Source organism: Brevibacillus massiliensis, from assembly GCF_000311785.1.
Taxonomy (GTDB): domain Bacteria; phylum Bacillota; class Bacilli; order Brevibacillales; family Brevibacillaceae; genus Brevibacillus_C; species Brevibacillus_C massiliensis.
Genome location: NZ_HE978536.1, coordinates 612,760 through 670,430, shown reverse-complemented (window position 1 = coordinate 670,430; position 57,671 = coordinate 612,760). Strand labels below are relative to the sequence as shown.

At 54.5% G+C, this 57,671-nt stretch carries 47 protein-coding genes, 1 tRNA gene and 4 pseudogenes (2 of these 52 only partly in view); 36 read left to right on the top strand and 16 right to left on the bottom strand.

Annotation, left to right across the window (positions count from 1 at the left end; genetic code table 11):
• The 4 genes from HGBM_RS07140 to HGBM_RS07125 all read right to left on the bottom strand — a co-directional run.
• Positions 1-768, bottom strand: partial view of an AMP-binding protein gene (locus HGBM_RS07140; RefSeq protein ID WP_019120408.1) — the start only. The gene continues 1,347 nt to the left of window position 1, outside the view; the window shows 768 of its 2,115 coding nt (coding positions 1-768); it begins with the start codon at positions 766-768; its stop codon lies off the left edge, out of view.
• A 115-nt stretch (positions 769-883) separates the two neighbouring features.
• Positions 884-1,522: a response regulator transcription factor gene (locus HGBM_RS07135; protein WP_019120407.1), complete on the bottom strand. Its 639-nt coding sequence runs from the start codon at positions 1,520-1,522 to the stop codon at positions 884-886.
• Entirely contained in the window at positions 1,494-2,918 is a 1,425-nt protein-coding gene (locus HGBM_RS07130) for a sensor histidine kinase (protein ID WP_019120406.1), read from the bottom strand. The genes HGBM_RS07135 and HGBM_RS07130 overlap by 29 nt, the downstream gene beginning before the upstream one ends.
• A gap of 177 nt (positions 2,919-3,095) precedes the next feature.
• Complete coding sequence (locus tag HGBM_RS07125; RefSeq protein WP_019120405.1) at positions 3,096-3,302, bottom strand: hypothetical protein; 207 nt, start codon at positions 3,300-3,302, stop codon at positions 3,096-3,098.
• 263 nt (positions 3,303-3,565) lie between these two features.
• On the opposite strand from HGBM_RS07125, the gene selB reads away from it, so the two are divergent.
• Positions 3,566-5,494: a selenocysteine-specific translation elongation factor gene (gene selB / locus HGBM_RS07115; protein WP_019120404.1), complete on the top strand. Its 1,929-nt coding sequence runs from the start codon at positions 3,566-3,568 to the stop codon at positions 5,492-5,494.
• 26 nt (positions 5,495-5,520) lie between these two features.
• Here the strand turns inward: selB and HGBM_RS07110 are convergent, their stop codons facing one another.
• The 3 genes from HGBM_RS07110 to yedE form a co-directional block, all read right to left on the bottom strand.
• Complete coding sequence (locus HGBM_RS07110; protein WP_019120403.1) at positions 5,521-6,600, bottom strand: permease; 1,080 nt, start codon at positions 6,598-6,600, stop codon at positions 5,521-5,523.
• A gap of 28 nt (positions 6,601-6,628) precedes the next feature.
• Positions 6,629-6,808: a sulfurtransferase TusA family protein gene (locus HGBM_RS29395; RefSeq protein WP_245552897.1), complete on the bottom strand. Its 180-nt coding sequence runs from the start codon at positions 6,806-6,808 to the stop codon at positions 6,629-6,631.
• A gap of 82 nt (positions 6,809-6,890) precedes the next feature.
• Positions 6,891-8,138, bottom strand: a complete 1,248-nt coding sequence (gene yedE, locus HGBM_RS07100; protein ID WP_019120401.1) for a selenium metabolism membrane protein YedE/FdhT — start codon at positions 8,136-8,138, stop codon at positions 6,891-6,893.
• Positions 8,139-8,337: 199 nt separating this feature from the next.
• On the opposite strand from yedE, the gene HGBM_RS07095 reads away from it, so the two are divergent.
• On the top strand, positions 8,338-9,255 hold the full coding sequence (locus tag HGBM_RS07095) for a selenium metabolism-associated LysR family transcriptional regulator (protein ID WP_019120400.1): 918 nt from the start codon (positions 8,338-8,340) through the stop codon (positions 9,253-9,255).
• The gene (gene selA / locus HGBM_RS07090; RefSeq protein WP_019120399.1) at positions 9,252-10,682 is read left to right on the top strand and encodes an L-seryl-tRNA(Sec) selenium transferase; all 1,431 of its coding nucleotides are present in this window, start codon (positions 9,252-9,254) and stop codon (positions 10,680-10,682) included. Before HGBM_RS07095 ends, selA begins: the two co-directional genes overlap by 4 nt.
• 40 nt (positions 10,683-10,722) lie before the next feature.
• Here the strand turns inward: selA and HGBM_RS07085 are convergent, their stop codons facing one another.
• Positions 10,723-12,393 carry a high affinity choline transporter 1 gene (locus HGBM_RS07085; RefSeq protein ID WP_019120398.1) on the bottom strand — a complete coding sequence of 557 codons (1,671 nt, stop codon included), beginning with the start codon at positions 12,391-12,393 and terminating at the stop codon, positions 10,723-10,725.
• Between the two features lie 304 nt (positions 12,394-12,697).
• The gene (gene cudC / locus HGBM_RS07080; protein WP_019120397.1) at positions 12,698-13,288 is read right to left on the bottom strand and encodes a choline uptake/conversion transcriptional regulator CudC; all 591 of its coding nucleotides are present in this window, start codon (positions 13,286-13,288) and stop codon (positions 12,698-12,700) included.
• 240 nt (positions 13,289-13,528) lie between these two features.
• Between cudC and betB the strand changes: the two genes are divergently transcribed.
• Together betB and gbsB are read left to right on the top strand one after the other, a co-directional pair.
• Positions 13,529-15,016, top strand: coding sequence for a betaine-aldehyde dehydrogenase (gene betB / locus HGBM_RS07075; RefSeq protein ID WP_051029634.1), 1,488 nt, complete (start codon positions 13,529-13,531; stop codon positions 15,014-15,016).
• 47 nt (positions 15,017-15,063) lie between these two features.
• Positions 15,064-16,302, top strand: coding sequence for a choline dehydrogenase (gbsB, locus tag HGBM_RS07070; protein ID WP_019120395.1), 1,239 nt, complete (start codon positions 15,064-15,066; stop codon positions 16,300-16,302).
• Positions 16,303-16,399: 97 nt separating this feature from the next.
• Here the strand turns inward: gbsB and HGBM_RS30260 are convergent.
• A tRNA-Sec gene (locus HGBM_RS30260) sits at positions 16,400-16,496 on the bottom strand.
• Between the two features lie 130 nt (positions 16,497-16,626).
• Between HGBM_RS30260 and HGBM_RS07065 the strand changes: the two genes are divergently transcribed.
• From HGBM_RS07065 to HGBM_RS07045, 5 genes are all read left to right on the top strand, one after another.
• Positions 16,627-17,130, top strand: a complete 504-nt coding sequence (locus HGBM_RS07065; protein ID WP_019120394.1) for a DUF2179 domain-containing protein — start codon at positions 16,627-16,629, stop codon at positions 17,128-17,130.
• A 36-nt stretch (positions 17,131-17,166) separates the two neighbouring features.
• Positions 17,167-17,823, top strand: coding sequence for a TetR/AcrR family transcriptional regulator (locus tag HGBM_RS07060; protein WP_019120393.1), 657 nt, complete (start codon positions 17,167-17,169; stop codon positions 17,821-17,823).
• A gap of 382 nt (positions 17,824-18,205) precedes the next feature.
• The gene (locus HGBM_RS07055; RefSeq protein WP_019120392.1) at positions 18,206-19,093 is read left to right on the top strand and encodes a diacylglycerol/lipid kinase family protein; all 888 of its coding nucleotides are present in this window, start codon (positions 18,206-18,208) and stop codon (positions 19,091-19,093) included.
• 36 nt (positions 19,094-19,129) lie between these two features.
• Positions 19,130-20,248: an MGDG synthase family glycosyltransferase gene (locus HGBM_RS07050; protein ID WP_019120391.1), complete on the top strand. Its 1,119-nt coding sequence runs from the start codon at positions 19,130-19,132 to the stop codon at positions 20,246-20,248.
• Between the two features lie 113 nt (positions 20,249-20,361).
• Positions 20,362-21,216: an alpha/beta fold hydrolase gene (locus HGBM_RS07045; protein ID WP_019120390.1), complete on the top strand. Its 855-nt coding sequence runs from the start codon at positions 20,362-20,364 to the stop codon at positions 21,214-21,216.
• Here HGBM_RS07045 and HGBM_RS07040 read toward each other — a convergent pair.
• Both HGBM_RS07040 and HGBM_RS07035 read right to left on the bottom strand, forming a co-directional pair.
• The gene (locus tag HGBM_RS07040; RefSeq protein WP_019120389.1) at positions 21,191-22,276 is read right to left on the bottom strand and encodes a class II aldolase/adducin family protein; all 1,086 of its coding nucleotides are present in this window, start codon (positions 22,274-22,276) and stop codon (positions 21,191-21,193) included. The two genes, HGBM_RS07045 and HGBM_RS07040, sit on opposite strands and share 26 nt — an antisense overlap.
• A 42-nt stretch (positions 22,277-22,318) precedes the next feature.
• A complete protein-coding gene (locus HGBM_RS07035; protein ID WP_019120388.1) occupies positions 22,319-23,542 on the bottom strand; it encodes a zinc-dependent alcohol dehydrogenase in 1,224 nt (407 codons plus the stop codon).
• A gap of 309 nt (positions 23,543-23,851) precedes the next feature.
• Here HGBM_RS07035 and HGBM_RS26860 point away from each other — a divergent pair.
• The 9 genes and pseudogenes from HGBM_RS26860 (at position 23,852) to HGBM_RS06980 (ending at position 33,657) form a co-directional block, all read left to right on the top strand.
• A pseudogene (locus HGBM_RS26860) lies at positions 23,852-25,605 on the top strand (ABC transporter ATP-binding protein).
• Positions 25,602-25,715 (top strand): annotated as a pseudogene (locus HGBM_RS31575) (DNA-binding response regulator); the annotation flags it as partial. The pseudogenes HGBM_RS26860 and HGBM_RS31575, both read left to right, overlap by 4 nt.
• 406 nt (positions 25,716-26,121) lie before the next feature.
• Positions 26,122-27,612: pseudogene (locus HGBM_RS26855) on the top strand (glycine betaine uptake BCCT transporter).
• A 105-nt stretch (positions 27,613-27,717) separates the two neighbouring features.
• Entirely contained in the window at positions 27,718-29,025 is a 1,308-nt protein-coding gene (locus HGBM_RS07015) for a glycine/sarcosine/betaine reductase component B subunit (RefSeq protein ID WP_019120384.1), read from the top strand.
• A gap of 6 nt (positions 29,026-29,031) precedes the next feature.
• Positions 29,032-30,354 (top strand): glycine/betaine/sarcosine/D-proline family reductase selenoprotein B, encoded by a 1,323-nt coding sequence (locus HGBM_RS07010; protein ID WP_245552889.1) that lies wholly within the window; start codon positions 29,032-29,034, stop codon positions 30,352-30,354.
• Between the two features lie 51 nt (positions 30,355-30,405).
• On the top strand, positions 30,406-30,870 hold the full coding sequence (gene grdA / locus HGBM_RS06995) for a glycine/sarcosine/betaine reductase complex selenoprotein A (protein WP_081590103.1): 465 nt from the start codon (positions 30,406-30,408) through the stop codon (positions 30,868-30,870).
• 15 nt (positions 30,871-30,885) lie between these two features.
• The gene (gene trxB / locus HGBM_RS06990; protein WP_019120379.1) at positions 30,886-31,872 is read left to right on the top strand and encodes a thioredoxin-disulfide reductase; all 987 of its coding nucleotides are present in this window, start codon (positions 30,886-30,888) and stop codon (positions 31,870-31,872) included.
• Between the two features lie 24 nt (positions 31,873-31,896).
• Positions 31,897-33,339 (top strand): glycine/sarcosine/betaine reductase complex component C subunit beta, encoded by a 1,443-nt coding sequence (gene grdC, locus HGBM_RS06985; protein WP_019120378.1) that lies wholly within the window; start codon positions 31,897-31,899, stop codon positions 33,337-33,339.
• Positions 33,340-33,657, top strand: a complete 318-nt coding sequence (locus HGBM_RS06980; protein ID WP_019120377.1) for a thioredoxin family protein — start codon at positions 33,340-33,342, stop codon at positions 33,655-33,657.
• Positions 33,658-33,706: 49 nt separating this feature from the next.
• Here the strand turns inward: HGBM_RS06980 and HGBM_RS30255 are convergent, their stop codons facing one another.
• Complete coding sequence (locus HGBM_RS30255) at positions 33,707-33,883, bottom strand: hypothetical protein (protein WP_154653322.1); 177 nt, start codon at positions 33,881-33,883, stop codon at positions 33,707-33,709.
• Positions 33,884-34,429: 546 nt separating this feature from the next.
• On the opposite strand from HGBM_RS30255, the gene HGBM_RS06970 reads away from it, so the two are divergent.
• The 7 genes from HGBM_RS06970 to HGBM_RS06940 all read left to right on the top strand — a co-directional run bounded on the left by HGBM_RS06970 (position 34,430) and on the right by HGBM_RS06940 (position 41,139).
• A complete protein-coding gene (locus HGBM_RS06970) occupies positions 34,430-34,960 on the top strand; it encodes a nitroreductase family protein (RefSeq protein ID WP_019120375.1) in 531 nt (176 codons plus the stop codon).
• Positions 34,932-35,258, top strand: a complete 327-nt coding sequence (locus HGBM_RS06965; protein WP_019120374.1) for a DUF6092 family protein — start codon at positions 34,932-34,934, stop codon at positions 35,256-35,258. Before HGBM_RS06970 ends, HGBM_RS06965 begins: the two co-directional genes overlap by 29 nt.
• Positions 35,258-35,929: an AroM family protein gene (locus tag HGBM_RS06960; RefSeq protein WP_019120373.1), complete on the top strand. Its 672-nt coding sequence runs from the start codon at positions 35,258-35,260 to the stop codon at positions 35,927-35,929. The genes HGBM_RS06965 and HGBM_RS06960 overlap by 1 nt, the downstream gene beginning before the upstream one ends.
• A 174-nt stretch (positions 35,930-36,103) precedes the next feature.
• Complete coding sequence (locus HGBM_RS06955) at positions 36,104-37,054, top strand: nucleoside recognition domain-containing protein (RefSeq protein ID WP_019120372.1); 951 nt, start codon at positions 36,104-36,106, stop codon at positions 37,052-37,054.
• Positions 37,055-37,294: 240 nt separating this feature from the next.
• Positions 37,295-38,668 (top strand): sigma-54 interaction domain-containing protein, encoded by a 1,374-nt coding sequence (locus HGBM_RS06950; protein WP_019120371.1) that lies wholly within the window; start codon positions 37,295-37,297, stop codon positions 38,666-38,668.
• Positions 38,669-38,751: 83 nt separating this feature from the next.
• Entirely contained in the window at positions 38,752-39,711 is a 960-nt protein-coding gene (gene speB / locus HGBM_RS06945; RefSeq protein ID WP_019120370.1) for an agmatinase, read from the top strand.
• A 30-nt stretch (positions 39,712-39,741) separates the two neighbouring features.
• A complete protein-coding gene (locus HGBM_RS06940; protein WP_019120369.1) occupies positions 39,742-41,139 on the top strand; it encodes a sodium:solute symporter family transporter in 1,398 nt (465 codons plus the stop codon).
• 62 nt (positions 41,140-41,201) lie between these two features.
• On the opposite strand, the pseudogene HGBM_RS26850 reads toward HGBM_RS06940, so the two are convergent.
• Positions 41,202-41,967: pseudogene (locus tag HGBM_RS26850) on the bottom strand (MerR family transcriptional regulator).
• A gap of 139 nt (positions 41,968-42,106) precedes the next feature.
• Positions 42,107-42,739: a LysE family translocator gene (locus HGBM_RS06930; protein ID WP_035286625.1), complete on the bottom strand. Its 633-nt coding sequence runs from the start codon at positions 42,737-42,739 to the stop codon at positions 42,107-42,109.
• Between the two features lie 352 nt (positions 42,740-43,091).
• Between HGBM_RS06930 and HGBM_RS06925 the strand changes: the two genes are divergently transcribed.
• Genes HGBM_RS06925 through HGBM_RS06880 form a run of 10 tightly spaced genes read left to right on the top strand, consistent with a single transcriptional unit; the run spans position 43,092 to position 55,899 of the window.
• Positions 43,092-44,678: an N-acyl-D-amino-acid deacylase family protein gene (locus tag HGBM_RS06925; RefSeq protein WP_019120367.1), complete on the top strand. Its 1,587-nt coding sequence runs from the start codon at positions 43,092-43,094 to the stop codon at positions 44,676-44,678.
• Position 44,679: 1 nt separating this feature from the next.
• Positions 44,680-46,287 (top strand): ABC transporter substrate-binding protein, encoded by a 1,608-nt coding sequence (locus HGBM_RS06920; RefSeq protein WP_019120366.1) that lies wholly within the window; start codon positions 44,680-44,682, stop codon positions 46,285-46,287.
• Between the two features lie 30 nt (positions 46,288-46,317).
• Positions 46,318-47,658: a helix-turn-helix domain-containing protein gene (locus HGBM_RS06915; RefSeq protein ID WP_019120365.1), complete on the top strand. Its 1,341-nt coding sequence runs from the start codon at positions 46,318-46,320 to the stop codon at positions 47,656-47,658.
• Positions 47,651-48,772 (top strand): alanine racemase, encoded by a 1,122-nt coding sequence (locus HGBM_RS06910; protein WP_019120364.1) that lies wholly within the window; start codon positions 47,651-47,653, stop codon positions 48,770-48,772. The genes HGBM_RS06915 and HGBM_RS06910 overlap by 8 nt, the downstream gene beginning before the upstream one ends.
• Positions 48,773-48,797: 25 nt before the next feature.
• Positions 48,798-50,399 carry an ABC transporter substrate-binding protein gene (locus HGBM_RS06905; RefSeq protein WP_019120363.1) on the top strand — a complete coding sequence of 534 codons (1,602 nt, stop codon included), beginning with the start codon at positions 48,798-48,800 and terminating at the stop codon, positions 50,397-50,399.
• A gap of 27 nt (positions 50,400-50,426) precedes the next feature.
• A complete protein-coding gene (locus tag HGBM_RS06900) occupies positions 50,427-51,377 on the top strand; it encodes an ABC transporter permease (RefSeq protein WP_019120362.1) in 951 nt (316 codons plus the stop codon).
• A gap of 17 nt (positions 51,378-51,394) precedes the next feature.
• A complete protein-coding gene (locus HGBM_RS06895; protein ID WP_019120361.1) occupies positions 51,395-52,291 on the top strand; it encodes an ABC transporter permease in 897 nt (298 codons plus the stop codon).
• 23 nt (positions 52,292-52,314) lie between these two features.
• Positions 52,315-53,358 (top strand): ABC transporter ATP-binding protein, encoded by a 1,044-nt coding sequence (locus HGBM_RS06890; protein WP_019120360.1) that lies wholly within the window; start codon positions 52,315-52,317, stop codon positions 53,356-53,358.
• Entirely contained in the window at positions 53,315-54,271 is a 957-nt protein-coding gene (locus HGBM_RS06885; RefSeq protein ID WP_019120359.1) for an ABC transporter ATP-binding protein, read from the top strand. The genes HGBM_RS06890 and HGBM_RS06885 overlap by 44 nt, the downstream gene beginning before the upstream one ends.
• 47 nt (positions 54,272-54,318) lie before the next feature.
• Entirely contained in the window at positions 54,319-55,899 is a 1,581-nt protein-coding gene (locus HGBM_RS06880) for an N-acyl-D-amino-acid deacylase family protein (protein ID WP_019120358.1), read from the top strand.
• Between the two features lie 86 nt (positions 55,900-55,985).
• Here HGBM_RS06880 and HGBM_RS06875 read toward each other — a convergent pair whose 3' ends face one another.
• Positions 55,986-57,671: the 3' portion of an adenine deaminase gene (locus HGBM_RS06875; protein WP_019120357.1), read on the bottom strand. The gene runs 159 nt beyond the window's last position; only the last 1,686 of its 1,845 coding nucleotides appear in the window; its start codon lies off the right edge, out of view; it ends in the stop codon at positions 55,986-55,988.

Genomic DNA, 57,671 nt, shown 5'->3' with positions numbered 1-57,671 from the left:
TCTGCCGGCAAGCAGTGCTTTCAGCTTGCTGCCGAGCAGGTAGCTTCCGATCAGCAAGGTGCGATACGAGACGGCAGCGGTCAGGTCCTTGGCGATGACTTGCTTGCGTCCGGACAGCTTTGCCGCCAGGAGCACCTCGTCGAACAGGTTGACCTCCTGCTTCATCCGGGCCTGAAACAGCGCCGATTGCATCGTGCGGAGGATAAAGTCGCTCGCGGCCGCCTTTTGCTCTCTCATCGGGACGTTCTCCCGCTTTTCCAGCGTGAACGGCGTCCCGATGGAGATCGTCACGTTCGGGAACCAGGCGAGTCTCACCTTGCCCCTTAGGTAGGAGAAGACGGAACGTTCCAAACCTTCGATCGCGACCGGGTAGACGGCAGCGCCCGTTCGCAGGGCGAGGTAGCCTACGCCGCTGTAGATTTTCATCAGGCCGCCGGTCGTCGTGATCCGCCCTTCCGGGAAAATGACCAGCGATTCGCCGCCCTTTACGACCCGGATCATCTGCCTGATCGAGTAGGGATTCAGCGGATCTACGGTGATGTGCTTGCGAAAGCGCAGGAAAAACGAAAACTTTTTCGCGATTTCCGTATTGGCCACAAACGTCACCTGGGCGGGCAGGGAAAAAGACAGCAGAACCGCATCCACCAGGGAAACGTGGTTGGGGGTGATGATCGCGGGCCGGGAAAAATCGATGTTGCCCAGCCCATTGATCCGGGGGCGAAACCAGAGGATCAAAACGTACTTCAGCAAAGCGTGAAGGAGAAACATAAAACCACACCCTTTAGAACAGAATGATTGCTTATAGCTTTCATTCTAAGGTGTGGCAAAAGCAAAAAAAGTACCAACTTTGCTTAGTACCTGGTCATAAGACTCAGGACCAAATTTAAAACAGCCGTTTTTGCTTGGCTTTGGCAGCGGCTTCTTTGCTCGTTTTGACGCCCATTTTTTTCAGAATCCGGTTGATGTGATTCTTGATCGTCCGCCTGGTGATGTGCAGGGTTTTTTCGATTTGCGATTGGGTCTGTCCCTGATGGATGAGCTGCAGCAGTTCTTTTTCCGCCGGGGACAGCAGCTTCTGGTCTGCCTCGCTTTTCAGCCGCAGAAATTCCTGGCGCAAAACGGCGGCGGCGGTGGGATGGATCGACGATTGACGGCTGTGGGCGGCGCGAATCGCCTCGGGAATCTCCCTAAAATCGGATTTTCCGATGTAATTGACCGCCCCTGCGGAAAAGGCCTCGATGATCACGTCATCCGCTGTCAGGGAGGTGAGCATGATCAGCTTGCAATCGGGACGCAGTTCGGCCAGCTCCAATGCCGCTTCGATGCCGTCGAGATTGTTCTCGGTCAGATTGATGTCCATCAGGACGACATCGGCATCCATCTGCCGGAACCACGCCAGAGCCGCTTCCTTGGTCTGGGCGGTGCCGACGACGGCGAGATCAGCCTGCTTTTCGAGATAGTCCGCCAGACCCTTCTGCCAGTCTGCGTCGTCCTCAACAATAAATACGCGTATTTTCTCCATGAAGCGCCTCCTTGGCAGCCAAGCTCTCCGGCGAGACGACGCGCTTGCGCGGAAAGTACAGGTAGATCGTTGTTCCTTCGCCGGGGACACTGTATATTTCTAATGAGCCCTGATGTTTTTGCATCGCGTTGTAGCAGTAGGACAGACCCAGTCCAAAGTTCTGACCGGTCTTCTTGGTCGAAAAAAACGGGTCAAGCACATGGGGCAGGTTCTCTTTGGCGATGCCGACTCCCGTGTCCGATACAGCGATTGCCAGGTGCTTCTTGGACAAAAACACCTGAAGTGTCAGAGTCCCGCCGGTTTTCATCGCTTCGAGGGAATTGTGGCAGAGGTTGGTGAGAATCTCCCTGAGCTGCACGGCATCGCACTTCAACCGCAGCGTATCGTCCAGTTCGGTGACGACATCGATTTGCTGCCGGGAGATGTACGGCTGCAGATCGCGTAGTACCTGCCGGGTGACATCACTCGGATTGACGACGGTTTCCTGCAGCGCCACGTCCTGCAGCTGGCCCTGAATCCGGTTCATCATGCCCATGAGATGCTGGGCTGAATTCATCAGGACCCGGACATCTTCCCGCAATGCCGCCTGGTTCGTTTCTGCAGCGTACGTGTCAATGCGTTCTGCGAACAGCGAGATTTTGCCCACTTCGTTTTTGATCGTGTGGTTGACGATTTGCGCTCCCGAGGTCATCGCCCGCAGCGTGCTGTCCAGACGGCGCTTTTCGACGCGCAGCTTCACTCCCAGAAAACCGTATTTCACACTAATGAATAAAATCAGCAGAAATTGGATTCCGACGATCAGGCTGTTGTAGCGCCAGGCGTCATAGTTGTTTTGCGTCCGCATGATATAGATCAGCGTGAAGACGAAGACCAGCGGAACAATGATCAGGATGTTGGTGTACAGGCGGTTCCGTTTGACCAGCGGGTCTTTTTCAGTCCGGTACAGCTGAACGAGGATCGAGCAGGCCGCGATGAAATACGGAACGACCCAAGCGACCATGATCCAGTAGTTGAACTGCAGCACGGGGTAGATCGGCGTTATCATCAGCATGATCAGCGGCGGCACCAGAGCGGCGTACTGGATGATTCTCTTTGACGTCCGGGCGATCGTTTCGCAGGAGTGGACGGCAAACATCAGAAAGCAGTACGGGAGCCCGACCTGACAGATAAAGGAGGCCAATCGGCTGCAAATCGCCATCGCGGCCGCAAGTAACGGATACTGCGAGGCATAACTGTGCATGTGGGGAAACAGGGTCTCATCAATCACGGCAGAGAAAAAGCCGCCGCTTCCCACAAATGCCGCGGCACTTGCAAAGCGGGTGGAAGTTCTTTTCGGATCGGTGAAGAGCACCAGCAATCCGAGCGCCCAAAGCGCCAACAAAACCAAGACCATCATGTCGGAATTCTCCTGTCAATTTGATACTTTCATTATAACCTACACATGCTCTTGGCGGTTTAAGGTTTTGCAAACAGGGTGAGCAGCATGAATCGCCTGGGAATGGAAGGGTGGGAGAGTGGTGAGGGGAATGTTGCGAGAACGAAGCGATGTCACATGGTAACGGCCGAAGCTGAGCTAATTTTCCAAGGTGACCAAATAAGGGGTGTAATCCCGCAACAGGTGGCTCAGCAGCTTTTCCTGATAGTCGGATAGTGTAGAAAAGACGAACTCTACCTTTCCATCCAGCTGCGGACGAATATAAAACTTGGAAAAACGGGTCAATATCAGCAGTTCCTGAAAGTCATGAGCTTTTGCCTGACTAAGCCGAACAATGGTTTTCATTTCCTTTCTTTCCTCCTTTGCCATCTACTAACGTAACAAGAATGGGAGAGGGAGGAAACAGTAAAATGTTACAGGCTGACGTCGAATGTTTTACGAAATGGTGAACGGGGTGCTGTCGCTTGACATGGATGCGTGTTTGTCCTTCGTATTTCGTTTGTACAATACGTGAAATATATTTTGTATATTTAAAATATTTGATAAAATAATGACGAAGCGCTCTTGATAGGCTCACAGTTCCGCAAGCGGAAAGGAGAGGCTGCACGTTGGACCAAAAAGATCGGCTGTTTCGTCATACGATCGGGATTGCCGGGCATATTGACCATGGAAAAACAACGCTGACCAAGCGGCTGACAGGGGTGGATACCGACCGCCTCAAGGAAGAAAAAGAACGCGGAATCTCAATCGAACCGGGATATGCCCCCTGCATTCTGCCTGGCGGAGCGGTGATCGGTGTGGTCGATGTCCCCGGCCATGAACGCTTCATCCGCCAGATGATCGCGGGAGCGGCAGGCATCGACATGGTGCTGCTGGTGATCGCGGCCGATGAAGGCGTTATGCCGCAGACACGCGAACACGTCGATATCCTGCGCTTTCTCGGGATTAAAGCGGGGATCATCGTGTTGACGAAATGCGATGCGGTGGAGGAAGACTGGCTGGCAATGGTGCAAGAGGAGGTGGCGGAGTGGGCAGGAGGGACTTTTTTGCGCGGGGCGCCTATGGTGACGGTAAGCGGCAAGACGGGAGCGGGGATCGATCTGTTGCGGACGACGATAGAGCAGCAGCTCATCAGCCTGCCGCAGCGAAAGTCCGATGCGCCGGTTCGGATACCGATCGACCGGGTGTTTAAAGTGAAGGGAGCCGGAACGGTGGTAACGGGGACAGTGTACGAAGGGAAGGTAGCGGAAGGCGATGTTTTACAACTGCTCCCGGGAGAGACGAAGGTGCGGGTTCGTCAGCTTCACGTCCACAAGCGGCAGGTCGCAAAGGCCGTCGCCGGCGAGCGCGTTGCCGTCAATATCAGCGGGGGAAACGCGGACGCGGTGTGCAGGGGGATGACGCTTGCTGCCCCCGGTTACTCCCGAGCCAGCAAGCGAATCGATGTCCGGTTTTCCCTGCTGGAGAGCATCTCGTTCGGTTTGCGGCAGCGCACCAGAGTTCGTCTCCACCTCGGCACCTCGGAGGTGATCGGAAAAATCGTGTTTTTTGATCGGAATCTTCTGGAACCAGGGGAGGAAACCGTCTGCCAATTGCAGTTGGAAGAGCCTGTCGTGACGAAACAGGGAGAACCGTTTGTGATCAGGCGGCTTTCTCCGATGATGACGATCGGCGGCGGCCAGGTGATAGACCCTTATGCACAGCGGCACCGTTTCGGCCAAGCGACCGTACAAAGGTTGAACCAGCTTGCGGAAGGGAGTTTGCAGGAACAGCTTGTCCAGTACCTGGAGCGGGTATCTTGCGCCACGGTCGGCGAAGTATTGCAGCACGTTTCTGTCGGCGAAGCGGAATTGCGTACTGTGCTGCAGGAAGCGGGTCAGGTGTTTGCGCTGATCGGACGGGACGGCTCTTTAGACAAGGAAAGTTGTTTTCTGCTGCTTGCAGCCACACGGGAGCAGTGGAACCGGCAGATCGTCGATGAACTGGCCAAGTACCATCAGACCTACCCGCTTCGTGCCGGGATGGACAAGGCCCTGCTGAAAAGCAGCCGCTTCAGCCATGTACCCGATAAATTGTGGCGGATCGTCCTCGAACAGGCACGGCAGCATGCGATGATTCAAGAGACCAACAACACGCTGTGCCTGACTGGTTTTACGCCCGGCTTTCCGAGCGGCTGCGAGAAACAAATGCAACGGGCTGTGGCTGCCCTGGAGCAAAACGGCTGGCACCCTTCCGCCTGGGGAGCGCTTTTGCAGGAATTCGCTATCCCGGAGGAACTGGGCGGCGATTTCAAGGCGTTCTTGCTGAATCGGGGGGAATTGGTACATTTGGCGGATTACCTGTACTTGCATCGGGCCGGTTGGGTGAAAGGTGTGGATAAACTGCGGATGGCCAGCAGTGTTGAGGGAGTCCTTACGCCTGCTGCTGCCAAGGAGGCGCTGGGTCTTTCACGGAAGTACCTGATACCGTTCCTCGAGTCTCTTGACCGCGAAAAGCTGACCAGGCGGGTGGACACGGGAAGAATATGGAGAGGGTGAGCAGGCCGCTCACCCTCTTTTGTTCGTTAGAAAAAGCTGCCGATCAGCCCTGCGACGATTCCGAGCGCAACCACGCTGCCTGCGAGGAAGGCCAGCACCTTGGCCGGAAAAGCCCTGCGCACCATCAAAATCGAAGGCAGACTGATGACCGGCAAGGTGATCATCAGCGCTGCGGCTGTCCCGCTGCCCAGCCCCATCGCAATCACGCTCTGCATGATGGGAATTTCCGCGGCGGTCGGAATCACAAACAGCGTACCGGCGATTGACATCGCGACGATCAGCCAGAAGTTGTCCGCCAGGTTCACATCCAGCGTCGGAAACAGCCAGGCCCGGGAGGCACCAAGGGCCATCACAGTCAAGATGTACAGCGGAGTCATGCTGAAGGCCATTTTGCCGAAAGCCTTGATCCAACGGCCCAAGAAGCTGCCGTCGTCAGGCTGTGCCGCTTGTTTGAGCGGGGTCGGCAGCGGTTCGAGGGCAGGCTGATTTTTCGCCAGCCGATTCGCCAGCGTCGTGACCCCGAACACCAGTACAGCGCCGAGAACGAAGCGCAGCAGGGTGAACTTCCAGCCCAGGACGAAAAACATAAAGACGAGGACGGCCGGATTAAGCGCGGTATTGCCAAACCAAAAGGCTGCCGCTGCCCCTACCGAGCTGGAGCACTTGCGCAGTCCCGCGACGATCGGAGCGGCACAGCAGGTGCACATCATGCCGGGCAGCGAGAGCAATCCGCCCCTCCACGTGCTGGCGAATCGGGGTGATCCCAGTACCCGTGAAATCCAATCCCGGGGAATCAGCACCTGTACGAGTGAAGCGAGAATGGTGGCTACCAGGAGCGCTTTCCATACCGCGAGAAAATATGTCACGGAATAGCTCCAGGCCGCTTCCCACGAAGGAGCGGGAATGCTGGAGGAGGCATCCTGGAGAATGGATTTGCCGATGGAATGCTCCCTTGCCGCCGTGAGTGCTTTGTAAAAATACGGCTGCCACTTGGCCCAGAACAAACCGGCTGCAGCCAGGGCAAAAAAGAGGAGAATCCCGGCCCGTTTGCGGGCGGCCCCTGCGGATCGGGCAGGGTTTTGAGGTTGGATAAGATTCGGTTGCATCACAGTTTTCCCCCCTTTCCCTTCTCTATTATAAAGGAATGCGGATGTAAAAATACAAGTCTTGTCCTCTCTTTTCAGGAGCGGCGGCCAGCAGGTAACCGTGTTTTACCGCTTCTTCGGGAACACTTCGAAACGATTGCGGACAGTCGGCGATCACTTGCAGTACCTGTCCGGGCTTCATGCTTTGCAGCGCCTCCAGCGCGTAGATAACGGGATAGGGTCACGGCTCGCCGCGAATATCCAGCACGTAATCGATCAGCTCGCTGTCCATTTCTCCACCTCCGTGTTTGTCAGCCCTGTTCCTTCGGCACAATGGGCAATGCTCCGCTGACATACGGTTGACCTGCGGCGTGGCTGCCGCTGGCAAACCGGTAATGCTTCTCCCAATAAACCGAGAAAAGATACCAAACGAGCAGCAGAGCAAGTGTGCCGCCCAGTGCCAGCGGGGCTCCCCAGGCTTCGATCAGATTGACAGGCTTCCAGCCGCTGACGAGCGCATCGTAGACGCCCAGGTGATCCCAGGCAAAGGCGAGCAGGGTGGCTCCGATGATGTTGCCGGCGCCAACCGCCCAGAAGTGAACCTGCCCTTCTACCGCCCGGTACATCCAACCGGTCTCGCATCCGCCGGCAAGCACGATGCCGATCCCAAACAGCAGTCCGCCAATCAGTGTGCTGGGAGCGGCAACCTTGATGACCGCGGGCATTCCGGTTTCGATCAGGAAAAAGGTTCCGATGGTGCCGACGGTCATCCCGATGGCAAGGGACTTGGTCATCACAGAGCGGCCGCTGATCCACAAATCCCGAAAGGCGGACGTAAAGCAAATCTGCCCTCGTTCGATGAGGATGCCAAAGGCGGCCCCGAACAAGGCGGCAGCGGCCAGCATGGTTTTGCCGACGGCCAGGAGATAGACGACAACGCCAAGAAAACAAAGGCCGATCAGCGAACCGAGGAAGCGCTGGTACGGGTGTCCCGTTGGCCGTGCCGGTTCGCCGCTTTTGGCAAACGGCTGCAGATTGGGTTTGCCCCGCCACCAGGAGGTGCCGATGATTTTGACGCCGATAAAGGTGCCCGCGGCTGTGGCAAGCATAAAAATCCAGGCGTGGAACGAAAACTGCGGGAGACCGGTAAAAAACGCGGCCAGATTGCAGCCTAACGCCAGCCTCGCGCCGAAACCGGCGATGATTCCGCCTGCAAATCCCTGCAACAGCCGGCGTTTTTGCTGTGGAACCCTGAGCTTGAAGTGGTTGCCGAGGAGCACCGTGACCAGCGGACCGGCCAGCATCCCGATGACGATCCAGCCGTCTGTCCGCTCCAGCGGGCTTCCGCTGAACTTGATCAGGTTAAAGTAAGCCCAGTTGGAGACATCGACGTGCAGCAATTGCAGCAAATGCCCGCCGTACCGCGTAAATTCGCCGGTCACCGCCCACACCGACCCGGTAATGCCGAAGTACAGCGCACTGAACAACCCGGCTAGTCCTACTGTGAGATACGGGTTCCAGTAATCGTAAAACAGCTTGTGAAGCATCCGACTAAACATCCACCTGCCCTCCTGACCCATCGATTTGTAAACGCGATTATTTTGTTTAGATAATTTTGTCTTTTTATATTATACAGAATATTGTAAATGATATAAATAAAAATTATAATAATCATAACGTAAATTTTCACAGTGGAGCGGAACCGCGTCGGAAGGAGCCGGCATATTAGCGTTTTCGCCAAGGAGGGAAGCTTGGAAAGTGAACGTAAACCAATTGCGGGCTTTTGTAAAGGTGATCCAAACCAAAAGTTACAAAGAGGCGGCTTCGCTGCTCGCAGTTTCTCAACCGGCGATCACACAGCGGGTGCAGGCATTGGAGGAGCATTTTCACACCAAACTGTTGCTGAGGCATGCCGATGGCGTCCAGGTAACCGCTCAGGGGGAACACGTCTACACCCAGGCGCAGCAGATTCTCGCGCTGTGGGACGAGTTGGAGCGGCGGCTGCTGGGCCATAAGCTGGAAGGCAGGCTCGTCATTGGCGCCAGCACGGTTCCGTCGGAGTACTACCTGCCGGCCTTGATTCAGCAATACCGGCTCGCTTATCCCGACGTCCTCGTCCAGCTCCGCGTATCGGGGAGCCATAAAGTCACCGGGTGGTTAAAAGAGCGGACAGTGGACGTGTGTATCACCGGAAAACCGGAGCGCCATCCCGGCTTGTTGTCCTATCCGCTCTTTGCCGACGAACTGCAAATCATTGTTCCGCCGGAAAAAGCGTGGCTGGACCGAATCGGCAGTTTTGAAGATCTGTTTGAGGTAGAATGGGTGCTGCGTGAACCGGAGTCGGATACGCGGCGAACCTGGGAGAGGGAATTGCGGCAAAGAGGCTGTCACGTAGGCCAGTTGAAGATCGCCGGACAGATGGGCAGCGCGGATGCCGTTGTTGCCGCGGTGGAAGCGGGATTGGGCGCTTCCGTCGTCTCCTCGCTGGCCGCCAAGAGAGCGCTCGCGTGCCATCGGGCCCAACTTGTCCGGCTGGATGGTTTTGCCCCCTCCCGCCGCTTTTATCTCTCCTGCATGGAGGATCACCGCAACTCGCCGCTGGTTGCATCGTTTTTGGCCTTTCAGAGCAGATATCAGCCGCAATCCTTACGGGGGCAGACAGGGGGCGGGCGATGAGCGGACTGTTAGAACTGCGGTCAATCCCCGCCACCCATCGGTTGACGCAGCATCCTGAATTGAAAGCGTGGACAGATGGACAGAATTTTACCCCTACACTGGTAACCAGGCAGGTTCAACAGTATTTGCACGAACTGAGGGAACGGGTGAAAGCGGGGGAGAGACCCGCGCTGTCCGTGGAGCAGATGGTCGAGGAGATCAAGTGCCGGCTGCTGGCGGAAAAGCGGCGAAAACTGACGAACGTGATCAACGCGACGGGCATCATTTTGCATACCAATCTGGGACGGGCGATTCTGGCGAAAACAGCGGTAGAACACGTCGTCTCCGTCGCTTCGCAATACTCCAATCTGGAGTACCGCATTGGCCAAGGCACGCGGGGATCGCGCCACGATCACGTCGAACAACTGATTCAGTCCTTGACCGGGGCAGAAGCGGCCATGGTGGTCAACAACAATGCCGCGGCCGTCTTTTTGATCCTGAGCGAGCTGGCCAAGAACAAAGAAGTCGTCGTCTCCAGGGGACAGTTGGTGGAGATCGGAGGGTCTTTTCGCATCTCGGAGATTATGGAACAAAGCGGCGGCATTTTAAGAGAGGTGGGCACGACCAACAAGACGCGGTTGGCTGATTACGAGCGAGCCATCTGTGAACATACGGCGCTTTTGTTAAAGGTGCACACCAGCAATTTTCGCACGGTCGGTTTTACCCAGTCGGTCACGCTGCCGGAACTCGTTTCGCTTGGAAAAAAATACGGGGTCCCTGTCTACGAAGATCTGGGCAGCGGGGTGCTCTACGATCTGCGCAAACACGGGATCGGGGACGAGCCGCTCATCCAGGAGGTCATCCGTGCCGGGGCCGATCTGGTGTCGTTTAGCGGGGACAAACTGCTCGGCGGACCGCAGGCAGGAATTATCGCCGGCAAAAAAGCCTGGATTGACCGGTTAAAGCGGAACCAACTGGCCCGCATCCTGCGGGTTGACAAGCTGACATTGGCGGCGCTGGAATCTACGCTGCGCTTGTACGCCGACGAAACCAGATTGCTGGAAGAACTGCCTACGCTGCGCGACATCTGTGCACCGATGGGAAAAGTAGAGGAGAAAGCCCGCCGGTTGGCGGCTGCGATCACCGGAGTGCGGGCTTTCGTCAGCGTAAGGAGGGATGTCACGGAAGTGGGCGGAGGAACGCTGCCTGACGTAAAATTGCCCACTTGGGTGCTGGCTGTGCGGCCAAAAGACAGGCCTGTCCACGAGATGGAAAGGATGCTGCGTACAGGGGAGCCGGCGATCATCGCCCGCATTTCCAAAGACGAATTGATCTTTGATCTGCGTACCATCCAGCCTGATGAGATCGCTCTCGTTGGAGCGGCGATAAACAGGTTGGCCAAAACCGAAGTGGATGTCAGCGAAACGGCAGGAGAGGCGATTGGCTGATCGCCTCTCCTATTTTGCCCTTGGCAGATGGCTGGAGCGGTTATGGAGCGCCCGCGCGGCCCTGGCTGTCTTGGGCTTTGTGCAGATTGCACAAGGGCTGCGGCGGACAGAGATGGCGGGTGAGGAAAGAAACGATGAAAATGGCAGCGAACCCGGCTGCGGCGGCAAAGGTGCGGAAGGGGAACAGGACAACCCCATCTTCGATCATCGGATAGGGAATGAGCGGGGGCAGACCCAGGAGCGGCTCGCCTCCTCCGATCCGCAAGAGGAGAGCTACCATGAAACCGGCGAGCGATCCGTAGCTGTTGGCCCCCTTGTAAAAGAGGGCGCAGGTCAACTGCGGGAACAGGACGACGTAGACCAAATCGCTGCACAAGTACCACAGCGCGTAGACGCTCTTGGCGTTGAGGGCAATCAAGGTGGACCCCACGCCGATGATCATGATGCAGCGCTTGATCACCCGCTGGAGCTGGCGGGGATTCGCCTCTGGCCGGACCAGCGGGCGATACACGTTCCAGGCGGCCATCCCGGATGCCGACAGCATGGAAGCGGCGACAGCGGCGATGACGGCTGCAGCCAAACCGCCCAGCGCGACCGCACCGACGAAATCGGGCGACATGTATTTAAACACATAGGTGAGGATCATCGAGGAATTTTCCGGAGCTTGTGTCCCCAGCGCCGCCCAATTGGCGCTGTAGCCGGCGATCCCAATCAGGGTCGGGGGAATCGCCGCGACGGCACACAGGAGGCCGGCCGTGATCGACAGCCACATCGCCACGTTCTCGTTCTTTGCAGACAAGACCCGCTGGAAATAACTGTTCCAGGGAATCCCCCCAAAGATCAACAGCAGCGCATAGTCCCACCAGTTCCAGTAAGAATGGCCCCAGTTGGGGTCGTTCCATCCCGCCCAAGGCGGAAAAATGCGAATCGTGCCCTGCATGCCTGACTGGTAGTTGGCGAAAGCGGCTTCAAATCCGCCCACATGGGAAAAGGCAAAGGGGAGCACGATGAACAAACCGATAAACATGATCGTCAACTGCAGCACGTCGGTATGGGCGACAGCCCACAGCCCGCCGACGACGGTATAGGCGATCGCCACAGCGGCGGAAATGATGATCGAAACGGAAAAGCTTAATCCGAGAATGACGCCAAAGGTCGTTCCCAGCGCGGTTAAAATCGCGGCACTCCAGAATAGTTCCCCCATCAGGGCGGGGATGTACAGCAGACCGGCCATTCTTTTGCCGAAGCGGGCCTCCAACGGGTCCAGCATCGTCATAAACTCCAGTTTGCGCATCTTCCGGGCAAAGAAAATGCCGCCGAAAATCAAGCTGACCGAGTAACACCAAGGAGCCTGGGTCCAGACAAACCCTGATGTGTATATGCTTTCAGCGGTGCCGGTAATGTATCCGCCGCCTACCCAGGTCGCTGTCAGGGTAAACATCGAGAGCCAGAGCGGCATGGCTCTCCCGGCGACCAGCATGTCGTCCGTTTTTCCTTTCCGCTTGATCACAGCCTTGGCCCCGATGTAGTAAAACACGCAGTACAACAAGAGCATCATCAATAATCCGGGCCAGTAGATTTCGTTTTTTGAAATGAGCGTATAGACTAATGTAACGGCAACAAAGACAAAAAAACCGGCTACAGCCGTCTTTAATGGCGTCCAAAAAACTTCCTTGGGAGTTTCCTGCAAAATTGCCTGCTCGTCCTGCATTTTGAACACTTCCTTCTGAAAAAATAATTGGGTATTCGTCTTCTCATTCAATCAGAACGATGCACCACTTTTTTCAGACAGGTCCAAATAATGTGTTCAGTTCCTGGAAGATGCGATTCGGGAAGCGTATATGGTATACTATATAGTAGATGGGACTCTCTATTGGACCATCGAGCCGGGTGAATGTGATATGGTAGGCCAACCATTGCGATCACGTTCACCCTTTTCTATTGCCTCTCGCGGCAGCACCTAGTCTTTTCCCTGCTGACCACCTCCTGACAGCCCCTCCTGTAAAGGGGCGGTTCTACGCCTCTGGCACATGCTCCTCAATCATCTGGAAGATATCCTTGGTTCTGCAAGCGTGCACCAGTTTTCGCAGCCACTGGTAGTACCGGGTAGATTCTTCAAGCTGCAGCAGTTTTTTTTGTGACCTCTCCCGGATCGTCTCCGGTACGTTAGGAAGATGGGCTAACTCCTGCAGTTTTTCCATCGATTTTTCGATGGCCTCCAGATTTACAATGATCTCTCGTTCCCATTTTTTGCAAAAAAATGAGACGAATGTCTTGAAAAAGTCCTTTTCTGCTTCGTATAAATCTTTTCGTTCACCTTTTCGCCAAACTTTTTGGATCATTTGAATTTCCATCAGGGAATGAACCCCTGTACTCATCCGGGGCTTGCTCATCCCGAGGCGGCTGCTCATTTCATCCAGCGTCATCGGGTCTTCGCTCATGTACATCACCCCGTAAAGCCTGCCGATTGTGGGCGTGACGCCGTACAGATCCATGGTTTCGGCGATTGCGTCTATGACCAGGGTTTCGGCTTCTTCAAGCATTTGGCTGTAGTCATCGTACTCATGGTCGCTCTCCCGGAAAGAATGTTGTTCTGCTCCTCGCATCGTTTCCTCCTTTGTCGCGTTTTGATGGATCAGGCAAATTACCTGATTTTAAGCAGTATATTGCAAAAATTAATATTATTCAATATAAAATTAATATAGCAAACGCTTTTGAAAAGTCAATTATGAATCTTCAGAAAACTATGTAGTTGACTAAAATTTAACCGCGATGATATAGTTAATTTAATTCTGAATATTAATAATTTTATTAACGATTTGTTGGAGGTGGAAAGATTGAAGCAGATGTACATCAACGGAAAGTGGACAGCCGGGCGTTCCCAACAGACCAGGGAGATTCTCAATCCTTACAATCGGGAAGTGATCGCCACCGTACCGCGCGGCAGCCGTGCGGATGCGATCGACGCCATTGAAGCGGCACGAGCCGCATTTGATCAAGGCGAATGGCGTCAGGTGAGGGCTGCGGAGAGGGGAGAACTGCTCTTTGAAACAGCGCAGAAAATCAAGCAGAACAAGCAGGAGCTGGCAGAACTGGAGACTTTGAACACAGGGAAAACCCTGACGGAAAGTCTGGCTGACATGGACGGTATCGCCGGCGTGTTCCAATATTACGCCGGGTTGGCTGACAAAGACGGCGGCATGATGATCGAGTCGCCCAACCCTCATTCGGTCAGCAGAGCCGTCCGCGAGCCTGTAGGTGTTTGCGGATTGATTGCGCCGTGGAATTACCCGCTGCTGCAAGCTTCGTGGAAACTGGCTCCGGCCTTGGCGGCGGGGAACACGGTCGTTCTCAAACCGGCGGAGATTACCCCGCTGACCTCGATCAAGATCTTTGAGATTTTTGAAGAAGTCGGATTTCCCCCCGGTGTGGCAAACCTCGTGCTCGGGCCCGGGTCCACGGTCGGTGCGGAACTGGCGGAAAACGATCAGGTCGATCTGATCTCCTTTACCGGCGGCGGAGAAGCCGGCCGAGCGATCATGAAGGCGGCGGCGAACAACTTCAAGCGCATCTCGATGGAATTGGGCGGAAAAAATCCCAACATCGTGTTTGCCGACGCGGAATTTGAAACGGCGGTCGATTACGCCTTGAACGCGGTCTTTTTCCACGCCGGCCAAGTCTGCTCGGCCGGGGCAAGGCTGCTGGTGGAAGCGTCCATCCACGACCGGTTTGTCGAAGCGGTTGTCGAGCGGGCGAAGCAGATTCGCATCGGGAATGGATTCGCGGAAGAGACGCAAATGGGTCCGTTGATTTCCGCCGAGCATCTGGCTAGCGTGGAGGCGTATATCAGGCAGGGACTGGAAGAAGGAGCCGCGCTCGTCCTCGGCGGCAAACGCCCGAGCAGTCCCGAATTGCAACAAGGCTTCTTCCTCGAACCGACGATTTTTACCAACTGCCACACCGGGATGCGGATTGTCCAGGAAGAGTCGTTCGGCCCGGTACTCACCGTAGAAAAATTCGAGACGGAAGCGGAAGCTGTCCGCCTCGCCAATGACAGTCTATACGGATTGGCGGGCGCTGTGTGGACGAGAGATATGAACCGGGCGGAGCGCGTCGTGCGGCAATTGCGAATGGGCACGACGTGGATCAACGATTTTCATCCGTATTTTCCGCAGGCCCCCTGGGGCGGGTACAAACAGTCGGGCATCGGGCGCGAACTGAGCCACATCGGCTTGGAAGAGTACACCGAGGTGAAGCACATTTACATGAACACCAATCCTCAGCCGATGCATTGGTTCGGGCAAGTCCAGGCCAAACCCAGTGAAGTGCTGTAGATGTTGTTCGCGAGGCTTGCTTTGATAAAAAAAGGAGTTGATTTAGGATGTTTATGCGCTTTGAACGAATGGAAAGATTGAAGAGCTTTGAAATGCCCACGGTGTTGAAGCACGGGATTGGCGCCGTACAGTACACCGGGGAAGAAGTGAAAAAGCTGGGGGTTACAAAAGTCTTGCTGGTCACCGACCCCGGGGTGAGGAAGGCCGGCTTGATTCATCCCGTCATCGAGAGTCTTGAAGCCGCCGGGATAAGCTGTGTGCTCTACGACAAGGTAGAGCCCAACCCCTCCATACACGTCGTGGCCAACGGGACAGAGTTGTATCTCGCCGAACAGTGTGACGGACTGGTCGCGGTCGGCGGCGGCAGCTCGATGGATACGGCAAAAGCCATCGGCGTAGAGGTCGTTCACGGCGAGCCGGTCTTGAACTACGAGGCGGCAGAAGGCAAAAAGCCGCTGGAAAAACGCATTCCCCCGCTCACCACGATTCCCACGACAGCCGGAACAGGGAGCGAGGTAACACAGTGGGCGGTGATTACCGATCCGTACCGAAAGTTTAAATTCAACACCGGCGGTCCCCTGATTGCCGCCCATCTGACAATCATCGATCCCAACCTGCACACGTCGATGCCGGCCCACATCACGGCGGCGACGGGGATCGACGCGCTGTCCCACGCGATCGAATGCTACACCTGCCACTACGCCCAGCCGATGACTGATGCGGTGGCTCTGCTGGCGATCGAGTATGTCGCGAAGTACTTGCGCCGGGCGGTCGCAAACGGGAAGGACATCGAGGCGCGCTACGGGATGGCTCATGCCGCGATGTTGGCTGGACTGTCGTACGGCAGCGAGTCGGCCGGCGCCGCCCACGCCATGGCCCAGACGCTCGGAGGAATCATTCCGGTAGCACACGGACAGTGCGTAGCCGCAATGCTGGGCCCCGTCATGGAGTACAACTGGATGGGAGAACCGGAGAAATTTGCCCGGATTGCCCAGGCGATGGGCGTAAACATACACGGCATGAGTCTGGAAGAGGCGGCAAAAGCTGCTGTGAGCGCCGTCTACCAGCTGGTCAAAGACGTGGAAATTCCCACGCTGGAAGAACAAGGCGTGCCGGCCGAGATGATTCCCCAGTTGGCCGTGGAGGCGTACAAAGACCCGCAAACCGTAGGGAATCCGCGCGATATCGACGTAAAAGGCTACGAGTGGATCTATCGGCGCTGCTTTAACCTGGAACCGTCGACGCTGGAGGCAGCCACCGGCAAGCAGCCGCTGGGCATCGGATAACAACGGAATCACTGCTGCAAACCATGAGAAAAAGGAGTACATCACTCCCCGTAGCAGGGCGGGATGTACTCCTTGGTTTGTCGGACCAGGCCGCTGTTGGCGGGAGAGGGTGGGAATCGAACCCACCAGACGCCTCACGGACGTCCCACTCGGTTTTGAAGACCGGGGATTGCACCAGCACTTCAGCCTCCCCCAAGGGTAAACAGGTTGAATTACTCCTATCATAGTACCTCGTATCCAGAAAGACAAGACAATTCAAAAAAATTTCTGTTCGCAATGATTGATTCACGAACAAGATTATACGCTGGCAAAAAGAGGGATAGCATGATTTACGTCGCGATGGGACTGATTCAAATCCTGTATGTAGCGCTAAATTCGCTGCGTGTCGTTTTGATGATCAAAGGCAGGCGTTACCTGGCATCCTTCATCAGCACGGCGGAAATCTTTGTATACATTATGGGCTTGGCAATCGTGCTGAAAAATCTTGACTCCTGGATCGGAGTGATCATCTACAGTGCATCCTATGGAATCGGGATTCTGCTGGGAATGTACCTGGAGCAAAAAATCGCGCTCGGCCATATTGCCCTGCAGGTCATCACCGAAAACGAGCATGAGATATGGTCCAGGATCAGAGCAAAGGGTTACGGCGTCACGACTTGGACGGGCCAAGGGGTGACGGGCGTAAGAACCGTTTCCGTCATACTTGCGCCGCGCAAGGAATATCAGGATTTGACCTCGACGATCCGGGAAGTCGATCCGAAAGCGTTTATGATTTCTTATGAACCCAACCATTTTATAGGAGGTTTTTGGAAGAAAAAATTGAAATAGGTAACAGAAGAAGCACGAGTGTGAGGAGAGGTTTCATTGCGGAACAAAGAACTGAAAGTCAGCCGGATGATGGGCTACTTTTTGGACGCCACCGTTGAAATTATCGAGCAGGAAGGAATCGAGAATGTTACCATCCGCCAGATTGCCGAACGCGCTGGATATAACAGCGCGACGATTTACAACTACTTTCAGGAGGTATCACATCTGATCTTTTTTGCCGCGATGAAATTCTTGAAAAAATACACAGATGCGCTGCCAGGCTGCATCGCGGCGGCTGAGAATCCGGTAGAGAAATTTTTGCTGGTTTGGGATTGTTTTTGCAGGTTTTCGTTTGCGGAGCCGAAAATCTACCACGCGATTTTTACTGCCGATTTGGGCAGTCAGCCCCACAGCTTGTTAAAAAACTACTACGGCACATTCCCGGCCGATCTGGACAATTTGCCGGATGAACTAAAGCACATGCTGCTGGAACCCGATTTGTCGAAGAGAGGCAGGATCGCGCTGGAGGAGTGCATCAAGGAGGGCTTTATCGAACAGGAAAAAGCGGAAGAACTCAATGAAATGCTCATTCTCATCTGGCAGGGGATGCTCACGATGATCCTGAACAACAGGCGCAGCTACACACCGCAGGAGGCAGCGGAGAAGACGATGAAGTACATCAGAGAGATCGTCCGGCAGCACACCCGAAAGTGACAGGGGGAGGGAGGAACCTCTTTTTTCTGGAAGCCGATAAGTTTTTTTAAATTCTTCCATTATATATGCTTATGTGCAGACGGGGGAATGAAACGATGAGAACCAAAAGCGTGGCGGTAAACTTTACCGCGCTGGAAGTGCGGTTCGCTGTCACACGATTTGCGAGTTTGGATCTTCCTGGTCCAAGCTCTTTTTCTTTTCGACATCATCGTTTTGCACCGTTTAGCATTGGTATCACCAACTGAATTCACTAAAAAAATTGGAATGGGAGAAGAATTCGTGTCAACTGTTATTCATGCTCTCTTTTATTCCGGCATAATCGTTTAGAAACAATATGATTGGGAACAATTCTATGTAAAAACCTTTTTAGAGAGGAATTGGAATGATTTGGTTTGTTGTCAATAGAGCTTCAGGCAATGGCAAGGGACATAAGGTTTGGAAATATGTAGAGCGCTTGCTTGTGGAAAAGAAGATTGAATACCAGGTAGCTTTTACGGAAAGGCCAAGACATGCCATCGAGATCGTAAAGGAAATTAGTCAGAAAAAAGACGTATCCGCAGTGATAGCAATAGGTGGAGATGGCACCGTTCATGAGGTGGCAAACGGATTGATCGGTTCAGAGATACCCCTGGGGTCTATACCGGCGGGATCGGGAAATGATTTTGCTAGGGGATTGCAGATTCCAAAACAAAGCAATAAAGCGCTTGATAAAGTGTTGTACGGGCGAAAACAAAAAATGGACATCGTCTGCATAAATGATGAGGTTATTATCAGTGCGGCGGGAATCGGATTTGACGGTCAAGTAGCCAAAGTAACCAACCAGGCAACATATAAAAAATGGCTGAACCGTTTTGGATTGGGAAAACTCTGTTACATCTTTAGTTTTTTCAAGGTTTTGTTCCTCTATCGACCGACGGAAGTGAACATCGTAATTGACGGCCAAGAGCAAACATTTTCCTGCGTATGGTTGATTGCTGTGGCCAATGTCCCGTTCTATGGCGGAGGAATGAAAATTTGCCCCAATGCTAAGTTTGACGACGGCGTCTTTGATGTCTGCATTGTTCATGGTATTACCCGGTGGAAGCTGGTAAAACTATTTCCGCGAGTGTTCCGTGGAACACATATTTATGACCGGGCGATCACCACTTTGACTGGCAAACAGCTTGCAATCATGTCAACTTCGCCGATGATTACTCATGGAGACGGTGAAATTGTTGGTGAAACCCCAATACAACTTAGCATAAAAAAAGAAGGACTTTACATTGTGTAACCCTATCATGTACTTCACAGTGAAATGAGGGAGTAAATGATTAGTAAAAAGGTTCTGATCCTCTCGGAAGCATTCGGTGCCGGCCATACAAAAACAGCTGAAGCATTGGAGGAAGGTATTTCTCTGTTTGACCCCTCCGTCCATACGAAGATTGTAGAATTAGGTCAGGAACTTAACCCTCTTACCACTGCTCTCATGTTTTATTTTTACGTGAAACTGATCACCACATACCCTTCTCTGTGGGGGAAAACCTACCAAAAAAGACAAAACCAGCCTATATCCAAAATATACCAATTCATGATTTATCAACTGTTTCACCGGAAAATCGAAGCTCTTCTTGAACATGAAAAACCCAACCTGGTAATCTGCACGCATCCCTTTAGCAGTTCATCCGTGTCTAGAGTGAAGAGGTTGGGCCGCCCATTTAACCTGTGCACCGTGATTACCGATTTTCACGCACATGGCGTATATGTTCATCCGGAGGTAGATCTCTACTTGGTGTCAAGTGACAGAGTACAACAAGAATTAATCAATATGGGTATCCAACGAAATCGTATTATTATCTCCGGCATACCGACAAAGACAAAGTTTTGGACGAAGAATAACATGCAAGAAATACGGCGGAAATTACAATTGAAGGACATGCCGACCGCTATGCTGATGGGTGGGGGATTGGGTTTGGGTGGTATTGGGCAAGTCGCCCATATGCTTGCAAAATGGAGAGAAGATTTACAGTTGGTAATATGCACCGGACACAATAAAACGTTAAAACGCTCTTTATTGAAAAACAGAAGTTTCCATCATCCACATATTCATATTTTGGAATTTGTTGATATCATCGATGAATGGATGGATGCCTCTGATCTAATCATTACGAAGCCAGGTGGGGTAACTTGCTTTGAAGCATTGTTAAAGGGTGTTCCCATGCTTTTGTATAAGCCAATTCCTGGACACGAGGAAAAAAATTGTGATTTTTTGGTCCAAAATCGATTCGCTATAAAGGTTGGCAGCCTAAATGAAATGGAAGCATGGATACAAAAATGGCTCTGTTCTCCGCGAGAAGTCGAGTTGTTACAGAAACGAATCATGGATTTTAAACAAAACATAGATCCTTTGGAGAGTTACAGATCTATTCTGAAACTCCTCGTCCCGTAGGCCTTTTAGCAGGACCCTCCAAATACCACAATAAAAACTTCCACAGCTTTGTGTGAATGCATAGGAAAGTGGTTAACCTAAATAAGGTGTAAGCTTCTTCGGAGGGTGTCCCAATGAATAGAGATTCTTGTTTCAGCAGCTATTATATTGGAGCGCAAGGATTTCATATCTATTATCGCAGCTGGATGCCGGCAGAACTCCGGGCACTAATTGTTTTACTTCATGGTTCCGGAGAACATTCGGGCTATTATTCCCATATAGGGGAGAAGTCCTTGCGTTATCGAGTCGGGCTTATCATTCCTGATCTGCGGGGGTTTGGCAAATCGGAAGGACACCGCGGCCATATCAATCGTTTTGAAGAATACCTGGTTGATTTGGAAGCATTGATTATCCTGCTGCAATCACGATACCCGGGCGTGCCTATTTTTTTATTAGGTCACAGCTTGGGTGGGTTGATCGCCATTCGCTATAGTCAAGAATACAACGGCAAGGCAAAAGGCGTGATTTTATCGTCTCCCGTATTGGGAATGCGCTTTCCCCTACCTTATCCGTTAAAAAAAATGACTGATTTACTATCATGGATAGCACCCAGCCTGCCGATCGAACCCTTTAAGTGGAGTTGGTTAAGGTCGATTTTGCTTGGTAGTTCCTCTGAAAGCTTACATGACCCTCTGTTTACCATCCAATACACCCCGCGATGGTTCGCTGAAATGCTGCAAAACGGAGTTCGTGCCTTGTCAGAAACGGCAAAATACAGCCTCCCGACTTTGGTTCTCTACGGTGGGCAAGACCCCTTGATTAATCAAAGGTTGCTAGAGAATTTTTTTCTTGCGATCCCCCATGAGGATAAAAAATCTATCATGTTTTCAGATGGGGGGCATCGACCATTGCATGAGCATCACCAAGAGGAAGTGGTACACAATATCTTTGATTGGGTAACCGTCAGGTCATCGGGATCTGCCGGATGATGAGCCCGTCGATCCGCTCAAAGATATCTTCCAAGCTTGTTCCGGTAATCGTCAAACCATGGTTCTTCAAACCAATAATGGCTCTCGATGGATCATCTGCCCGGCTGACCAGATCTGATACGGCTTTCGCCAATTCCCATGTACCGCAAGGGTAATTGATTTCCGTGGAGAGAATCCCGTCCATCCAGGCGTGGATATGGATAATCGCTTTTACCTCGGGATGCCGCGTGTAAATCATCCAATGTTCGATGGCATCAACAGACACCCGACGAGGTTCGATGTGCGGAGGAATATGGAGGAGCATCGCATTTCGTTCCTCACTGTATCCCGCGACGAGCAGGATGTCCCGTCCGATCTCTCGCATATCCCCCTTGTTTACCCCGCTCGCGCTCATCCAAAACTGTTGTCCCTTTTTCCGCGCACTCAAATTGCCGTAACTTAAACCGCCGATTCCGAAGAGTCGCTTGACATGACGAAAATCTTGGGGGCTCAACAATTCTTCCATTGGAAAAGGCGCCGGCAGAAGGTTCAGCGCGTCCAATTTACGTCCCGCTTCCCCAAGTTGCGCACTTATTTCGTCACCATTCCATAGTTCTTCAGGCAGGTCGCGGTGAAATTCGTTATCGATCACCAATCGAGAGGAAGCAATTGGAATCAGCCTTTTCGCCACTTTGGAAAAAAACAGCTGATCGTCTATATCCGTGTAAGAAACGGAGTAACATCCCCGCTCAAGGGTGATAAAATAGGCTTCAAGTGTTTCCGGCGAATGGATGATGTAAATCAACAGATTGGACAAAGTGCGGATGAGAATGGGATAGCCTTCCTTTAATATATCTTCAGGGAATGCATTTGTTTCTGCCACTGCGACGCAAAAAGTGGCTTGTGCTTTCCGACGATAAGGTTTCATATGATCCTGATTGACAAAATGTAAAACCATTCGAATATTCTCGGCGGATTCTTCGCAATATTGATAGCTCTCGGCAACTAACTCCTTCTTGATCCCCTCAGCGAACCATTTTAAATGAGGGCTGTTTAACTGGCCAACAAAAGTAAAATTCACTTCGATCCCTCGCCCTTACTTTTTTTTGTCGTGCAGGAAAGCTTAAGGTTCAAAAACAACTTTTAACGCCCCCGTCCTTCCCTTACCTGCAGCGGTCTCAATGGCTTCGCGGTATCGATCTAACGGAAAGCGGTGAGTTACTAAGGAAGCCAGGTCCACTTTACCGGAACGCATCAACTTTAGCGCAACGGCATAGGTACGGATTCGCTCTCCCTGATATTCCTCCGTACTGCAGGCAAAACTTCCTTTTATATCAAGTTCATTTAACCAAATCGGGGTCCAATCAACTTTATGGGGAATACTGGCTACTCCCAATAGGTTTACTTTGCCTTTGCTTTTGGCGAATCGCAGTGAATCGTTTATGCTTTGGTCCTTTCCAACACACTCGTAGACGATGTCCGCTCCTCCTTGAATAACCGGCCTCCCAAAGATAGGCTTTAGCACTCTTGCTCCGAGAAGGTCTGCCAATTGCTGATTATAATCGGAGCGGGATGAAAGCAGCACCACTTCATTCGCTCCATAACGGCGTGCCATTTCTGCTTGAAACGGATGTTTTGCTAATACGATTACACGAGCATGAATCCCAAGCGAGCGGATGGCTGCGACAACACAAATTCCAATGACCCCTGCTCCGATAACCAGAACGGTTTCATTATCCCGAGGACGATCTCGCATGACGCCGTGCAAGGCAGTGGCAAACGGATCGGTCATTACGGCATGAAGGTCACTTACCTCCTGGGGTACCTTAAGGATCTGACTATGGTGAGCGACCAAAAGGGGACTCCAGCCGCCTCCCGTATCCCGACAGGCCCCGATTAGCAGTCCGGGTGAAACATCACCTATGGTCATTCGCTCGCACAGGCTAAAGTCACCCCTGCTGCAGGCCGTGCAAGGATTACGAAACCCCCTAGCCTCACATGAAAGGATGGGATCAACCACAATCCGCTCGCCCACTGACAGATTTTTGACTTCTCGTCCCACTTCCTCTATCACGCCGACCACTTCATGGCCGATCGTAAAGGGAAATGAAGCAAAAGGAGAAGTAGCTGGGCTGTCGTGAAGAAAAATGAGATTTAGGTCACTGCCGCATATACCGCCAAACTTGACTCTAACCTTCACCCATTCTTGATTAGGTAAGGATGGTTCCTTTACGTCATCATAGGATAGGCATGACATCGGACCGGAAAATACGGATGGAAAAAAACGGCCCAATGCTTTGCTTGATACATAACGAGGAATGGTTGCTTGAAATTGTATCGCTTTCACAACCTGTATCTCCTCCCTTCAGAAGATTGTCTGACAGTATTTATGTGTATTTTCAAATCTCACAGTTATGATTCCAGGTATGAGAACTGTGAACGATTCACTCCGCCCAGAGACAGCTAAAGAAGTAAGGAACTTGTAGTATAATGTTTATACTGACCCCATGAGATACTGCTGCAAAATTCTCCAACCGTGATTTTGGATTTTCCTTGTCATATCGCTTTCGTTCATATTCGGTTCATAAACATGTCGTATGATTGGTTTCGCTGGCTGGCCGATAAAAATAGATGGTTTGGGGAGAAGCAAATGAAAATGAATCGGAAGAATGTGCAAACGACGGGAGACTGGCGGCAATTTTTACAACTGATCAAGCAGACGAAGCCGCCGGTACTGCCGATGTGTGTGGCGTTGATCCTGAGTCTCGTGGCTACCGCAGCCGGGCTTGCCGTTCCGCTGTTTACAAAAAATCTGGTGAACAGCTTTTCCTTGTCGTCGATCGGTAGCGGGCAGATTACGATCCTGATCGCAGCCTTTATCGCCCAGGCGATTTCCGGGGGACTGTCAATCTACCTGTTAAATCACTTTGGACAAAAGATCGTCGCCGGCCTCAGGGATCGGCTGTGGAAGAAGCTGCTCGCACTGCCCGTGTCTTATTCGGACGATCATCAGACAGGGGAGACGATCAGCCGGATGACGAACGACACGGGCGTGGTCAAGGGACTGATCACCGACCACCTGACAAACTTTTTTACCGGGATCATCTCGATCATCGGATCGGTCGTGATTCTGCTCGCGCTCGACTGGAGAATGACGTTGCTGATGCTGACGGCCGTGCCGCTGTCGATGCTGATCCTGGGTCCGTTGGGAAAAAGAATGCACACCATTTCCGTCCAGATGCAGGATGAAACAGCGAAGTTTACGGCGATCCTGACGCAGGTGTTGTCGGAGATCCGCCTCGTGAAGGCGTCAAACGCCGAACCGCTGGAGTACAAGCGCGGAAAGCAGGGGATCACCAATCTGTTTCGATTCGGTTTGAAAGAGGCGAAAGTCCAGGCGCAGATCGGCCCGGTGATTATGTTCGTGCTGATGATGCTGCTCGTCGTGATCATCGGGTACGGCGGGATGAGGGTGCGATGACGGCAGGCGATCTGGTCGCGTTTATCCTCTACCTGTTTCAGATCGTCATTCCGATGACGCAATTGACCGCCTTCTTTACCGAGTTTCAAAAAGCGATGGGCGCGACGGAGCGGATCATCGAGACATTGAACGCTCCGGAAGAAGATTATTCGACCGGCCGCGCGCTGGAGAACACCAGCCAACCGATTGTGCTGGACAACGTGACATTTGCTTATAAGCCCGGTGAAGTCATTTTACAAGGGGTCAGCTTCGCCGTAGAGCCGGGGAAAGTGACGGCGATCGTAGGCCCGAGCGGGAGCGGAAAAACATCCTTGTTTTCCCTGCTGGAAAGGTACTATCAACCGACAGAGGGCGTGATCCGCTTGGGGAGAGAACCGATCGGGAATTTTTCACTGCAGTCGTGGCGCAGCCAGATCGGTTACGTGTCACAGGAGAGCCCGCTGGTCGCAGGGACGATCCGCGAGAATATCTGTTACGGCATGGAGCGGGCCGTCAGTGACGATGAACTGAGGCAGGCGGCCAAAATGGCGTACGCCGATCAGTTTATCGATGAGCTTCCCGATGGATATGACACGGAAGTCGGAGAACGAGGCATAAAGCTGTCCGGCGGGCAGCGCCAGCGGATCGCCATCGCCCGGGCGCTCTTGCGCGACCCGAAAATCCTCATGCTGGATGAAGCCACGTCAAGCCTCGACAGCAAATCGGAATTCGTCGTGCAGAAGGCGTTGAACAACCTGATGCAAGGGCGGACGACTCTCGTGATCGCCCATCGGCTCTCCACGGTGGTGGACGCCGATCAGATCCTGTTTTTAGACAAGGGGCGGATCACCGGAATGGGAACACACGAAGAACTGATGCGCTCTCACGAGATGTACCGGGAATTTGCCCGGCAGCAATTGCGGATGAAGGAGCTGGTGCAGGAAATATGACGAAAATACGGGTAGTCGACGACGATGCCCATATCCGGGAATTGGTCTGTCATTTTCTGCAGCAAGAGGGATTTGACACGTATGAAGCCTTCGACGGAGTGGAGGGGGTGGGTTCGTTGCGGCATGGCCGTGCTGAGCGCGGGAGCTATTCACTGGATGCAATTGCTTTGATTACCGCCGCCAGTACGGCGGTTTTTTGTCTGTCAGGGCAACTCGCCTGCTTTCTCGGAGAGAATGATGTTTCAATATTCAGAATAATGCTGTATAATACTTTAGAAAATGACTTCGATTATTTTTTAACCATGATTGCTTCGGCGTGATATGCCTGTAATGTAGGAGGAGAATTCCGCATGTACGTCACCCCGCAAATATTCCCCAATAAATGACCACCCTCTTACCCTCCGGTCCAGGAGGTCTTGCTGCTTGCGATGCAAGAGGGAGGGAATAGCCGATGAGATACCTTTCGGCAAAAAACGCCGTTTTTACGGTTTCACTGCTCGTTAGACCATTTTTATCGTGTTGGGCGTATTCTTCAAAGACAGTCTCGCTTCACTCAGTTCCTCACTGTTAAAAACCATACTCCAGTCTTTTGGCTGGTTCTACCTGCTGGCTGCTCTGTTTTTTCTGCTGTTTTCTGTTGCTCTTATCTTTTCCCGGTACGGGAACATTCGGCTGGGACAAGAGTCTGACAAACCGGCCTACAGCACGCTGTCCTGGATCGCCATGCTGTACAGTGCCGGTATGGGGGTGGGGCTTGTCTTCTAGGGAGTGGCAGAGCCGCTTTCCCACTATATCACGCCGCCGTTTGGCAGCGGAAAAACGGCAGAGGCTGCGGCGACGGCGCTTCAGTACACCTTTTTTCACTGGGGACTGCACCCTTGGGCGATTTACACGGTAGTGGGCCTGAGCCTGGCGTACTTTCAATTCCGCAAAAATCTGCCTGCCTTGATCAGCTCCGCGTTTTATCCGCTGCTGGGCCACCGCATCTACGGGCCGCTGGGGAAAACGATTGACATCCTGGCTGTCTTTGCGACGGTGTTTGGCATCGCCACTTCGCTTGGTTTGGGGACATTGCAGATCGCCGGCGGGATGAAAAGCATGTTCGGGCTGGCCAATACGACAAGCGTGCAGCTTGTGATTATCGCTGTGCTTACGGCGATGTACATGATCTCGGCTGCGACCGGCCTGACTCGGGGGATCAAACTTCTCTCCAACCTCAACATCATGCTCGCCTTTCTGTTGATGGGGCTGTTGATCGCCCTTGGCCCTACCGCCCATATTTTTAAAGCGTTGATTTCCTCGGTCGGCAGTTATCTGAACAACATCCTCTCGATGAGTCTGCGCCTGGAACCGTTTCGTGAGGATACCTGGATCGCGGGTTGGACCCTGTTTTACTGGGCCTGGTGGATCGCCTGGGCGCCGTTTGTGGGAACGTTTATCGCGAGGATCTCGCGGGGGAGAACGATCAGGGAATTTATCATCGGAGTGCTGGTGGTTCCAGCGCTCGGGACTTTTTTGTGGTTTTCTGCGTTTGGCGGGTCGGCCCTGTATCTGGCACACAATCAGGGCCGGATCGCTTTGGCTGAACAGGCCGTTCAAGATGTCACTTCGGCGTTGTTTGAGTTTTTGCAGTATTTTCCGTTCAGTCCGGTGTTGGTCACGCTTTCGGTCGTTCTGATCATCACGTTCTTCGTCACTTCCGCCGATTCTGCCACGTTTGTGCTCGGCATGTTCACGACTGGAGGAAATCTCAATCCGGACAACCGGATCAAGTGCACCTGGGGGATCATTCAGGCTGCGACCGCGGTGGTCTTGCTGCTCAGTGACAGTTTGACGACGCTGCAGACGGTTTCGATCGCAGCGGCTTTTCCGTTCTCGGTGATCATGGTGGCGATGTGTGCAGCCTTGGTAAGAGGGCTCAAAACAGATGCCGCTGTCGCTTTGGCAAGGGCGTTTGGCAGCAAACGGAGTGACGATTACGCCAAGCATTCGGACAGTGCTGTTTAATTTATTAATTAAATTAAGAACATTTAGAAATATATTTACAAATCAATCGCGATTACCATATAATCTTGTTTAGAATGCAATGACAGGTGATGAGGAGGGACTTGGTTGAGACTAGAAATCGGCAACTTTTACGTAAGGGACGTCATTTTCGGCGAGGCCACTTCTTATCGGGATGGAGTCTTGACCATCAACAAGGAAGAAGCTTTGCAAGTCGTCTGCGAGGACGATCACATTACCGATGCGGATATCGTCATTGCCAAACCGGGTGAGCCTGTGCGGATCACGCCTGTCAAAGAGGCGATTGAGCCGCGCTGCAAAGTGTCGGGCGGTGTGATGTTTCCGGGTGTCATCAACAAATTGGTTCCGGCCGGAAGCGGGCGGACTCACGCGTTGAAAGGCAGTTGCGTCCTGGTTGTCGGCAAGCACTGGGGAGGGTTTCAAGACGGCCTGATCGACATGAGCGGACCGGCTGCCAAGCAAACGATGTTTTCCCAACTGTTGAACATCTGCCTGGTAGCTGATACGGATGAGGAGTTTGAGCGGCATGAACAGCAGAAGAAGAACAAAGCGCTCCGCTGGGCCGGAATGAGGCTGGCCGAGTACATCGGACAGTGCGTGAAGGAGCTGGAGCCTGAGGAACTGGAGGTGTACGAATCGCTTCCGTTAAACCAGCGCGGCCCGGAAGTGAGCCGGCTGCCTTCTGTCGTCTACGTCTTGCAGCTGCAGTCCCAGATGCTGGACGAAGGGTACAACGCGCTCGTCTACGGGTGGGACGCCAATCACATGCTGCCGACTTTTCTCAATCCCACCGAACTGCTTGACGGCGCCGTCATTTCCGGCAGCTTCATGCCGTGTTCGTCGAAGATCTCTACGTACCAGCACGTCAACAACGCGACGATCAAACGCCTGATGAAAGAGCATGGACAGACGGTAAACTTCCTCGGGGTCATCCTCTCCAATCTCAACGTGCAGTTGGAGCAAAAAACGCGTTCCGCCCAGTTTGTCAGGCAGCTTGCCACTTCACTCGGGGCCGAGGGCGCGATCGTCTGCGAGGAAGGCTACGGCAATCCCGACGCTGACTTTATTTTGGTCATCAACGAGCTGGTTGACGCGGGGATCAAGGTAGTCGGCATCACCAATGAATGCACCGGACGAGACGGGCGCTCCCAGTCTTTGGTGGACCTGTCGGAGAAAGCGGATGCGATCGTCTCTACCGGCAATGTCTCGCAGCTGCTCAGGCTTCCGCCGATGGAGACCGTCATCGGCGAATTGGAATCGCTTGCACGGGACGGCAATTCAGGCGGGTGGGAAGGCTGTGTGTTCCCGGACGGCTCGGTTGAAATGGAGAACAACGGGATGTTCTGCTCTGATGCCAATACCGGCGAACACTACAAAACGGTCGTGGAGTACTAGGAGGCGATGCGGGTGAAGAAGGCAATCCACTATGTAAACCAATTCTTCGGACAGATAGGAGGCGAAGACCAGGCGGACTTTGCACCGGAGATCCGGGAAGGGTTTGTCGGGCCCGGCATGCTGCTGAGCAAGCTGCTCGCTCCAGAAGCAACCGTGACGCACACGATCATTTGCGGCGATAACTTTTTTGGTTCCCGAAAGGAAGAGGCCATCGAGCGAATCCTGCATTTTCTTCGCGACAAGGAGTTTGATGTGTTTATCGCCGGTCCGGCGTTCATGGCCGGCCGTTACGGCTTCGCCTGCGGGGAAATTTGCAAGGTCGTTCAGGAAAGGTTTGGCGTGCCGGCCGTGACCAGCATGTTTCACGAGAATCCGGCTGTGGAGATGTTCCGCCGGGACGTCTACATTTTCGCCGGAGGGGACAGCGCCGGAGCGATGCGCAAGGACATCCCGAAAGTAGCCGCATTCGCCAAAAAGCTGGTGACCAAAAGCGAACTGCGGCCGGCCAAGGAAGAAGGGTACTTTCCCCGCGGCATTCGCCTGGAAGCGTTTCAATATCCGCCGGTTTCGGGCGCTGACCGGGCCGTCGACATGCTCCTGAAAAAATTGAACGGAGAACCGTTTGAAACGGAAATGCCAATGCCCAAGATCAACCGGGTGCCAATCGCCCCGCCCGTCGCGAATTTGCGGGAAGCGACGATCGCCCTGGTCACCTCCGGCGGGGTGGTCCCGGTCGGCAATCCGGACCGCATTCAGTCGGCTTCGGCGACAAAGTGGGGCAAGTACAATATCGCAGACCAGCAGAGCTTGAAAGCCGGAGAATACGTGACCATCCACGCCGGGTTTGACCCGAGTGCCGGAAACGAGAATCCCAATGTCATCGTGCCGCTGGATGCTCTGCGGGCCTACGAAAGGGAGGGGAAGATCGGCAGAATCCACGATTACTTGTACTGTACGGTAGGCACGGGAACGACTCAGGCGGAAGCGAGCCGGATGGGAGCGGAAATTGCCCAGCAGCTGCTGGACGCCCAGGTATCCGCCGTAGTCCTGACCGCCACCTGAGGGACTTGCACTCGTTGCGGGGCAACGATTACCAAGGAAATCGAAAAACGCGGAATCCCCATCGTCCAGATGGCCAACCTTGTCTCCATTGCCAAGACAGTCGGTGCCAACCGGATTGTTCCGACCGTTTCCATCCCGTATCCGCTAGGCGATCCCAGCTTGTCTTTGGAGGATCAGTGGAAGCTTAGGAAGCACCGGGTCGGCGTCGCCCTGGACGCCTTGGCGACGGAAATCACGGAGCCGACGATTTTTGAAGTGAAGATCTAGCAGGGTGCTGCGAGAAGGGCGAATTGATTAGACGAAAAGGAGTTGTTTTAGATGGTCCTGGAAAAGAAAAAGGTTTTTGTAATCGGTGAACGGGATGGCGTACCGGCGCCCGCTGTGGCTGCTTGCGTAAAAGCCTCCGGAGCCGATGTCATCTTTATGGATACGCAATGCTTCGTCTGAACTGCCGCCGGTGCGATGGACCTGGAGGTCCAGGGAGCGTTACTCAAGGCAGTTGAACAATACGGAAAAGAAAACGTGGTGGTGATGCTTGGCTCTCCCGATGCGGACAGCGCGGACATCTACGCCGAGACGGTCACCGTAGGCGACCCGACCTATGCCGGTCCGCTGGCAGGGGTTGAGTTGAAGCTGAGTGTGTACCACATTTTGGAAGACGAAATAAAAGCGTTGATTCCGGAAGATGTCTACCAGGAACAGGTCGGCTTGATGGAGCTGTCCCTCGATAAGGATGCGATCTGTGAGGCCATGAACAACGCCCGGAAGAACTTTTTGGGATAAAGGGAGGCTGTCAGTTTGAGCGAGGACAAAGTGTATGATGTCATTATTGCCGGTGCCGGGCCTGCCGGCATGACCGCCGCTGTATATGCTTCGCGGGCAAACATGCGCACCCTGATGATCGAAAAGCAAAGTCCGGGCGGACAGATGGTAAACACGGAGGACATCGAGAATTATCCGGGTTTTTCCCACATTCTTGGTCCGGAGCTTTCCCAAAAAATGTTTGAACACGCGAAAAAGTTTGGAGCGGAATTCCTTCGCGGCCACATCCAGGAGATCAGGGACGGCTACCCGTACAAAACAGTCGTCGCGGACGGGAAAGAGTACAAGGCCAAGTCGGTCATCGTAGCGACGGGGGCCGAGCATCGCAAACTCGGAGTAAAAGGCGAAAGCGAGCTGTCCGGCCGCGGTGTGTCGTATTGCGCTGTATGTGACGGAGCTTTTTTCGCCGATCTGGAACTGACGGTGATCGGTGGAGGCGATTCGGCTGTGGAGGAAGCCGTCTTCCTTACGCGGTTTGCCAGCAAAGTCACCATCATTCATCGCCGCGATCAGCTTCGCGCCCAGAAGATCATTCAGAAGCGCGCCTTTGACAACCCCAAGATCCACTTCATCTGGAATCACACTGTCCAGGAAATCCGCGGCGACGGGATGGTGTCGGGCGTCGTCATCAAGCACACGCTCACCGGCGCAGAGACGGAGTATCCTTGCAGCGGAGTCTTCATTTACGTCGGGATGGATCCCATCTCCGAATGCGTTGCAGCTCTCGGCATTACCAACCAGAGCGGGTATATCGTCACGGATGAGCAGATGCGGACGAACATTCCCGGCATTTTTGCCGCAGGAGACATCAGGGAAAAAGATTTGCGGCAGGTTGTAACCGCTACCGGTGACGGAAGCATCGCGGCCTTATCCGCCCAACAGTACGCGGAAAACCTGGATGCGACGCTGAAGGAACAAGCAGACGCATATGATTTGACGAACGTGATGAAAAATGGCGCGTAAGTGCGTGGTTAGGGGGAGTTCGTTATGGTGACACCGGTTGTCAAAGGCGCTTCATTTGTTCTCGTGCATACTCCGGAATTGGTCTGCCACGGGTCGAAGCCGGCCCGCGAAATTAAAAAAGACAAGGACCTGCTGGCAAACATCGCCCGCCATCTGAGAAGCTACCAAGAAGCGGTAGCGTACCCGCCAAATCAGGCATTCATCGGCAACCTGCGGCCCGATCGGCTGCGTGAGGTGGAGCAGCCGTGGCACCGGTCGCCGCTGCAGGCTGCGGAACGGTTTAGCTCCAGTGGAGAAATCATGCCGCAGGAGGAGTTTTACGGCTGGTTAAAATTAGCGGATGAATACGACCTGGTCCAATTCGAGGAGAGCTTTCTGGCGGAAATCAAGCCAAAACTAGAGCAGCATCCGTTGATCGCCCCGAACGACCTTGAAAAGCTGGGCAGCGGTGTACAGCTTGCCGCGATCGAGGAAAAGATCGCCCAAAACATCGCGATTCCGCTCTATAACGGCGGCAAATTGGCGGGCTGTGTCAGTACCGCCCATGAGGAAGACGAAAATTTGACCGCGGAGATTATCCTGGAGAATTTATGCAACAAAGCCTCCGGGGTAGTGGCGATGCGGTACGTACTCCGTTCGTTCGACGTGACTGCGGAACAAATCCAGTACGTGATCGGCTGCGACGAGGAAGCGGTAGGGGACCGCTACCAGCGCGGCGGCGGCAACATGGCGAAGTCGATCGCGGAGTTGGCCGGATGTGTCAACGCCAGCGGCTCCGATATCAAATCATTTTGCTGCGCACCCGCTCATGCCGTCGTCGTAGCTGCCTGCCTGGTGCAAGCGGGGCTCTACGAGGAAGTGCTGGTGATCGGCGGAGGATGTCTGGCCAAACTTGGCATGAAATACGCCGGACATCTGAAGCACGACATGCCGATCCTGGAAGATCAAATGGGGGCGATCGCCATTTTGATCGGCAAGGACGACGGGAAAAGCCCGGTCATTCGCCTCGACGCGGTCGGGAAACACGATATTTCTTCCGGTTCATCCGCCCAAGCGATCTACCAGTCACTGGTCGTCGCCCCTTTGACCAAAATCGGCAAAAAAATTCTGGACATCGACAAGTTTGCGGTCGAACTGCATAACCCCGAGGTGACAGAGCCGAACGGCAACGGCAACGTCCCCCGAACCAACTACCGGACGATTGCCAGCATGGCCGTGCTGAATGGCGAAATGGACCGGACCCGTATCGCCGAGTATGAGGTCGCCCACGGAATGCCGGGTTTCTCGCCTACGCAGGGGCATATTGCGGCGGCCATTCCGTTTATGGGGCACGCCCGGGAAATGATCATGAACGGAGAAATCGAAAATGCCATGTTTGTCGCCAAAGGCAGCTTGTTTCTGGGGAAGATGACCAAACTTTCCGACGGCATGTCGTACCTGATCGAACGGAATAAAGGAGTGAGCTGAATGATCGAGGTGAATAAAGAAAATTTTTCAACCGAAGTATTGCAGTCCGCCAAACCCGTCCTGGTGGATGTATGGGGGCCAAGCTGCCAGCCGTGCCTCGCCTTGATGCCAGCTGTCGAAAACCTGTCCCATCAATACCAGGAAAAATTCAAAGTCGTCAAGATGAACAGCGCAGAGAACAGAAGGCTGTGCATCGATTTGAAAGTGATCGGCCTCCCAGCCTTTCTATTCTACAAAGACGGCCAGGAGGTAGCCAGGCTGACCGGCAAAGAAGTGAATATACAGGAACTGGAGCAGTTCGTTCAAAGCAATCTTTGAGCAAAGCAACAAGCAAAAGCCGTACCTGTAAGGGGCACGGCTTTTTCCTTCACCCGGACGGATTCTCCTGCCAGGGGATCGGACGGGCGGCAGGAATCGGATACTGTTCGTCAGGCTCCCCAGCGTGTGCCCGCGATTTGCCGGTCGAGCCGACGGGCAGCGTATCTTCCCTGGCGTATACCCAATCCTCTCTGGCGGAAGGATTTCCCGTTTTTTTGTCGTTCATGGAATCGGTCACCTCCTGGGTATAGCGTAACCATTTTCCGGGAGGGGATAACCCAATCCATGTGGCCCATCCATCATAAGCATGTCTGATCTCCATGCCATCTGCCTCCCATCGCAAAAACACCCGTAAGACGATGAAAGAGCTAGGTTATTCAAAGGCAGCAACAAATTAACGATGTTTGCAGGATTAGCGGAGAGGGCTGCTGCTTAATGGATTGTAGTGGATTTTCCGGGGCATATTCGTTTTACCGCAGACGGAGGGCTGGTTCCTTTTTGTGAGGCAGCACAAAACACGTCTGCTTTTTTTGTCCGGCATGCATATGGCGGGAGCAGCGCAGAAAGGGATACAATAATTTTGAAATATCGTGCAAATCCATCCATTGATGGTTGAAAGGCGCCGGTTTATCTCGTGTCCACGCCGGCCGCGATGGTTACCATATAGGGGAGCCGGCAGAAAGCCGCCGCGTGGCTCGTGACGATCCCCTGACGCTGTTCTTCGGACCGGGAAGGATCAGCGAAGAAGATGAGAGAAGGCGAGGGATCACATGTGAATGTACTTGAAGCGATCCGGACCAGGAGGAGTACCCGTGCGTTCAAATCACAGGCGCTCCCGCCGGAAGCAATCGAAGCGATCAAAGATGCGATTCTGCACAGCCCGTCTGGCAGCAATGCCCAGGAATCCCACTTTGTGATCGTCCAGGATCCGGTACAGCTGCGGAGGCTGAAACGGTTTGCCCAAGGCTTGTCCGGGCAGCCTGCTGCCGTGCTGGTCCTGTGCTCCAACCAGACGGAGGCGCTGCAGCGGGGCGGTATCGACACTGCCGAAGTGCTGCGGTTTGTCAATTTGGGCATTACGGCAGCGTATGTGCTGCTGGCAACTCAGTCTCTCGGGATCGGCAACTGCCCGGTCCGCTCGTTTCACCAGCAGGCGATCAAGGAAATCCTCGGACTTCCGCAGGATGTAGAGCCTGAACTGCTGATCAGCCTGGGGTATGCGGACCAGCCGCCGAGACCGAAGAGCAGCAAAGCGGCAAGGGAGGTGATCTCGTATGACCGGTATGGAGAATACCGCGACTAAGGAAGAGCTGCGCAGGCTGCTCCGGGACTATGTCGCCTATGTTTTGACAAGTGCCAGAGGGTTGTATCGGGAGCCAGCCTCTTACGGTCCCATGCGGATGGTGGATGCCATGGAGAAATCTGTAGCGCTGATGCGGGAATTGGGGCTCGCAGATGAGGAATTGGATGAGACACTGAAGGTGATGCGGGAGAACCGCTGGCGGGCGATGGATCCGGAAGGGTTTTCCCAAGCGTTGGACGAAGCCATTCACCTGCTGGTGAGATCCACTCTGAAGGAAAGCGAGGGAGAAGAAGCGTGATGAAAAAACTAGGCATGATTACGATCGGGCAGGCACCGCGCACGGACGTGGCGCCGATTATCGAGAAGTATCTGGACGGGCGGGCCGAACTCGTTCAATCAGGGGTGCTGGACGGTTTGACGAAGGAATGGATCGAACAAAATTTGGCCCCCGAGTCCGGGGATTACGTCCTCACCTCCCGTTTGACCAACGGCGACAATGTCGTGATGTCACGCCAGAAAATCCAGCCCATCCTGCAAGAGAAAATCTACCAGCTGGAAGACATGGGCATCAAACAAATCCTGCTGCTCTGCACCGGCGTCTTTCCGGGGCTGGCCACCAGGCAGTCTTACCTGATCGAGCCGGATCACATCATACCGCCGACAGTCAAGGCGTTGGCAGGAGAGCGGCGGCTTGGCGTATTGGTGCCGCTGCCCGAACAAAAGGAAAACCTCAAGCCAAAGTATCTCCCCTACGGAATGACTCCCGCCTTTGCCGTCGCTTCTCCCTATCACAACGACCGGGAAAAAATGGAGCAGGCGGCCTGCGAATTAAAGGAAAAGGCGGACCTCATCCTGCTCGACTGCATGGGGTATACGGAAGAAGCGAGAGAGCTGGTAGCGAAGGCTTCCGGATTGCCGGTGATTCTGTCAAATGCGCTGATCGGAAAATTGGTGTCGGAAATGATCTAATGCTGAAGGGACGTGATTCGTCCCTTTTTTGTTGATCGGCAAATTCGAAATGGTTATAATAGACAGAAAAAAGCAGGGTGATTCCTGGAACAGGTTGTCGCACTTCCAGGCACCCTGCTTTTGGTTATCAGATACAACCGAAGTGACAGAAAAAAAGCGGAGAGAGGGAGCCGGATGGTTACCAGAGAGACGTGGCGGCAAGGTGTTAGCACCGGTGTTGCCACAACCTACAAACTGGGAAAAGTCATTTTTCCCATAACTTTGATCGTCACAATCTTGCAGCACACCCCGCTGCTCAGTTGGATTGTCCGCATGTTTGAACCGATGATGGGGATGTTTGGACTTCCAGGAGATGCGGCGGTAGTCCTGGTGTTGGGGAATTTGCTCAACTTGTACGCGGCGATCGGCGCGATGTTTACGATGGCGCTGCAGGTAAAACAGGTCTTTATTTTAGCGATCATGTTAAGTTTTTCTCACAGTTTGCCGATCGAGACAGCGATCGCCAGCAAAATCGGGGTCAAAAGCTGGATTTTCATCACGGTCCGGCTCGGTTTAGCCGTTGTATCGGGACTGCTGATTCACCTGCTGTGGAATGGCGGGGGAGAGATGGCCCAGTACGGGATGGTTCCCCAGCAGCAGGCGGTGGACGGCTGGTTCAGCATTTTTCTGCTCGGAGTGAAGACCGCGTGCCTGGCGATCGTTCAGTTGGCGATCATTGTCATTCCGCTGATGCTGGGCATTCAACTGTTAAAGGATTTGAAAGTTTTGCCTTACCTGGCTCGCAAGCTTACCCCGTTTACGCGGCTGCTCGGCGTGTCGGAAAATACCGGTGTGACATTTATCGCCGGCCTGACCTTCGGAATCGCCTACGGCGCCGGTGTGATCATTCAAGCGGCCAAAGAAGACAATCTGTCCAGAAAGGACTTGTATTTGACGGCGATTTTTTTGGTCGCCTGCCATGCCGTGGTCGAAGATACGCTGTTGTTCGTCCCATTGGGGATCAACGTGTTGTATTTACTGCTGCTGAGAGTGATCGGGGCGTTTGCGATCACCGTCTTGACGGCCAGGATATGGTCGCTGGTCGAGGCGAGGTCGCGGCAGGCAAAGCGGGAGCAGATGTTGTAAGGGGAAAAGGAGGTATGGGGAGGGAAAGGTGTGAGTACAAGCAATACAGCACTCATTGTGGGCGGAACGATACTGGTTGCGCTCGTTGTCCTCATCAGCGTGATTTAGGAGAGAACATGGAGCGGAAGTATCCAGGGGCAGCTGTTATCGGCTGCCCCTCTTGTCGTTTCGGACCAAAAAACTTTACGATTTAGTCATTTTTGAATATTATGTGTTCAGAAATGACTAGGGGGGACGAGCATGCTGCACGAACATGCGGAGCTGCTGCTGCGGCTGATCATTCAACATACGTTTGACGAGATATTCATCACGGACCACTTGGGAAACGTGCTGGCCGTCAGCCCTTCCTGCAGTGATCTGTACGGGATTGAGGCAAAAGAGATGCTGGAGCAGAATGTGTTCGCACTGGAAGAGGCCGGCGTCCTCTGTCCTTCGGTGACTGCGCTGGTGTTGAAGAGCAGGGAACGGGAGACGCTCGTGCAGCAGACCAGGACGGGGCGGACAGTGGTCGTATCGGCTTTTCCTATTTTTGATGAACAGGGTCAACTGCTCGGAACGTTAAGTTTTTCCCGGGATATTACGGAGCTGGAGCAGTTGAAAAAACGAAATGACCAGGTCGCCAAAACCATCCTGATGTATCAGAAGGAGATCGCCGAGTTAAAGAGCAAAAACGTGCAGGGGCTGTACCTGTCAAACGGCAAGATGAAGAAAGTGCTGGACCTCGTCGCAAAAGTGGCCGATCTCGACGTGACCCTGCTGCTGGAGGGCGAGTCGGGCGTGGGGAAAAACCGGCTGGCCCACATGATCCACGAGATATCGGAGCGCAGAGGGGAACCGTTTATCGAAGTGAACTGCGGGGCCATCCCGGAGTCACTGATCGAATCGGAGTTGTTTGGATACGAAGAGGGCTCCTTTACCGGCGCCAAAAAAGGCGGGAGGATCGGATACTTCGAAGCGGCCGGGCGCGGTACGCTGTTCCTCGACGAGATCGCTGAACTGCCGCTAAACCTGCAGGTGAAATTGCTGTCCGTCCTGCAAAACCAAACGGTCACCCGGTTGGGCGGAAACACCAGGATCAGGCTGAACTGCCGGATTATCTGCGCCACCAATCAAAATTTGGAGCAGTTGGTCAAAGAGAGGAAATTCAGAGAAGACCTCTACTACCGGATCAACGTGATCAAGATCGTGATTCCGCCGCTCCGGGAACGCAGGGAGGAGATCGTCTCGCTCATCTATGAGATAACCGAGGAGTTCAATGCCAAGTACAAGCTGAGCAAACAGTTTGCCCCGAGCTTTGTCGCCTGGCTGATTCAGCAGGAGTGGCCAGGGAACGTCAGGGAGCTGCGCAATTTTATCGAAAAGGCGATGATCACCTCGAACGGTCCGTTTATCGATCTGAACCAGGAACTCATCGAAGAAAAGCACGTGATGCACGAGGGGGAAGCGCTCGGATTTGACCGCTATATGGAAGCGGTCGAAAAGGAGTTTATCACCTGGATGTACCACAAGTATCCGAGCAGCGTCATGCTCGCCAGGCAGCTGGGGATCAGCCAGTCGACGGCGAACCGTAAAATCAACAAGTACGTCAAGAATCGCCTAGTCAAAAATGACTAGTACGCTGGCGATTTTGGCCGATCTTCCGCACTGGCACGACGATTGCTTACTTAGAGCCGTACATTCACGAAGGAGGGAACGTTATGGTTCACAAGTATGCACCCGTCGATTCACAGCAATCACCCCGTTTTACCGGTGTCAAGACATTTATGCGGCTTCCCCACGTCAGAACAGAGGAGGAGATCGACTTTGCCGTCGTCGGCGTCCCGTTCGATACGGGCGGAAGCTTTGCCGTCGGCACGCGGTTTGGACCGGAAGCTGTACGCTCCATGTCTTCGCTGCTGCGCCCGTACAACCCTGGACTGGATATCGATATCTTCGCGTATTGCTCAGGCGTTGATTACGGAGATTTCGCCGTCAACCCCGGTTACATCGAGGAATCGTACCAATTGATTGAAGAGCAGCTGGCCAAACTGCTTAAGCACCGGGTGGTTCCGATTCTCATCGGCGGCGATCACTCCGTCACGCTGCCGCACCTCAGGGCGATGGCCAAACAGTACGGCAAGGTAAGCCTGGTTCATTTCGATTCCCACGGCGACACCTGGGATGCCTACTTCGGCAAAAAGTACACCCATGGGACCGTATTCCGGCGGGCTGCGGAAGAAGAACTGGTCGATCCGAGCCGCTCCATCCAGATCGGGATGAGAGGAAGCTTGTACGGGCCGAGCGATCTGAAAGACGGAGAAGCCCTGGGCTACAGGATCATTACGACGGACCAGCTCAGGCAGCTTACGCCAAAAGAACTGCGGGAGGCGATCGTGCAGCGCGTTGGCGACAACCCTGTGTTTGTCTCGTTCGACGTGGACTTTTTGGACCCGGTTTACGCTCCGGGGACAGGTACGCCGGAGATCGGCGGATTTGCCACATTTGAGGCGCAGCAGTACGTCAGAAATCTGACCGGACTCCACATTGTCGGCTTTGACGTCGTAGAAGTTCTCCCCGACCGGGACCCAGCCCGGGTAACCAGTCTCGCCGCCGCTAATATCGCATATGAATTCATTTCACTCGTCGCATGGGGGAAGCGGGCAAACGGCGGGCTTTGATTCCAAGTTGTTATTTTAGGGGGGAGCGAGATGGCAAACGGGATTGATATGTTTGTGATGGTGCTGTATTTGGCCGTATTGGCGACGATCGGATTTGCCAGCATCCGGTCCGTCAAAAATCACCGCGATTTCTTGATCGCCGGCAGCCGGCTGGGCTATGGTCTGTACGTACCCGCCATGGCGGCAGTGGTTCTGGGCGGCGCGTCCACGCTTGGCGGTTCGGGATTGGGGTACACCTACGGGATTTCCGGCATGTGGCTGGTGGTGATGATCGGCCTCGGGATCATTGGCATGGGCCTGCTGTTTTCCAAGCAGCTCAGCCGGGCCAACGTCTACAGTGTCAGCGAACTGCTCGGAAAGCGGTTTGGCGCCGGCAGCCGGGCGATCAGCGCCGTGGTCATGGCTGTTTACGACTTGATGGTCTGCGTCACCGGGATTATCGCCATGGGGATCATTTTATCGACGCTGTTTGGCTTTGACGACACGACAGCGATCATTGTCGGCGGCTGCATCGTTCTTTTGTACACCGTTCTCGGCGGCATGTGGGCCGTCACCTTGACGGACGTGATCCAGTTTTGGGTCATGACCGTCGGACTGATCTGCCTGCTGCTGCCCATCGGGCTGTACCATGCGGGCGGTGTCGGCGGCTTGCTGGAAAAGGTGGATCCATCCTATTTGAGCATCACCAATCTTGGAGCGTCGCGGATTTTTTCCTACTTCCTCCTGTACTTTTTTGGCATGATGATCGGGCAGGACATCTGGCAGCGGGCCTTTACGGCAAAAAATGAAAGCGTTTTAACGAAAGGGACGATCTTTGCCGGGATATACTGCATCATCTACGCCGTCTCGGGCGCGCTCATCGGCATGACGGCCAGCGTGCTGATGCCGGGATTGGCCGACCCCCAGCAGGCGATTCCCCAACTGGCGATGAAGTACCTTCCCGCAGGGCTGTTCGGGCTGGTGCTGGCCGCGGTAGCTTCTGCGGTGATGTCGACCGCTTCGGGCACGATCATGGCCTCGGCGACGGTGATCGTCAACGACCTGTATTTGCCCTATGCGAAAAAAGCGTACAGTGACAAAGAGAAACTGAACATGACCCGGCTGGTACTGCTGGCAGCCGGAGCAGCCGCGATCCTCATCGCCGCCTGGCTGAAGAATATCGTGGTCGCTTTGGATGTGGCGTACGCCTTGCTGTCAGGCAGCGTATTTATCCCGATCCTCGCCGCTTTTTTCTGGAAAAGGGTGACTGCACGGGTGGCACTCCTGTCGATGACGGTCAGTTCCATTGTCGTGATCGCCGATTTGATCATCGAAGGCTTGTCGTCGCTCAATGCCATCGTGCTGGGCGTGGCGGCTTCCGGCATTACCATGCTGATTGGCACATGGCTTTTTGCCCCCAATCCGGTTGATGACAAGGCATCGTTGTAAGGCAAGTCAAAACAGGGGCTGCGCCGTGGTCATTTGACCCGGCCAGCCCCTTTTGCCACGAACTATTTCTTCTGCCCCGTGTAGATGTAGACGGCATCCCTGAGAAATTCCGCCGTACCCGGCTGCTGTTTGTCGTAGTAGGCCTTGAACCGTTCGTCATCTACGTACATTTGAGCCAGGCCCGCATGCGCTTCTTTGCTGTACTCCTTCCAGTAATAGGTCAGCCACTGCTTGTGCAAGTCCGCCGCCCTTTGAGCGGTGTCGCTGGCGGGATCGCCGTCTTTGAGGGCTTCCGCTAACGAGTCGAGCATCTTCTTCTCGAGTCGCGTCACTTCTTCATACTCCTCTTGTGTCATGTTCTTCAGCTTTTCATTGGACCAGTTCATGGTATCGTCTCCGTATTTTTTCGCGGATTTCTTTCCCGTACTTTTTCTCGTTCTCATCGATCAACCGCTGCTTGAAACCTTCGAACTTCTCCTTATCGGTCATGGTCGCCCTCCCTTCTGTCAAGGCGATGGTTTTTTCTACATTGGCGATCAGCAAATCCAATTGCCTTCTTTTGTCGAGGAGTTGGGCCCGATGCTCCGCAAGGGCTTTGGCTTTGTCAAAGGAAGGGTCGGTGATGATTTCTTTGATCCGGTCCAGGCTGACGCCCAGTTCTCTGTAGAACAGGATTTGCTGCAGTCGATCCACTTCCGCCTGACCGTAAATCCGGTACCCTGACGAGTTGATCCTCGCCGGCTTAAGGATGCCAATCTCATCGTAGTACCGGAGTGTTCTGGTGCTGACTTTGGCCAATTGACCAAGCTTCTGCACGGTGTATTCCATGTGCTCACCTCCTGACATGAAAATCGTACTCCTTTACGTAACGTGAGGGTCAATCCCTTTTTCTAAAAAAAGTTCGATCTGGTTTTATCCAAAAGAATAGCCACCGTATCAGTGGTGGCTGATGGCGGACTTATTCCATTTACGGCCTGTGTTCCAGGGCAAGCTTGATTCCGAAGGCCACCAGAACCAATCCGGTGATTTTTTGAATGGCACGCTGCGTGGACGGCTGTTTCATCCACCTGCTGAAATAATCAATCAAATACACATACAGGAAAAGCCAAATCACCGTCAGAGCGGTATAAGTCATACCCATGATCAGAAATGGCCAGAGGGGGTCGCTGCCCAGCTTCAAAAACTGCGGAAGAAAGGTAAGGAAAAAGACAGCCACTTTCGGATTGAGGAGATCGGTAAGAAAGCCTTGGCGAAAGGGGGAGGCGGTTTGATATTTCGAATAGGCAACGCGATCATTTTCCGTGGAAACGGCTTTTTCCTTCCGCAGGGACCTAAGCGACGTCACGCCAAGGTAGATGAGATATACAGCCCCCAGATACTTAAAAATCGAGAACACGACCGCTGATTTTACGATCATAGCTGAAAGCCCGAAAACCGCTGCCAACGTATGAATCGTCAGCCCGGAAGAAATGCCTAGAATCGTTTTCATCCCGCCTGCCCTTCCGTGGGCAATCGTGTTTTGGGTGACCAATCCGGTGTCCGGGCCAGGCAAAATAATAAGGAAAATGGACATCAGGACAAATAGGTATACATTTTGCATTGATCCCACTCCCGACGTGCTGTTTTTGTTTTCAAAATACAATGCCGCTGCATGGTCAGTCAACGAAAACAATCCTGCGTCGCCGTCAGCTGCGGCAAAAAACAAGGAGTGGGGCACATGAAGAGCAGCGCTGTTTAGCAATGACCGTGAGAACGGCACCGCGAAGAAAGCTGTTGACGGTAAGTCTGTCTGCAGCTTTTTTCATGGCGCGGGTCTGGCAAGTCCACTCAGTTCGGCTCAAGTCGGGTAAATTACGGTCCATTAACGGACGTTGACCGAAGATAACCTTCGTTCGTAACATTAAGGTAAATTTTAATATTCTGTATATTACTTCGCGCAGAGGGGGAATAACGTGTACGACATCGTAATGAAAGGCGGCTTCCTTTGTGACGGCACCGGCAATCCGTGGACCCGGCTGGATGTCGGGATTTCAGGAGGGAGAATCGTCAAGCTGGGCAGGTTGGAGGAATCCCGGGGAGAGCTGGAGATTGATGCCGCCGGAATGGTGGTCGCACCCGGATTTATCGATACGCATGTACACTCCGATTTGCTGTGCACCCGGCCCCAGATTCACAAAGTGAAGGTGCTGCAGGGCGTTACGACGGAACTGTTCGGCCAGGACGGCATCTCTGTCGCGCCGGTCTCCGGGCAGACGAAGCCGCTATGGCAGAAACAGCTGAAGGGGCTGAACGGCGACATTGGAGATTGGCCGTGGCATTCGGTGGAAGAATACCTGCAGTTTCTGGAGACGACCCGACTGAACGGAAACGCAGCGTATCTGGTTCCGCACGGCGCGGTTCGCACGCTGGTGATGGGATTTGCGGGGCGCGAAGCCACCCGGGATGAACTGGATCAGATGTGCCTGCTGGTAGAGGAGGGGATGCGCCAGGGCGCGTTCGGCATCTCGACGGGCATCCAATATCCGCCTTGCGTCTACGCCAACAAGGACGAACTGGTCGCGCTCTGCACCAGCGCCGCCAAATACGACGGATGTTTCGTCGTCCACATTCGCAATGAGAGCAACCTGTCTCTGGAAGCTCTGGACGAAGTGATCGATGTAGCGCGCCGATCGGGCGTGCGTCTGCACGTCTCCCATTTTAAGGTCAGCGGGAGCATCAACCGGGACAAGCTCCAGCCTGCGCTGGCCAAACTGGATGCGGCCCGGGAGGAAGGGATTGAGGTGACGTTTGATCAGTATCCGTACACGGCCGGCTCCACCGTCTTTCACGCGTTTTTGCCCCCGTGGGTCCACGACGGCGGCACCGAGCGGATGCTGGAGCGCCTGCAAGACCCCGGGGTCCGCGAACAAATCAAGCACGACCTGCTTCACGACGCGAGCTTTGACAATACGGTACGCAATAACGGCTGGGGAAACCTGGTGATCGCTTCCGTTTCCACAGAGAAAAACCGCTCTCTGGAAGGAAAAAGCGTCATGCAGATCGCCGCCGAACGGGGGGTGGAACCGACCGATGCCGCCTGTGATCTGCTGCTGGAAGAGCAGGGAGGCGTCACGATGATCATTCACTGGGGAGAAGAGGAGGATATCATGCACGGGATGAAGCATCCCTTGCAGTTGGTCGGCTCAGACGGGGTATTTGGCGGCAAACCCCATCCGCGCCTGACGGGGACTTTTCCCCGGGTGTTGGGCCGCTATTCGCGGGAAAAAAGGGCGTTTCCCATCTGGGAAGCGGTCCGGAAGATGACAGGCGCACCTGCCCAACTGCTCAGGCTGCGCGATCGGGGACTTTTGCGCGAGGGGTACTGGGCGGATGTCGTCATTTTTGATCCCCACACAGTTTTGGACCGGTCGACGTATGAACAGCCCTTGTTGGAGCCGGTCGGCATCCATTATGTATTCGTGAACGGCCAGGCGGCGGTCGCGAATGGAGCGTACACAGGGGCAACAGCCGGCCAGGTACTGAGACGAAAGGAGGACTGACATGAGAAAACACAAGATTTTGCATGCGCTGCTCGCGTTATTCGTCCTGGTCACGACAGCCTGCTCCCCGGCACAGGAGGCGGCTCCGCAGGATGGCAGCCAACCCGGCAGCGGCAGTGCCCCCTCTGCCGCCGCCGGCAAGCAGGAGAAGCTCCGCGTCGCCATCTCTGTGTCTCCGCCATCGCTCGATCTGCTGAAGACGACGGCGGTAGCGGCTGTGCAGATCGGCTGGCATATCTTTGAATCGCTGGTCACATTGGACGAGCAGTATCAAGTGGCGCCGCTGCTGGCTGAGACGATTGACGTGAGCGAAGACGGGAAAAAGATCTCATTTACGCTGCGGGAGGGCTTGAAATTTCACAACGGCAAGGATGTTACCACGGACGATGTGATCGCCTCTCTCAACAGATGGAAAGAACTTTCAAACAACGGAAAAGCGTCGATCGAACATGCCGTGATCACGGCTAAAGATTCCCGGACTATCGAGATCGCGCTGGATTCCGCGGGCCCTTCCAGCCAATTCGTGCTCTCCTCGATGGCGTTTCCGCAGCAAGGGGCGGCGATCATGCCGAAAGAAGTGATCGAGGCAGCAGACGATACCGGGGTCAAGGAATACATCGGAACGGGGCCGTTTAAATTTGTGGAATGGAAACAGGATCAGTACATCCACCTGCAAAAATACGACGGTTACCTCCCTGTTGACCAGCCGCCTAGCGGGAGGGCGGGAAAAAAACAAGCACTGGTAAACGATTTATACTTTATCCCCGTGACGGACGCGGCGACCCGGGTGGCCGGGATTCAATCGGGTGAATACGATTTTACCGACGATATTCCGATTGACAACTACGATCTGGTGAAGGACGATCCCAATCTGGAGGCGTCGATCTCCAAGCCGCGCAGGTGGCTGGGCCTGATGTTCAACAACAAGAGCCGGCTGTTCGCCAATAAGAAAGCGCGCCAGGCGGTGAATGCCGGGCTGGACCTGGATACGGTGATGATGGCCGCGACGGGCAATCCCGAATTTTACCGGCTGGACCACGGCCTGATGTACCCGGAGCAAGTCTGGTATGTGGAAGACGGCAAAGAACAGTACAATCAGAAGGATACCGAAAAGGCGAAACAACTGCTGGCGGAAGCGGGGTACAAGGGAGAGCCGATTACGATCCTCGGAACCCGCGACTACGAATTTTTGTACAAGGCGGCGGTAGTCGTAAAAGATCAGCTGGAAAAGCTGGGGGCGACTGTCAATCTGGAGATTTACGACTGGCCGACCCTGATCCAGAAGCGCTCGGATGACAAGGTTTGGGACATCTATTTTACGTACTTCCCCATCTACACCAATCCGACACAGCCGATTTTTCTCGACTCGCGCAACCAGTACGCCGGGTGGTACAACAATCCGAGGATGGACCAACTGCTGGACCAGATCCGCGCCTCGGCAAGCTTTGACGAGCAAAAAGCCCTGTTCAGACAGGTGCAAAGCCTGTTCTGGGATGATGTCCCGGCCATCAAGCTGGGAGACATGCACGGTTTATCCGCGTACAGGAAAAACCTGAAGGGCTATCATTACTTTTATGACACTTCCTTCTGGAATGTATCGCTGGAGTAGACGATATCAGGCTAGACAAAGTGGAGAGATATGGAAATCAAAATTGCCGTGATCGGTCCTTCCGATTTGGTGCATGAAGTACTGCAGGTAGCGAAGGCATTTCCGGCCCTGAAGCCGTACCCGTGCAGCTACAAAGACGTACAGGAAACGCAGGACATCGTCCGCAGATGGAAAGACCAGGTCGAAGTGCTGCTCTTCGCCGGACCGATCCCTTACCAGCTTGCCTTGGAACATGTAGAAGAACACAAACCGATGCTGTACCTGCCGCATAACGGAACGAGCCTGTACCGCGTATTCTTTCAATTGGTAAGGGAGAACAGATGCAATCACAAAAGCGAACGATTACGGTTCAGCATCGATATTTTAAGGAGGGAGGAGATCGAGGAGAGGCTGGACGAACTGGAACTCGATGTGGATGAGATGTTCGTCATGGAGTATCACACCGGGCAAAATACGGATGACATCCTGCGCTTTCACTATGAATTGTGGCGGGAGCAAAAAGTAGACGCCGTCCTGACCTGCGTTACGGCCGTTTACAAGCGGCTGGTCGAATGGGGTGTTCCCTGTTATCGCATCATCCCGACGAAATCGTCCATCACCGACTGCCTGCAGCGGGCGGAGTTGGAAGGAAAAAGCGTCTACTTTAGCGATACCCAGTTGGCGATCGGCATCATCAGCGTGGAAGGCTTCCAGAACCGCAGCGATTCAGAGTACGACATCCAGCGGAAAAAGCTGTCGATTCAACAGGTGTTAATCGATTACAGCGAGGAAACCCAAGCTTTGATGAATTGGTCGAGCCGCGATGAAATTACGTTTGTGACGACGCGCGGGGTCATTGAACGGACAACGCATAATTTCAGCCGCTACCCGTTGTTGGATCAAATTGTCTACCGTTTGCAAGTGAAAGCGAGCATCGGCATCGGCTTTGGCCGGACCGCCAACGAAGCCGAGCACAAGGCGAGGGAGGCGCTGGCCAAGGCCAAGTCGGGAGGAGGAGGAAACTGCTATCTCGTGATGCAGGACGGACATGTGCTGGGGCCGTTGGGAAAGGAATCTCAATTGGAGTATTCCGTTCGCAGCGATGATCCAAAGCGGATTTACCTCGCACAGCAAGCGGGTCTGAGTGTCGCAACGATCAACCGGCTCATCTCCTATTGTGAGGGCTGCGACAGTTACCAGATGACCGCGGCGGAGTTGGCCCACGGATTTGGCATTGCGGTTCGCAGCGCGCGCAGAATCCTCAGCACGTTGGAACAAGCCGGGTTGGCCGAAGTTGTAGGAGAGGAGCAGCCTGTCTGCAAAGGCAGGCCCAGACAGATCTACCAACTAAAGCTGAATCAAAAAATGAGTGAGGGTGAATGGAATGAATGAAAAACAGTCAGCGTTGATGGAACAGGTGGACACTCCCTCGCTGTTGCTTGATCTGGACATCATGGAAAAAAATCTGCAGCAGATCGCCGCATTTGCAAACGAGCAGCAGATTTGCTGGCGTCCCCATATCAAAACGCATAAATGCGTAGAGATCGCCAAAAGACAAATCGCCCTTGGCGCCGTCGGTGTCACCGTGGCGAAGGTATCGGAGGCGGAGGTGATGGCCAGGGCCGGGATCGGGGACATCCTGATCGCCTACCCCCTGTTTTCCCCGATGAAGCTGAAAAAAACAGTCGCGCTGCTGCCGCTGGCCAAAGTGACGATTGCTGTCGACCATCCCCGGCAAGCCGAGTGGATTCAACAGTTTTTGGCGGAATCTTCGGTGGTTCTCGACGTCTGGATCAAGATTGACTCCGGTCTGCGGCGCTGCGGTGTAGAGCCTGGCCGGGAGACCGTTGATCTGGCAAAGGCGGTCTCGAAGCACCCTAACCTGCGGTTGACGGGCCTGTTTACCCATGCCGGCCACTCCTATGCCGCTGATTCCATCGCGAAGATCGAAGAGATCGGCCGGCTGGAAGGGCAGGCAGTGGCGGAGAGTGCGGACTGGTGCGAGAGGGAAGGAATTTTGATCAAGCACCGCAGCGCAGGCTCCACGCCGACGTTTCGCTATTGCGGCAGAGTGCCGGGAATCACGGAGATAAGGCCGGGCAACGCCGTCTTTTTCGATGCGGTACAGGTCGGACTTGGCACAGCGACGTTTGAGCAGTGCGCCTTAAGCGTCCTCGGCAGCGTCGTCAGCATGCACGGAAACGACAGACTGGTCCTCGACACAGGCAGCAAGTCCCTCTCGCTGGAGCAGGGGGCTCACGGCAATGCGACGGTAAAAGGCTTTGGGCACGTCGTAGGGCATCCTGAGGTGTTTCTGTCCAGATTGTCAGAAGAGCACGGAATCGCGGAGATCCACTCAGCCACCGAGCTGACTCTTGGTGACCGGGTGCAGATCATCCCCAATCACGCCTGTACGGTTGCCAACTTGTTTGACAGCTATGTGCTGCACCGCCGGGGAACAGTCGTAGGCGAATGGAAGGTCGACGCCAGGGGAAAAGTCCAGTAACGCCATAACGAAGGGGGTCAAACAAGTGAACAAATGGTTTTCGTTGTGCCTGACGATCGCGCTGCTGGTTTCTTTGATCGGCTGCTCGTCATCTACCTCTACCCAGGGCTCGTCCGACGGGGCAGCCGGCCAGCCGACAGACCATCCGGCGGCAGCCGCCGCCAAGGAAAAAAATGAACTGAAGGTCGCCCTGTCCGTGGCGCCGCCGACGCTTGATCTGCACAAGACGACAGCGGTTGCCACGCAGCAGGTTAGCTGGCACATCTTTGAATTCCTGGTCACGTTGGATCAGGACTACAAGGTAGTGCCGATGCTGGCGGAAACAATCGAGGTGAGTGAAGACGGCAAAACCATTACACTGCCGCTTCGCCGCCAGATCAAATTCCACAACGGAAAAACGCTGACGGCAAGCGATGTCGTAGCTTCTCTAAACCGTTGGAAAGAGCTTTCTTCGATCGGTCGCTCAGCTCTGGCCACTGCGACCGTTTCCGCAAAAGACAGTGAAACCGTCCAAATCAAGCTGCCCCAGCCTTCCAGCGCTGTGCTGCCCGCCCTGGCGTATCCGCAGCAGGGAGCGGCGATTATGCCGGAAGAGGTGATTGCCGCTGCCGGTGAGGACGGGGTGAAGGAGTATATCGGGACAGGCCCGTTCCAATTCGCCGATTGGAAGCAGGATCAGTACATCCATCTGAAGAAGTTCGCTGACTACCAGCCGGTGCCCCAGCCGCCCAGTGGACTAGCCGGTAAAAGGGAGGCGCTTGTCGACGACCTGTATTTTATCCCCGTGCCAGATGCGGCGACGCGAGTGGCAGGGGTTCAATCGGGGGAGTACGATTTTGCCGACGAAATTCCCTTCGACAACTACGACATGCTCAAAGGCGATCCCAATCTTGTGACTGAGATCACCAAACCCCGGCGCTACAACGGCCTGGTGTTTAACGCGAAGAGCCGGCTGTTCTCCGACGTCAAGATGCGGCAAGCGGTCAATGCTGCGCTGGATCTGGACAGCATCATGATGGCGGCAACGGGCAACCCCGACTTTTATCGCCTCGACCCCGGCTTGGTGTACCGGGAGCAGGCGTGGTACGTCGACAGCGGCAAGGAGCAATTCAACCAGAAGAATCCGGAAAAAGCCAAGCAGCTCCTGCGCGAAGCCGGCTACAACGGCGAGCCGATTACGATCCTGGGCACGAGAGATTACGATTTTCTCTATAAGACGGCGCTTCTGGTGATGGACCAGCTGGAAAAGGCCGGCATAAAGGTAAATCTGGAAATCTACGATTGGCCGACCTTGGTCAGCAAGCGCTCTGATGAAAAAGCCTGGGATATCTTCTTCACCTTCTTTTCGGTCTTCACCGATCCCACGCAGACGTTTTACCTGGACTCCCGCAACCAGTGGCCAGGGTGGTACAGCAATCCGCAGATGGATCAGCTGCTTGACGAGATGCGGGCAACGCTCGACTTCGAAGCGGAAAAAAAGCTGTTTGAACAGGTTCAAGAGCTGTATTGGCAGGAAGTGCCGGTCATCAAGCTGGGAGACATGCACGGCCTTGTCGCCCATCGCAAGTACGTCAAGGGCTTTGCGTTCTTTATGGACCTGCACTTCTGGAACGTTTCCGTCCAATAATCACGAAGAACGGAGGGCAAGGCGGACGTGGGAAAATACATTTTGAAGCGGATCGTGTCGCTGTTACCCGTGCTTTTGGTTGTAGCCGTAGTCGATTTCATCATCATTCACCTCACTCCCGGCGACCCTGCCGCGGTGATGTTAGGATCACAGGCGACCGAGGAAGAATTGGCGAAGCTGCGCGACCAGCTCGGCCTCAATCTGCCCATTTACAGCCAATTCGGACATTGGATCCTCGGGGTGCTGCAGGGGAATTTGGGCTGGTCCATCTTTATGGACATGCCGGTGACACAGGCAATCTGGGAGCACCTGGGTCCTACGGTTTCGCTCACCTTGATCGCCGAGGTGATTGCCGTACTCTTTGCGATCCCGCTCGGGGTGATGGCTGCGAACCGGCGAGGCTCCTGGATGGACCAATCGTTTATGATGCTGGCATTGCTGGGGATTTCCCTGCCCAGCTTCTGGATCGGGCTGAATCTGATTCTGCTGTTCGCCGTCCAGTTAAACTGGCTGCCGGCGGCGGGATACCAACCCTTGTCCAGCGGCCTGGCAAATCACCTGAAATACCTGATCATGCCGGCTGTCTCGTTGGGAATCATGCAGGGTGCGCTCATCGCCCGCATGACCAGGTCATCCATGCTGGAGGTCCTCAACGAAAACTTTATCCGCACAGCGGAAGCAAAAGGGTTGAAGCTGAGGGTGGTGACGTACAAACACGCCTTGCGCAACGCGATGATACCGATCGTGACCGTAATCGGACTTTCCTTTGCCACCCTGATCGGCGGGGCGGTCGTGACCGAAACCGTGTTTAATATTCCGGGGATTGGCAAGCTGATCGTCAATTCTGTGCTGAGGCGGGATTACGAAGTCATTCAAGGCGCCGTCTTGCTGATTGCGGCAGCGTATGTATTGATCAATCTGCTTGTTGATCTGCTGTACGCCTATATCGATCCCAGAGTCCGCTACGATAAAAGCTAAAGAGAAGGTGGAAAACGATGGAAACCTCTTCTGTGACGATCACCGGCACCACAACCGCTTCTCATGCGAGAGGGCGCAGGAGCATTCTGATTCGCCGCTTTCTGGCCAATCGCCTGGCTGTCACCGGCAGTATCCTGGTCGCGTGCATCGCATTGGTCTGCCTGCTGGCTCCCCTGCTCACTTCCTATGATCCTTTGGAAATGATGGTACAGGACCGCCTGAAGCCGCCGGGCTCCAGCCATTGGTTTGGGACGGACGATTTCGGCAGGGATGTATTCAGCCGGGTGGTTTACGGCAGCCGGATCTCGATGCTGGTCGGCTTTTCGGTCGTGGCGATCACTTCGGCGATCGGCCTGTTGTTTGGCCTCTACTCCGCCTACTACCGACGGCTGGACAATCTGCTGATGCGGATAAACGACGGCCTGATGGCGTTTCCCGCGATCCTGCTGGCGATCGCGATCATGGCGGCTCTCGGCCCGAAGATGAGCAATGTGATTGTGGCGCTCAGCGTCGTCTACACGCCGACCGTGGCCCGGGCCGTCAGATCGGCGGCGATCACCGTCAGAGAACAGACCTACATCGAAGCGATTCGCGCGCTCGGCGGGAAGGCGCAGCGCATCATCTGGCGGCACATGGCGCCCAATTGCCTGTCGCCGCTGATCATCCAGGCAACCTTCATTTTCGCCTACGCCGTGATCATCGAAGCGTCTTTAAGTTTTCTCGGGGCCGGGACACCGCCGCCTGAACCGAGTTGGGGCAATATTTTGAACGACGGCAGAACCCTGCTCAAACAGGCCTGGTGGATGACGGTATTTCCCGGCATTGCCATCATGATCACCGTGCTGGGGTTGAACCTGCTGGGGGACGGCCTGAGAGATTTACTGGACCCGCATACAAATAAGGCGAAAAGATAAAACCTGTGGAAGGAGGGGATTGGATGAACAGGACTCCCTTGCTCGACGTGAAGCATCTGCGGACCCGGTTCCCGACCGAGAGGGGCGAAGTGACAGCGGTGGACGGGGTATCCTTTCAGGTTTACGCCGGAGAGACAGTGGGCCTGGTCGGGGAATCCGGCTGCGGGAAAAGCGTAACCTCTCTGTCGATCCTCAGACTGTTTGGGAAGCACAGCGGCACCAGACTGGAAGGAGAGATCAACTTCGAGGGAAAAAACCTGCTCACAATGTCTTTGGAAGAGATTCAGAAAATACGCGGCAATCGGATTTCGATGATTTTCCAGGACCCGATGAGCTCGTTGAATCCCGTCCTCACGATTGGTGACCAGATCGCGGAATCGATCATTCGCCATCAGGGGGCAAGCAAAAAAGCGGCTTTGGAAAAAACGGTAGAGATGTTGAGGCTGGTTGGCATCCCTTCCCCGGAACAGAGGGTCTTCGACTATCCCCATCAGCTTTCCGGCGGGATGAGGCAGCGCGTGATGATTGCGATGGGTCTGTCCTGCCAGCCCAAGCTGTTGATCGCCGACGAGCCCACGACGGCACTGGACGTGACGATCCAGGCGCAAATCCTCGATCTGATGCTGGAGGTAAAAGAGCGGCTGAACATGGGAATGATCCTGATCACGCATGATTTGGGCGTTGTGGCTGAGGTGTGCAGCCGGGTCTTGGTCATGTACCTCGGCCAGATCGTGGAAGAAGCGCCGGTCGAAACCCTGTTTGAGCATCCCAAACATCCTTATACGGTCGGGTTGCTGCGATCCATCCCCACATTGGAGGGCAACCGCAGCGAAAAACTGCACGTGATCGAAGGGATGGTGCCCTCCCTGCATCAGATTCCCCAGGGCTGCCGCTTCGCCCAAAGGTGCCCGTACGCCGATCGGCTGTGCTTTGATCAGGCTCCGGACCTGACCGAGGCGGGACGAGACCACAAGGTGCGCTGCTGGCATCAGGATAAATTGAGCTTGGAAGGAGGGATGGAGCTTGCTTTTGAAACTCGAGAACGCCGTGAAACGCTTTCCGGTTAAAGGCGGCTGCTTCCGCACGAAGTCAGAGGTCAAGGCGGTAAGCAACCTGTCCTTGTCCATCGCCGAAGGGGAAACGTACGGGCTAGTCGGGGAGTCCGGCTGCGGCAAAAGCACGACGGGACGCATGGCTCTTCGCTTGATCGAACCGACGTCAGGCAAGGTGTACTACAAAGGCGAAGACATCACCGCCTACAGCGATGAACAACTGCGCCTGGTTCGCAAGGAAATGCAGATTGTGTTTCAGGATCCCTATTCATCGCTGAATCCGCGGCTTCAGATCGGCAAGGCGATACAGGAGGCGATGAATATTTTTCGGATCGGCGAGGCAGCGGAGCGCAAACAGCAGGTGTACGAGCTGCTGCATAAAGTGGGGCTGCAGCGGGAGCATTACGATCGGTATCCCCATGAGTTTTCCGGCGGCCAGCGCCAGCGGATCGTTCTGGCTCGAGCCCTTGCCGTCAGTCCCAGGTTTATCGTATGCGACGAACCGGTGTCGGCGCTGGATGTCTCGATTCAGTCGCAAATCATCAATTTGCTGGAACAGCTTCAGGATGAGCTCCAGCTGACCTATCTGTTTATCGCCCACGATCTCAGCGTCGTTCGCCATATCTCGGATCGGGTCGGGGTCATGTATTTGGGGCATTTGGTGGAGGAAGCGCCAACCGACGAATTGTTTACGCACCCGCGGCATCCTTATACGAGGGCATTGTTGTCCGCCGTTCCCCATCCCAATCCCAAGCGGAAGCGGGAGCGGATCGTGCTGACCGGAGATGTGCCTTCGCCGATCCAGCTTCCGTCCGGCTGCGTGTTCCACCCGAGGTGCCCGGCTGCTGTCCCCGCATGCAAGGAGGCCGTTCCCGCGCTGAAGGAGCGCCTTGCAGGTCATCGCGTTGCCTGCCACCTCGCCGATTAGCACAGGGGGTGCCGCTGAGAAATAAGGAAGAAAAAGGAGACGTGACAATGTACGAGATGATCATCCGAAACGGACAAGTGTACGACGGAACGGGCAACCCGTGGACGAGGCTGGATATCGGCATCAAGGACGGGAAGATCGCTGCAATGGGCTGGCTTGCCGGCGTTCCGGCAGAAGCGGAAATCAATGCGGAAGGCTTGGCCGTCGCGCCCGGCTTTATCGACACCCACGTCCATTCCGACCTGCTGTGTACCAAGCCTGACGTGCACCACATCAAGGTGTTGCAGGGAGTGACCAGCGAGCTGCTGGGCCAGGACGGCATTTCCGTCGCGCCCGTTTCCAACCAAACGAAGCCGTTGTGGCAAAAGCAGCTGCGGGGCCTGAACGGAGATATCGGCGATTGGCCGTGGACATCGATCGAGGAGTACTTGCAATATTTAGAGGAGTGCAATCTGGCTGGCAACGTCACCTATCTGGTGCCCCATGGAGCGGTGCGCACGCTGGTCATGGGCTTTGCCGGACGCACGGCATCCAGAGAAGAAATGACAGCGATGCGCGAGCTGGTGGAGGAAGGCATGAGGCAGGGGGCGGTCGGCGTTTCTTCGGGATTGGTCTACCCGCCCAACGTCTTTTCCGACAAGGAAGAGTTGATTGAAATCTGTCGCGGAGCGGCCGCCTACGATGGCAGCTTTGTCGTCCACATCCGCAATGAAAGCAACCGAATGACAGAAGCGCTTGACGAGGTGATCGATGTGGCCCGCCAGTCGGGGGTTCGACTGCACATCTCTCACTTCAAGGTCATCGGGTTAAAAAACAGGGAGAAATTTCCGCAGGCACTGGAAAAAATCGACCGAGCGCGTGACGAAGGGATCGAAATCACCTTTGATCAATATCCCTATACCGCCGCGTCCACCGTATTCCACGCGATTTTGCCGCCCTGGATGCACGATGGCGGCACGGAACAAATGCTGGCCCGCCTGAGAGAGCCTGCGGTGCGGGAGCGGATCGTCAACGATTTTGCGACCAGCAGCGAGTTTGAGAATTGGGTCAACAGCTGCGGCTGGGACAAGATCGTCATCTCTTCGGTCAGCACGGAGAAGAATCGCGCGGTGGAGGGGAAGAACCTGCTGGAAATTGCCGAGATGAGGGGGAGCGGCCCGGCAGACGCCGCTTTTGACCTGTTGATCGAGGAAAACGGCGGCGTGACCATGGTCGTCTATTGGGGCGAAGAAGCAGACGTCATGTACGGGATGAAACACCCGGTTCAAATCGTCGGTTCGGACGGAATCTTCGGCGGAAAGCCGCACCCCAGGCTGTACGGCACCTTTCCCCGCGTACTTGGCCGCTGCGTCCGGGAACAGAGAGTCCTTACGCTGGCGGAGGCGATCCGGCACATGACAGGTGCCCCGGCCCAACTGCTCCGATTCAAGGACAGGGGGCTCCTGCGTGAAGGGTACCGGGCCGATGTCGTGGTGTTCGATCCGAAAACCGTCCTTGACCGTGCCACCTATGAAAATCCCCGGCAAGAGCCTGCGGGGATCCGTCATGTCTTGGTAAATGGCCAGTGGGTCGTCAAGGATGCGGCATTTACCGGCGTGACGGCAGGACAGGTGATTCGCCGGGGGTGAGCATGAAGAAGGGGGCTGTCCCCCAAGCCTGCACCAGACTTGGGGAACAGCCCCGATGAATAGCGTGAAACCCGGAACAACCGTAATTACGCTTCATCCACAAAGAGCGAAACCTTTTCAAACCCGGCATCGGAAATGCGGATCAATCCCGTATCAGAGATATGCAGGGTCGGGATAACGACCAGTGCGAGCAGCGAGAGCGTCATGAAGGCGTAGTTCATCGTGCAGCCCGCTTTTACCAGGGCATGGCTGATCTCCTGTGATTGCTTGACGACTGTCTCATAGGGCTCTGTCGACATCAGGCCGGCGAGGCGCAGCGGCAGTTTCACCAGTTCGCCGTCAGCGGTTGCAACCGCGATGCCGCCCTGCATGTCAATCACCGAATTGGCCGCTTTGGCCATGAGCGCATCATCATTGCCGATGACAAGCAGGTTGTGGCTGTCGTGGGCGACGGTCATGGCGATGGCCGCCGGTTGATTGAACCCGACATTGCCGACATTGCCGACGATGCCGATAGCCGAGCCACCTGTTTTCCCGTGGCGCTCGAACAGGGCCATTTTGCACAGGGTGCTCTCCGGAGTCACTTGCAGCTTGCCGTCCCTGACGGCTACATCGATGATTCTTTCTTCCGTCTCTACGTGATTTTCTCTCACTTCGGCAACACGCGTCTTGATCATGCCCGACTGAATGGGCGTCTTGATCTCGAAGTCGGAAGGGGCAAGTTTCTTCGCAATCTTCACGGAGTTGACAGCGTAATAAGGGTAGGGGAAAGGCGCCAGGTCAATCGTCATCTTGCCGTTCTCCGCTACCACTTCGCCGCGGGCAATCGTCATTACGACGTTTACATCGGCCAGATTGCCATCCAGCAAAATAATATCGGCGATCGTTCCCGGTGTCACAGAACCTACGTCTCTTGCGACGCCAAACCGCTCGGCGGTGTTGATCGTCGCCATCTGGAAGGCGGTCACGGGCTTGACTCCCTGAGAAATCGCGTGTCTGACGATAAAATTCATATGCCCTTCCTCTTTCAAGGAATCGCAGATCCGGTCATCGGACACAAGCAGCATCCGGCGTGAATCAAGGCCCTGTTCGGTATGCGCTTTGATGGTGGCGGCAACGTCATGCCAGGCCGAACCGCGGCGCATTTTGGCATACATCCCCAGCCTTACGCGCGCAGCGACATCTTCCGCTGTGACGCACTCGTGGCAGCCTGATACCCCTGCTGCGGCATAGGCGGCAAGTCTCGGATCACCCGCAGGCCAGGTGTAGTGGCCGTCGACGACTCTGCCCGCGCGCAGCGTCGCTTGAATCTCCCCGATCATTTTCAGATCGCCGTATACGACACCGGGGAAATTCATAACCTCTCCCAATGCGATCATATCAGGTCCCCAAGTCAGCGCCTCGGCTACCTCTGCCGGCCCGAATTCCGCCCCGGAAGTTTCAAACTCGGAATTGGTTGACGGTACGCAGGAGGCTACTTGCATGTACGCGGCCATCGGCGTTTGTCTGGCTTCTTCCAGCATCATTCGCAGGCCGGGCAGGCCGAGTACGTTGGATATCTCATGGGCATCGAAGAAGCCGCCTGTCGTTCCGAGCGGAAGCACTGCATTGGCAAATTGCGTTACCGATAGCATACTGCTTTCAATATGACAGTGCCCGTCCAACAGGCCGGGTGCGATGTACTTTCCTTCGGCATCTATGACTTGCGTTGTCTCTCCGATCATTTCCTCTGCGTCGGGACCGACATAAGCGATTCGGGTACCAACTACAGC

Bases quoted from the DNA above. Each gene is read 5' to 3' on its own strand.
- HGBM_RS07135 (WP_019120407.1), bottom strand. From the start codon at position 1,522: ATGGAGAAAATACGCGTATTTATTGTTGAGGACGACGCAGACTGGCAG.
- HGBM_RS07130 (WP_019120406.1), bottom strand. From the start codon at position 2,918: ATGATGGTCTTGGTTTTGTTGGCGCTTTGGGCGCTCGGATTGCTGGTG.
- HGBM_RS07125 (WP_019120405.1), bottom strand. From the start codon at position 3,302: ATGAAAACCATTGTTCGGCTTAGTCAGGCAAAAGCTCATGACTTTCAG.
- HGBM_RS07110 (WP_019120403.1), bottom strand. From the start codon at position 6,600: ATGCAACCGAATCTTATCCAACCTCAAAACCCTGCCCGATCCGCAGGG.
- yedE (WP_019120401.1), bottom strand. From the start codon at position 8,138: ATGTTTAGTCGGATGCTTCACAAGCTGTTTTACGATTACTGGAACCCG.
- selA (WP_019120399.1), top strand. From the start codon at position 9,252: ATGAGCGGACTGTTAGAACTGCGGTCAATCCCCGCCACCCATCGGTTG.
- HGBM_RS07085 (WP_019120398.1), bottom strand. From the start codon at position 12,393: ATGCAGGACGAGCAGGCAATTTTGCAGGAAACTCCCAAGGAAGTTTTT.
- cudC (WP_019120397.1), bottom strand. From the start codon at position 13,288: ATGCGAGGAGCAGAACAACATTCTTTCCGGGAGAGCGACCATGAGTAC.
- betB (WP_051029634.1), top strand. From the start codon at position 13,529: ATGTACATCAACGGAAAGTGGACAGCCGGGCGTTCCCAACAGACCAGG.
- gbsB (WP_019120395.1), top strand. From the start codon at position 15,064: ATGTTTATGCGCTTTGAACGAATGGAAAGATTGAAGAGCTTTGAAATG.
- HGBM_RS07065 (WP_019120394.1), top strand. From the start codon at position 16,627: ATGATTTACGTCGCGATGGGACTGATTCAAATCCTGTATGTAGCGCTA.
- HGBM_RS07055 (WP_019120392.1), top strand. From the start codon at position 18,206: ATGATTTGGTTTGTTGTCAATAGAGCTTCAGGCAATGGCAAGGGACAT.
- HGBM_RS07050 (WP_019120391.1), top strand. From the start codon at position 19,130: ATGATTAGTAAAAAGGTTCTGATCCTCTCGGAAGCATTCGGTGCCGGC.
- HGBM_RS07045 (WP_019120390.1), top strand. From the start codon at position 20,362: ATGAATAGAGATTCTTGTTTCAGCAGCTATTATATTGGAGCGCAAGGA.
- grdC (WP_019120378.1), top strand. From the start codon at position 31,897: ATGGTGACACCGGTTGTCAAAGGCGCTTCATTTGTTCTCGTGCATACT.
- HGBM_RS06980 (WP_019120377.1), top strand. From the start codon at position 33,340: ATGATCGAGGTGAATAAAGAAAATTTTTCAACCGAAGTATTGCAGTCC.
- HGBM_RS30255 (WP_154653322.1), bottom strand. From the start codon at position 33,883: ATGAACGACAAAAAAACGGGAAATCCTTCCGCCAGAGAGGATTGGGTA.
- HGBM_RS06965 (WP_019120374.1), top strand. From the start codon at position 34,932: ATGACCGGTATGGAGAATACCGCGACTAAGGAAGAGCTGCGCAGGCTG.
- HGBM_RS06960 (WP_019120373.1), top strand. From the start codon at position 35,258: ATGAAAAAACTAGGCATGATTACGATCGGGCAGGCACCGCGCACGGAC.
- HGBM_RS06955 (WP_019120372.1), top strand. From the start codon at position 36,104: ATGGTTACCAGAGAGACGTGGCGGCAAGGTGTTAGCACCGGTGTTGCC.
- HGBM_RS06950 (WP_019120371.1), top strand. From the start codon at position 37,295: ATGCTGCACGAACATGCGGAGCTGCTGCTGCGGCTGATCATTCAACAT.
- speB (WP_019120370.1), top strand. From the start codon at position 38,752: ATGGTTCACAAGTATGCACCCGTCGATTCACAGCAATCACCCCGTTTT.
- HGBM_RS06940 (WP_019120369.1), top strand. From the start codon at position 39,742: ATGGCAAACGGGATTGATATGTTTGTGATGGTGCTGTATTTGGCCGTA.
- HGBM_RS06930 (WP_035286625.1), bottom strand. From the start codon at position 42,739: ATGCAAAATGTATACCTATTTGTCCTGATGTCCATTTTCCTTATTATT.
- HGBM_RS06920 (WP_019120366.1), top strand. From the start codon at position 44,680: ATGAGAAAACACAAGATTTTGCATGCGCTGCTCGCGTTATTCGTCCTG.
- HGBM_RS06915 (WP_019120365.1), top strand. From the start codon at position 46,318: ATGGAAATCAAAATTGCCGTGATCGGTCCTTCCGATTTGGTGCATGAA.
- HGBM_RS06910 (WP_019120364.1), top strand. From the start codon at position 47,651: ATGAATGAAAAACAGTCAGCGTTGATGGAACAGGTGGACACTCCCTCG.
- HGBM_RS06895 (WP_019120361.1), top strand. From the start codon at position 51,395: ATGGAAACCTCTTCTGTGACGATCACCGGCACCACAACCGCTTCTCAT.
- HGBM_RS06890 (WP_019120360.1), top strand. From the start codon at position 52,315: ATGAACAGGACTCCCTTGCTCGACGTGAAGCATCTGCGGACCCGGTTC.
- HGBM_RS06880 (WP_019120358.1), top strand. From the start codon at position 54,319: ATGTACGAGATGATCATCCGAAACGGACAAGTGTACGACGGAACGGGC.